The organism is Bradyrhizobium sp. 190, from assembly GCF_023073415.1.
Lineage (GTDB): Bacteria > Pseudomonadota > Alphaproteobacteria > Rhizobiales > Xanthobacteraceae > Bradyrhizobium.
In genome coordinates this window covers 283,751-337,350 of the sequence record NZ_JADPJL010000005.1, presented here as the reverse complement: position 1 = coordinate 337,350, position 53,600 = coordinate 283,751, and the positions used below count along the sequence as shown (strand labels likewise).

Below are 53,600 nucleotides of genomic sequence, written 5' to 3'. Positions count from 1 at the left end.
GCGATTTCTAATCACGCATGAAGGCGCCAGGCTCGCCACCACCTACGGCAGCGACCATATCGAGCCCGCGCAGCGAACCAACCGCTATCTCGACGATGCGATCGGCCCCGAACGATATGCCAGCGTCGTTGCGTTGTACCGGGCCTGCGTGGCCCGTCAGCGGCCGACCTATTCCATTTCAACGGTACAGGATGCCGACGGCAAAGACGTATCCTATGAACGGCTGCTGATGCCGCTCGGCGACGGCAATGTCGTCAGCCAGATCGTCGGATCCTTCAAGAGCATCAGCATTGAAGGCGGCTTCAAGGTCAGCAACCTCATGGGCCTCAGGCCGAAAGCCGAGCCGGTGACTCTCGTCAGGGCGATCATCGATCGCCAGTTCGTGCCGGCTGCGGCCCCGGCGGCCGCGTCGTCGTCCGACGAGATCGTCGAGCTCGATTAGAGCGTTTTGCAGCGAAGTGGCGACCGGTTCGCGTTAGGAGAACGCGTCAAATCAAAAATCTAGAGTTCCGTTCCGATTCCATCGGAACGGAAAAGGCTCTAGGCCTTGCGCCCGCGCGATTTGGACGGCACTTCCTTGCCGTAGACGTCCGGCTTGAATCCGACCAGCAACTTGCCGCCGAGATCGAGTACCGGACGCTTGATCATCGAGGGCTGCGCCAGCATCAGCGCCAGCGCCTTGCGCTCGTTGAGGCCTTCCTTGTCGCTATCCGGCAGCTTCTTGAATGTCGTGCCCGCGCGGTTGAGCAGCGTCTCCCAGCCGAGCTCGTCGGACCATTGCTTGAGCTTGTCCTTGGCGATGCCGGCAAGCTTGTAGTCGTGAAAGTCGTAAGCCACGCCATGATCGTCGAGCCAGGCGCGCGCCTTCTTCATGGTGTCACAGTTCTTGATGCCGTAGATGGTGATGGGCATTTTCGTTGCATTCCGGAAATGACGTTATTGGTCCAACCAGGCCGTTTTTTATACAAAGCGGAACGGCGAATCTATCATAGACTGACACATCGTTCGCGAAGTTGGGACCGGCGATGGAATTCACCCTGTTGTTTCTGGCCACGGCCATCGTGATGCTGATCGCCTGGCGCGGTCAACGTCCGCTGGCGCTCGGGTTGTTTGGGGCTGTCCTGATCGCGTGCGTCGCCACCTATCTGCACCACGCGACCGATACGCTGAAACTGTCGTTCTAAGATACGCATGACCCAGACGCGCGCCATCACGCTGAACGCACTCAGCCTCTACGCGGTGGCGATGGTGCTGGCGGCGGCCTATGCGGCGCAGTTCATCCTTCATGAGCTGCCCTGCCCGCTCTGCCTGCTACAGCGCATCCTGTTCGCGGCGCTGGCCGTCGGACCGATCCTCAATATCCGCTTCGGGCCGCGCCCCAGCCACTATGCGATATCGCTGCTGGCGGCGGTCGCCGGAGCGGTTGCGTCGACCCGGCAGGTGCTGCTGCACATCATGCCCGGCGACGCCGGCTATGGTTCGGCGTTGCTCGGCTATCACTATTATACGTGGGCGCTGATCGGCTTCATCGCCGCCATCGTCCTTATTGCCGCCGTGATGCTGTTCGACCGCCAGTTCGAAGACGACAAAGCCGTCCTGCCGGTCACTGGCGGCGCCTTCGCACAAATCGCGGTGTGGCTCGTGATCGCGCTGACGGCGGCGAACGTGGTGACGACGCTTTTGGAATGCGGCTTTGGGGCATGCGCCGATAACCCGGTCGTGTATGAGTTGCTCAAACGGGGAGTGTAGCGGTTTGCCGACATTGAAGCAGAATCGCCTCCACCAGCATCAGTTCCTGGCGTAAGACTCCAGGTACTCGGCAGATGGTGGAATCGGCGTGATCACATCGATCAATACGCCGTTGGGATCTTCAGTGATGAAGTGCCGCTGACCGAAGGGCTCATCGCGGAGCGGAAGCAGGATTGGCAGCCCGGCTGCACGAAGCCTGCCATAGACCTCATCGACGTCTTGAACTTCAAAATTGATCAGAACACCGCGCGCAGAGCCGCGCGCTTTCGCGGGGATCGTGTCGTGATCGCCTGCCAGGATCGCCAAGGCAACGTTCTCTTGCACTTTCGATTGCAGATGTACGTACCAGTCCGCCTCGAACGCCGGCTCGAAATCAAAGTGGGTTCGATAAAATGCCGAGGTCGCGGCGACATTGTCGACCATCAGTACCGGGTAATAGCTCGTGATCTGCATCCTTGTTCTCCGCGGCTAAAAAACATACAGTCTGTACGCAGACATAAACATACAGGCTGTATGCATGCAAGTGATAAAAGGACGCAGGAGCAACATCGACCGCAGCGCGACCACTCGTGGGAGGGTGCTTGAAGCGGCCAAAGCGCTTTTTATCGCAAAGGGATATGCCACCACCGGAACCCCCGAGATTGCCGCGCAAGCGGGAGTGACGCGGGGTGCGCTCTACCACCATTTCGAGGACAAAAGGGCCCTCTATCTCGCCTTGGTCGAGGCTGAGTCCGCCGCTGTTGCCGCCGAGATCGAGGGCGCTGCTTCGGCGACAGACGCTCCGATGCAGATGCTCCATACGGGCGCTTCAGCGTACTTGCGCGCGATGCAGAAGGAAGGACGAACACGCCTGATCCTGATCGAGGCGCCCGCCGTTCTGGGTTTTGAGACCGTGGATGCCATCGACGCCAAACATAGCCGCCGAACTTTGTTGGAAGGCCTGCAAGCGGTGATCCGCCCGTCGCCTGAAATCTCGCTCACCGCCGTGGTCAATATCCTCTCTGCGGCGTTCGACCGGGCGGCTATCGCCATCGCTGCAGGCGGCAATTTTTCCGACTACGACATGGCGCTGAAGCAACTGATGGATGGCCTTGTCGCCGAGAGGCTGACTTCGACTGGCCATCGGCCCGCGTGAAAGGCATTTCACTCGGAAAGCGCTTGAGCGATGTTAACCGGCCGCTTTTGGAAAGCGCGTTGCGAAACATCCAGGTGCTTACGGCCGCTTCGGATCTCCAGCCCGCGTTGCACCGCGGGGCGCGCCAGGCCGCGATCAAGCCAGCCTGATACGCTCTTGAAGCCGTCGAACGCAACGAGATCGCGCGCACCATAAAAGCCGATCAGATTTCGCACCCAGCCGAGCATCGAAATATCGGCGATCGTGTAGTCGTCGTCCATGATCCACTGCCGCCCGCCGAGACGAGTCTCCATCACACCGAGCAGGCGCTTCGACTCGGCGACGTAACGCTCAAGCGGCCGCTTGTCGGCATACTCCTTGCCGGCGAATTTGTGGAAGAAGCCGACCTGCCCGAACATCGGTCCGATCCCGCCCATCTGAAAGTGCAGCCACTGAATCGTCTGGTAACGTCGCGCCGGATCGGTGGGCAGAAGCTTGCCGGTCTTGTCGGCGAGATACTGCAAGATCGCCCCGGACTCGAACAGCGGCAGCGGCTTGCCGCCGGGCCCGTCCGGATCGAGGATGGCCGGGATCTTGCCATTCGGATTGAGCGACAGGAATTCAGACGTATTCTGGTCGTCCTTGTTGAAGTCGACCAGATGCACTTCGTAGGGCAATCCGATCTCTTCCAGCATGATCGAGACCTTGACGCCGTTTGGCGTCGGCAGCGAATAGAGCTGAAGGCGGTCAGGATGTTTGGCGGGCCAGCGGGTGGTGATCGGGAACGCGGAGAGATCGGACATCAAAACTCGTTTTGCGTGGTTGTTATTGCGTGGCTAATGTACGGCTGATGCCCCATATAACAAGGGCCCGCGCCATTCATGACCGATCAACCGTCTCCGGCGAAGCTCGGCCTCACTGATGAGGAGCTTGCGGCTCACCCGACCATGTTCGCGGCCGATGCATGTAAGGATCAGGTCGTCGTCGTAACGGGCGGTGCCGGCGGCATCGGACGGGCGATCACCTGGCTGTTCGCGCGGCTGGGGGCGCATGTCGCCGTGGTCGGGCGCGATGGAGGCAAGCTCGATGCGCTCGTGGCCCAGCTGGCGGACCGCGGTTTCAAGGCATCCGCGCACGTCGCCGACATCCGGGAGCCCGATGCGGTCAACGCTCTGTTCGACACGATCTGGGTCGCGCATGGCCGCGTCGACAGTCTCATCAACAGCGCCGGCGGACAGTTTCCGCAGGCAGCGATCGATTTCTCGGTGAAGGGCTGGAACGCCGTCATCAACACCAATCTGAACGGCACCTGGTACATGATGCAGGCCGCCGCGCAACACTGGCGCGACCACAAGCGTCCCGGCAGCATCGTCAACATCGTAGTCGTGACAACACACGGCCTCTACGGCATCGCCCACACCATCGCCGCGCGAAGCGGCGTGATCGGGCTGTCCCGCGCCGTCGCGGTCGAATGGGCGCCGCTGAACATTCGGGTCAATTGCGTGGCACCGGGCGCGATCGAAACCGAGGGCTGGAACGTCTATTCGCCCGAGGCCCGCGCGGCCTACCCGCGCTCGAACCCGATGATGCGCGTCGGCTCGCCCTGGGACGTCGCGGAGGCCAGCGCTTTCCTTGCCGGACCGTCCGCGAAATTTGTGACTGGTGAGACGCTGACGGTCGACGGCGGCGGCCAACTCTGGGGCGAGACCTGGACCACGGGCAAGCCCGCGTATTTCAGCGGCGACGACAAGTGACCCGCTGAAAGCCCTTCCCTCATGACCCGCTATCGCCTCGCCATTTTCGACTTTGACGGCACGCTGGCCGACTCGCTTCCCTGGTTTCGCTCGTCCTTTCACGACATGGTCGCGCGGTTCAATCTCACGCCCGTTCCCGCTGAGGAAATGGAGGGGCTGCGCGGCCTGACCGCACGTGAAATCATGGCGCGGCTCAACGTATCCAAATGGCAACTGCCGGCCATCGTCAGCGACATGCGAAAGCGCAAGCTCGCCGCGGCGAGCGAGATATCGCTGTTCAAGGGCATCCCGGCCATGCTGACCGACCTACAACACATAGGCATCAAGATCGCCATCGTCAGTTCCGACAGCGAAGCCTCCGTCCGGCAGGTGCTCGGACCCGCCGCCGCCCAAATCACTCGTTTCGACTGCGGCGCTGCCATATTCGGCAAGCACTGGAAATTTCGGCAGGTCGCACGACGGTTGGGAACGGAGCCAGCAGATACGATCTGCATTGGCGACGAGATCCGCGACATCGAGGCGGCCAGGGCCGCCGGTATGGATTCCGGCGCGGTTGCCTGGGGCTACGCACTTCCGAGCGCGCTGGAGGCAGCGGGACCGACGCATCTGTTCAATTCGATCGAGGAGATGATGCAGCGGCTCACTATGACGAAATAATACGTCGCGGAATGTCCGCTGGATAACTCCGCTAATTACCTGTCATACCCACAGAGGCCATCGTACGAGGTGTTCGTGGCCGTTCAAGCTGCGGACGAGTACAAACTCCGTAATCGTCCAGCCAATCGGTTCGATTGGATACTCGTCTACGCTACGCGCGTCATACAACAACGTGACGTGCGGCGTGAAATTCGTGTTGGCCAGCCGCCTCAACCCTCTTCGCGTCATCGCGGCGCCGAGCATTTGCCGAAACGATTGCAGCCGGCGCAATCCTTTCTCTCCGATCAGGACGAACGGGCGATTGCCCGGCCCGCCCCCGAAAGCTGGCTGTGCGATCGAACGAGACCTCAAACGGCTCGGTTCGCACGTCCATGGCCGCCTCCCACGCGGCGCAAAGCTGGCCCTCAGGCAACCCGCTGAGAGCGAACAGCGAAATGTGCAGCCGGTCGGGGGCGATGAGCTTGCCGTCGAAATGATGCGCGCGCTTGAGTACGCCAGCCAATTGGTGAATTCGCTCTGCCGTGCCTGCATCGGGAACGGCCGCGAGGAATAATCGGGCACCACTACAGCTTGCAAACTCGTCCATGATAGACTAGAACAAATCATGAACACACCCGTTTAGCAACTTGAAAAATTCGTATTGTAAAATACACTACAGCTTCCGCAGGAGATTCCGAGTGCCGCGCGTCATAAAACGAAAAGAGCATCCGCTATCGATGCGACTGCCCGAAACTGATATCGCCATTATCGATCGTGCGGCCAGCTTGCGTGGCCGTTCGCGCACCGATTTCGTGCGCGAGGCAGCGGTACGTGCGGCGGAAGATGTTCTGATGGAAGCGGCGCCCATCCGGATGAGTCCGGCTGGCTTCAAGGCCTTTATGGAGGTTCTTTCGCAACCCGGGCACCCGGTACCTGAAATGGTCGAACTCTTTCAACGCACCGCTCCGTGGGAATCCGGGAAGGCAAAAGCCGAGAAGTGAAAGGTGGCTATTTCCGAGCCGGAGCCGCTCACAGCGGCTCACGACGTCTCTGGGTTCTCCTGTGGCAAGCCGTCTCTGGATCGATGGCTGAAGACACGCGCGCTCTCCAATCAAGAGAAGGGTTTCACGGCCGTCATGGTCGTACATGAAGCCAATCGGGTCCTTGGCTATTACGGCCTCGCGCCTACGGCGGTTCTTCCCGCAACGCTGCCGCGATCGATCCGTACCGGTCAGCCGCCTGATCCCGTTCCTTGCCTGTTGTTGGGACAGCTGGCGGCAGATCAGAATTACATCGGCAAAGGAATTGGCACTGGATTGCTCAAGCATGCGCTGCAACGTTGCGTAATTGCGGCCAGCCTGATTGGCGGACGTGCCCTCATCGTCAATGCTGTCGATATCGAGGCCGCTAATTTTTGGAAGCGGCGCGGCTTTGTTCCTTCGAAGGATGATCCGCTGATCCTGTTCAGGTCTCTTGCCGACATCGCGGCATCGATCACCTTGCCTTCCGGCTCGACATTTCAAGAACCCTCGTGACCCATTGGATGTTCGACAGTTCGAACCCGGCTCTGCACCCGGTACACCGCAAAGTTACAACACACACCCATAATGCGCCGACGATACCAGCCGGATGTACTTGTCGTGCACCGATCCTGGCCGTACCGCGGCGATTGAGGCAGGCGCGCGCCAGTCGGCCATGCGGCGGGTGATCTCTTCCGCTGGCACTTCGAGATTCACGGTGCGGGCGCCCGGATCGATCACGATCGTATCGCCGTCGCGCACCGCGGCGATCGGGCCGCCGCGCGCGGCTTCCGGCGAGACGTGGCCGATCAGGATGCCGTGCGAGACGCCGGAAAAACGGCCGTCGGTGATCAGCGCGACATCCTCGCCGAGGCCCCGCCCCTGGAGCTGGATCGTCAGCATCACCATTTCGGGCATGCCGGGTCCGCCGACCGGACCGACATTGCGCACCACGATAACATTGCCCGACACAATCTCGCCAGCGCGGATCGCGGCCATCGTGTCCGCCTCTGACTCGAAGACGCGCGCAGTGCCGCGGAACTGCCCCTTCTCGAGCGCCTTGCCCGACAGCTTGAGCAAACAGCTCTCCGGCGCGAGGTTGCCCTTCAGGACGCTGATGTGATTGTTCGCCGGCGCGATTGGTTTCGACACCGGAAGGACGATCTCCTGCGGCGCCATCTGTTCGAGCGTCGGAACATCGGCGAGATTTTCCGCCAACGTCTTGCCGGTCACCGTCATGACGTCGCCATGCAGAAGGCCCGCGCGAAGCAATTCCTTCATCACAACCGGCACGCCGCCGATCGCATGCAGGCTGCCCATTGCGAACGGTCCATGCGGCTGCAGATTGACCAGCAGCGGGACGCGCTCGCCGACCTGCTGGATGCGCTCGATGGTGATCGGCACCTGTGCCTCGCGCGCGACCGCGAGCAGATGCAGATACATGTTGGTCGAACCGCCCATCGCGTAGACGGTCGTGATCGCATTCTCAAACGCCCGCTCGGTCATGATGTCGCGTGGCCGGATGCCGGCCTCCATCAGCCGGTACATGGCATCGACCGAAGCCCGCGCCTGCGCGCGGACGTCGGCGTGGATGTCGCTGCCGGCGTCGTAGTCGGCGGGATGCGAGGCGCCGCGTGGCAGCATCATGCCGATCGCCTCCGCGATCGTACTCATGGTGTTGGCGGTGAACATGGCACCGCAGGTACCGCTGCCCGGCATCACGTTGCGCTCGACTTCCAGCAACTCCTCGCCGGAGAGGCGGCCGGACTCGTTGGCGGCGCGCGCCTCGGCGTAATCGAGGATCGTGATGTTGTTGCCCTTGCTGGCCCATGCCCCGAACGAGACGCGACCCGGCGTGCTGGTGCCGGGATAGAGCACGAGCCCAAAAGCATTGGTGCGCGCCAGCGGCATCAGCGCGGCCGCGCCCGTCTTGTCGCAGCCGGAAATGACAATCATCGCATCGCCATGATGCGCGTAGTGGCCGATCTCAAAACAGTCGGCGACGACGTCGCGCGAGGCGAGGCTGTAGCCCGCCGTCGGCGTGCCCTGCGTCAGCGCATCCGACACCGCCGGCGCGCCGACGATCAGCCCCTGCCCGCCGCGCTCCGCCAAGATATCGACCAGCAGATCGGTAATGGCGCGCACGCGGTTGTTGCAGCGATGGGCATTGGTGTAGGCGCTGGCAATCGTCACCACCGCGTTGGCTTGGGCCGCGCGGTCAGGATCGAATCCGGCAGCGCGCAGCTCCACCCGCCCTCGCTTCCAATAGGTGCTGCTGTCCTGCGTCGTCATGGGGTGCTCCAGGTCTTCCGGTTGATCGCGGTTCTTGTTTAGCCGGTCTTGCCGTCGTCGAAACTCACGATCACGGCCGCGTTCGCGATGATGATGGAGTCGCTACCGCTCTCGGCCGGCACTTCCAGCCCGCCCTTGACCGCCGTCACGTTCACGGTGCCGTACGGCAGTTCTTTGGCAACTGCCGCAGTGTCGACCCCGCTCGGGTCCGGCACCGCGACGGTGACCTCGACGAACATGTCGTTGGCGGTCTTCCCCAGCATCCGGAAGAAGCCGAGGCTGGAATGGCGGATGGCGTCGGAAACGGCGCGCCTGGCGGCCTTGGTGGCGTCGCGTCCGTGAACGTCGACGCCCATGCCCATTTCGGTGATACAGCGCACGCGTGCCATGGCATTTCCTCTTGTCGTTGGCGTGGGGAGAGATTATCCGGCGAAAGGCCTGCCCTCTCAATCCTCGCTTGCGGCCGCCGCGTCAAGTCACGGCGCAGCAAAGCTGCGCCCGGCGTTCGGATCCCGGTCGGGCGGTAACGCCCCGGGGCTCGCGAGGACGCGGACCAGGCCAAGGTGTGGAAGCAGTTCGTCGACGGCGAACTGGCTTGGGCAATCTCATTGAAACCACGCGGTGCGCATCTCAGCCCGGCGGCATCTTTTCGAATTTCGGCAGTGCCGGATCGAGATGGTCCCACGCGTAACCGCGCACATGGTACGTTACCGCCTGCGGCTTATATCGGGTTGGATCATCCAGGCTCGCTGCGTGGATGGTGAATAGATCTGACCAGGCCGAGAACGTCAGATAGACCGGTGAACCGCAGGTGGGACAGAAGCCGCGGCTCTTTACGTTACCGCTATCGCCGACCATGTCCCAGTGCGTGGCTTCGCCCGTGAGCTTCACGTCCTTGCGATGCGGGAAAGTCAAATAGGATCCATGCCCGGTGCCGCTCTTGCGTTGACAGTCGCGGCACTGGCAATCGTTCGACGCCATTGGCTCAGCAGAGATTTCATATCGGATCGCACCGCAGGCGCATCCGCCGGTATAGGCGTGGCTCAAGCTCTTTCTCCTTCGGTAAAACAGCACGGGTGGACCACGAACTCTTCGAATGCCCCGGCCGGGCGTCTCACGCCCGGCTTTCACTGACCTGCGAAGTTCGCGTGCGACTGGCAATCAGCTTCAGCCAGGGCGCCGAATGGAAGGCGCTCATCAATAAGTACATCGGGACCATTCCGCCGAGAGGTGACGCACTCGCGGTCGAACACAACGCATCCGCCGATCCAAGGACGCCGGTAAGCAGCGCCATTGTCGCGAATGTCGGCGCGGCCGCGAGATAGAGCCCGTTGGCCACCTTCCGCGCGGCGGTGCTCCGGCGGATCGCGCCGCCGGATCCGCCGGAATAGCCTTGGCTACAGCCCTGGCTCATCGCTTCGCACTCGCGGACTGCTTCCGGAATGCGGCCTCGCCAGCATCCGACACCTCGACCCACCTCTTGTCGGGCGCCGCACCTTCGACGTAGCTGTCGTGCCAGTTCCACCACTTATAGGTTGGGGTCTGCGGATAGCCTTCGGGCGAATCCTCCCACTCCTCCTGGCGCCCGAGCGGCGTGATGTCGAGATAATTCCAGGTGCTCCCCATCTGCTCGTCGCCGCGGTTATTGATGAAATAGGTACGGTAAATCTTGTTGCCGTCGCGGAAGAACACGTTGGTGCCGTGCCATTCGCCGACGTCGAAGTCGGCATCAAAGCTGTCCGTAACGGTGTACCAGGGGATCATCTCCCATCCCATTCGCGCCTTCTGGCGCGCGATGTCTGCCTGCGGCGCGCGCGAGGCGAACACGAGCGTGGTGTCGCGGGCGTTGAGATGCGCGAGATGAGCGACCTGGTCGGCCACCATCGAGCAGCCGCGGCAGGCATGGTCTGGCCAGCCGAACACGCCGGGCTCGTAGAAGGCGCGGTAGACGATCAGCTGATGGCGGCCCTCGAACAGATCGCGCAAGCTCGCCTTGCCCGCAGGCCCCTCGAACTTATATTCCTTCTCCACGGCCAACCACGGCATCCGCCGGCGCTCGGCGGCCAGTGCGTCGCGAGCGTGGGTCAATTCCTTCTCCTTCACGAGCAACTGCTTGCGCGCGGCTTCCCACTCCTGCGCTGAAACGGCATGAATCTGCATAGCTAACCTCCTGTTTGTTGCAGTGCTTGTTGCGTTGCACGTCAGGCCGGCAGCCGGCGGTCGTATTCCTGCTGCAGGTGGGCCCAGCCGTCCCAGAATGGTGCCGGTTCCTTGTCGTTGGCACGGGCGACCAGGACATCGAGATGCATGTGCCAGCCGGCGCTGACTTTGAGCATGGTCGAGCGATCGGGCAGACGCCGATGGGTCACGGTGAGCAGCACGCCCGAGCCCTTGGGCTCCAGCTCGAACGTCACGTCGCCGCTGTTGTTCCAGGCGATCGAAAGCTTGCGGAGCGGTTCGAGCTCGGTGATCCGGCTCTGCATACGATGCTCTTCCGGGAACCCCTCCGGGCGCTTGCCCGGGGGATCGTTGAGTTCGTCGTTGCGCCAGACGAATTCGACGGGCGAGCCGACCTTCATCTCCATCGCGCCCGCCGCGAGCCATTTGCGGCGCAGGTCGCTGTCGGTGAGGTAGGCCCAGATGCGCTCGATCGGACCGGGCAGAAGCCTTTGGATCTTGAGCGTGGTCGGCTCGATCAACTCGCCATAGGCATCGGGCTTTGTCGTTGCATTCATTGTCTACTCCTTCACCTGCTTTGCTTTCGCCTCGTCCTCTGCACGCAGCAGGGCTTCCAGCGAGTCGAGTTTTGCGCTCCAGAAACGTTCGTAGCGCTTCAGCCACACATCGGCTTCCGCGAGCCGTGCCGCCTCGAGGCGGCACAGATGGGTGCGGCCGCGGATCGTGCGCTTCACCAGCCCGGCATTCTCCAGCACCCGCACATGTTTCGACGCGCCGGCGAAGCTCATATGGAATGGCGTCGCCAGTTCCCCGATCGTGAGCTCCCGCTCGGCCAAATGACCAAGCATCGCGCGGCGCGTCGGGTCCGCCAGCGCGTGAAAAACAGCATCGAGATGTGTCGAATGCTCAACCATATGGTTTAGTATAGACACGCAGCGTCGATAGTCAACCGATCGGTTTAACGTTTTCGTGATGGACCGCGCTAGCTAACCGTCCGACACCGTGTAGACGGCGCAGGGAGATGCGATGCCGCGTAGCGCATGGGTTCCCAGCGGGATCAGTGTCACGCTCGTTTCCGCGGCGACTGCGCCGGAGATGAGAACGGTGCAGCCCAGCGGCCGGCAGAGCCCTTCGAGTCGGCTCACCAGATTCACCGCAGGCCCGATCGCGGTGAAATCGAGCCGGTCGGCCGCGCCGACATTGCCCCACAGAATTTCGCCAAGGTGCAGCGCCACGCCGAACGACAGCGGCGGCAGCCCCTGCTCTCGCCGGCTCGTATCGAGATGCGCCATTCCGGCTTTCGCGGAAGCAACTGCGCGCAGCGCGGCGTCGCAGGCTTCACGCGGCTTGTCGCCGACCGGGAAAATCGCGAGCACGCCGTCGCCGATGAATTTCAACACCTCACCGCCAAAGGCGTGGACGGCGCCGCCGATGCAGTCGAACCAGCCGCCGAGTGCGGCGATGACGGCAGCCGGAGGCTCGGCCTCGGACAGCGCGGTGAAGCTGCGCAGATCGCCATAGAGCAACACCGCCCGAATGGTCTCGCCGACTTCACGCCGCAGCGGCCCCGCCAGCACGCGCGCGGCGCTGCGCCGACCAAGATAAGCCTCGAGCGCGGCCGACAGCGTCGCGCGTGCCGAGAGCACGGCGAGCGGCGCTGCGGCAAAGCGGGCGGCTTCGCGCAATCGATTGGCTTCCGCTTCTGTGAACCGGCGCGGCGCGATCCAGCCGAGCACAGGCCCGCCTTCTCCCGCGCCAACGCTGTCTTCATGCACAATGCCGCCCGCGAGCCCGGTCAACCAACTCCGCCCCGCATCGCCGGGCGAGCTTCCGACGCTGCCGAATCCCGCCGGCGCAAATCCCACCGCCTCGATCACCTCTCCGTTCCCAGCCCGCCACAGCCAGGTGCGGCGGGCGATGATCGGATGCGGCACGGCGAGCGTCAGCGCGCCGCCGGCAAGCGGCACGCCATCCGCAATCAAGCGCGTGCCGAGTTCGGCGAGGAACCGGTCGGCGCCCGGCGAAGCGCTGGCCGCATCGACCAGCCATGCCAGCGTCGAACTCAGTTGCATGGTCCGACCCTATGGCAGGGACAATTCATTATCATCATCGGCACTTGGTAAATTCCCGCGCCAGCATATGTTGGCACGGTTGCAGCACCGCTTATGCCAACAAGCAGCGAGGTTATTGATGCCTGAATCGTTTGTGGTCCAGCGCGAGACCCAGATCGCCGCACCGCGCGCCAGCGTGTTCGCCTTCCTGACGGACCCTGAGAAGATCGTGCAATGGATGGGCAGCGAGGCCGTGACGGAGATGCATCCGGGCGGGTTGTATCTCCTGAAGGGCGTTGGCAGTGCGACGGCGCGCGGCACGTTCCGCGAGGTGGTGCCGGTGCATCGCCTCGCCTACAGTTTTGGCTGGGAAGGCAATGACGAGGTGCCGCCGGGATCGGGCCTGATCGAGATCGACCTGATCGACCAGGATGGCGGCACATTGCTGCGCATGACTCATAGCGGCCTTCCAAGCGCCGCTCACCAGGCGAGCCATGCCAAGGGCTGGATCCATTATATCGACAGGCTGACCAAGGTGGCTGCCGGCCAGGATCCCGGACCGGATCGAGGGCCGAACGGCACCCGCAACGCGTGAGGAAGATATCGGTCAAGGCGTGCATCGCTGGACGATCAATCCTCTTTCTTCAACACCGTCACGTGGAGGCGGCGCCGGATTTCCATCCCCTGCCGGCGGTAGAGCGCGATGGCCGAGTGATTGCTGGTGAAGACGTGCAGGAAGGGAATTTCTCCGCGCGATACAATCTGGCGGGAGACGGCGGATAGCAGCATCTGCCCGTAGCCCCGGCCGCGGTGGGATGGATGCACGCAGACGGCGGTCATCTCGGTGTAGCGAGCGGGCTTCATCCGTTCGCCGATCATCGCGACGAGCTGGCCGTCGACGCGGATGCCGAGGAAGGTGCCGAGTTCATGGGTCCGCACGTAGAACGGCCCTGGCTTGGTGAGCGCGGTCAGTTCCATCATCGCCGGAACGTCGTCGACACCGAGGGTGATGATGTCGACGCCATTGGCCGGCGTTTCGACTGGCGCCCCTATCATCTGCTCACCGGTATCCGCCAGCACGATCTTGAATTCGGCAGGCGGACTGACGGCATCCGGCGTGAACAGCACGGCGATGTCTTGCGACGACATCAGCGCGCCAAGCGCTGCAAAGCTTTCGGGCGACATGTCCGCCGTCGCGGCGAACGGCGTGATCTCTGTCGGATAGCGCCACGCACGGGCATCGCCTTCGGCCAACGCCTGATGCGTGGTCGTCAACGCGGTCCAGATCGGATAATCGAGGGGATGGTTTGCGTCGCGGACAGACATCAGACTGCTTTCATTCCCATTCAATTGTACGACCACACTAGCGGTAATCGCTGAGGTCGGCGACCTTGCCGCCCTCCCGGACTTCGGCGGTGTAGCGCCAGATGTCCGGCCGCGAGCCATCAATATCCGTAAAGCCATAGTGGCGCGCGAGTTCGCCGGAGCTGACCGACTTTTGATTCCAGCTGCCGCGACCGGGATCGGTGGCGAGCGCGGCCACGGCGCGGCCGACATAGCGCGGCGATTCCGACAGCGCGAAATCGGGCGGCGCCTGGTGCCGGCCGCCTCCCCGCTCCGTCAGCGCCTCGCGCCAGTTGGCTTCGGTGACGCCGAAATTCTCCAGCATCATCTCGGAGCGCAGCCAGCCCGGCGTGATCGCCACCGCCGTGGCCCCGTGGGGCTCGAGTTCGTGGCCTTGCGAGAAGGCCAGACGGTTTACGCTCTGCTTAACGAGATCATAGAACACCGAGATCCGGTAATGCTGGGCGTTGTAGTCGGCGGTTCCGTCGGTGACTTCGACGAGCAGGCCGCCGGGCTGCGCGACCAGCAGTGGCAACAGATAATGCGACGTCACCAGATGCGTCTCGATGCCGAGGCGCAGAATCCGCAAGCCCTTTTGCAGGTCGAGCTTCCAGATCGGCGTGTTCCATTGCGGCGGGGCACCCTTCAGCACTTCGGCGCCCCAGATGTCGTTGACGAGCACGTCGATCCGGCCATGGTCGTCGCGGATGCGTTCGGCCAAGGCCGCGACCTGCGCCGGTTCGAGATGGTCGACGGCGATGGCGACGCCCTTGCCGCCTAGCCCGGTCACAAGCTCGGCGGTCTCCTCGATCGTCTCGCGCCGGTCATAGTCGGATCGCGTCGGAGCATCGGCGCGCGTGCTGCTGCGCCCTGTGCAGATCACCGTCGCGCCGGCTTCGCCGAGCGCTGTGGCGATGCCGCGGCCGGCGCCGCGCGTCGCACCTGCTACGACGGCGATGCGTCCGCGAAGCGAACCCTTCTCTGCCACGCCATTCATTGCAGCTTCCCTTTCACGCGCCGCCGGAGGCCGATCGCATCGAGCGCGCCGTCACGCCTCCTCCGCCGTCGCCTTGATCAGATTATCGCGCAACGTGACGACATTTTCCTGCAGCCGCGCGAACTCGTCCGGCTTGAGTCCGGTCGAGGCCACGAGGTTCATGTGCATCCCCTTCTCGCGCAACCGCCGGCCGGCCTCGGTAAGGCTGATGCGCACCTGCCGCTCGTCCGCGGGATCGCGCTGCCTACTCAGATAACCCATCGACTCCAGCTTTTTCAGGATCGGCGTCAGCGTGTTGGATTCGAGAAACATCTTTTCGCCAAGCTCGCTCACCGTCTGGTCGTCCTGCTCCCACAAGGCCACGATCGTGATCCATTGCGGGTAGGTCAGACCGAGATCCTCAAGGCCCTTCCGGTAGGCACGGCCGAAAGCGAGGTTGGCCGAGTAGATTGCAAAGCACAGGAAATCGCCAAGGCGTCGGTCGGCCCCCGGCGGTTTCGCCTTCTGGCCGGCCTTTGAATTGTCTCTGGAATTGTCTCTGGAACCGGCCGCCTGACCGGATTTGGGACCATCATTGGGTTTCATGGAGGTCGTCCTTTTCGACACGAACATGTGAAGTCTCGCATCCATATATATCGCATCCGATTAAATCGGAAGGGTTGACAGTCGGGCTCAGCGGGTATTTATAGCACGCATGCGAATACATCGTACACGATCTAATTAGAGGAGAAAGCCATGACCACCACATCTGCAAACCAGACCTCGAATGCGCCGGCGATCGACCTGAAGCTCGAAATCGTCGTCATTCCCGTTTCCGACGTCGAACGCGCCAAGCAGTTTTATGCAAAACTCGGCTGGCGGCTCGACGCCGACTTTGCCGGCCCCGACGATTACCGCGTAATCCAGTTCACCCCGCCCGGTTCCAACGCCTCGGTGATCTTCGGCAAGAACGTCACCTCTACCGCGCCCGGCTCGGCGCAGGGCCTGTACCTGGTCGTCTCGGACATTGAAGCTGCCCGCAAGGAGCTGCTCGGCCGCGGCGTCGCGATCAGCGAAGCGTTCCACGCCGGCGGCGACGTGCATGTTGGCCAGGACGAGCCGTATCTGTTCGGACGGGTCCGGCTGAACGGCCCGGATCCGGAGCGCGGCAGCTACCGTTCGTATGCGTCGTTCAGCGATCCCGACGGCAATGGCTGGCTGCTGCAGGAAGTCACCGCGCGATTGCCCGGCCGCATCGACGGCAACGGCACCTCGTTCACTTCGTCGGCCGATCTCGCGGCCGCGTTCCGCCGGGCCGCCGCCGCCCATGGCGAGTACGAGAAGCGCAACGGCGGCAAGCACGATGAGAACTGGCCGGACTGGTATGCCGACTACATCGTCAACGAACAGAGCGGCCAGCAGCAGGCCGCATGAACAGGCAAAGCTGTCATCGGCGGCGGCCCGCTCCATGCGTTCGCCGCCGGTGAGGATGCCATTCACCAAGTCGATCTGAAATTGTCAGCGCTGACTCGCGCAAGTTCGATGAAATCTCAAACCCAGGAGCTCAACATGACCAGGATCAATATGGACAGGATGAAAATCATGGCGATGGCGGCGCTTGTCGCTGGAGCCGTTCTGGCGCCGCTTGGCGCGCAGGCGCAGCAGAGCGGCGTCACGCGAACTGATCTGCAGCGGCACGATCTCAGCGCGCCCGGACGCGAGGCAATCCAGGTGCGCGTCGACCTCGCCCCCGGCGTGGCGTTCGGCAAGCATACGCATCCCGGCGAAGAGGTGATTTATGTCCTCGAAGGCACGCTCGAATATCAGATCGAGGACAAGCCGCCTGTCACGCTGAAGGCCGGCGACGTGCTCTTCATTCCTGCCGGAACGGTCCACTCGGCCAGGAATCCCGGCAGCGTCACCGGCAGCGAGCTTGCCACCTACATCGTCGAGAAGGGGAAACCGCTCCTCACGCTGGTGAAGTGAGCGGCCGCCCACGAGGAGAGTCCGACATGATCGAGATTGCGTTGGCATTTGCGGCCGGCTTGCTGACGGCGGCAGCGCCCTGCATCCTGCCGTTGCTACCGGTCTTGCTGGGCGCCTCCATTGGCCAGCAAGACCAGCGGCGACCGCTCTTCCTCGTGGCCGGTTTCATCCTGACTTTTTCCGGTTTTGCAATCCTGTTCGGCTCGTTCTCGACCGTGCTTGGCTTGTCGCACGATACCTTGCGGAAGGTCTCCATCATCCTGCTCGGCAGCTTTGGCGTTCTGCTGCTGTGGCCGCAGCCATACGAGTGGCTGATGGCGAGGTCGAGCGGCCTGTTCTCTTTCGCCGACAGCGTCGTCGCGCGCGCCGGATCAGGCAATGCCGGCGGGCTCGTTGTTGGACTGACGCTCGGCGTGCTCTGGACACCTTGTGCCGGGCCGGTGCTCGGCTCCATTCTCACGCTGATCGCAACATCGGAAAACCTGGCACGCGCCGCACTGCTGCTCGTCACATACGCGGTCGGCGCCGGCATTCCGATCCTCCTGATCGCCTATGGAGGACAATATGCGACCACGCAAGTGCGGAAGCTTGCGCCCTACACCCTCGCCTTGCAGCGAACATTTGGCGCGGCGGTGCTCCTCGTAGCGGTGGCCTTCTACACGCAATACGACAGCATCGTCGCTGTCTGGTTTTCGGAGCTTTATCCGAACCTTCAACTGGGATTATGACAATGCGCAAGCTTCTCGGCCTGATCGTCCTCGTTTTCGTTGCCGTTCTTGCCATCGCGCAGTTTGGCCCATCCGCGCTGCTCAGCGAAGAAACGACGCGGCAGGACTCCCGGTCCGCGCCGGAGTTCTCCGGGATTTCCGCCTGGCTGAATTCGCCACCGCTGACGGTGGAGAGCCTCCGCGGCAAGGTCGTGCTGGTTCAGTTCTGGACCTACTCCTGCATCAACTGCCTGCGCACGCTGCCTTACGTCACAAAATGGCATGAACAATACAAAGACAAAGGCCTTGTCGTGGTCGGCGTGCACACTCCCGAATTCGCCTTCGAGAAGGAACGTGCGAACGTTGAGACCGCCATCAAGCGCCTGGGCATCCATTATCCGGTGGCACAGGACAATCAGTACATCACCTGGCGCGCCTTCGGAAATCAGTACTGGCCGGCCGCGTATCTGATCGACACGTCCGGCACGATCGTCGCGACGCAGTTCGGCGAAGGCGGTTATCAGCAAATGGAAAACGCCATCGCGCGTCTTGTCGGCGAAGCCATGCCCACCGCGCAAACAACCGATCCGGACTTGAGCGCCGTCGCAACGCCCGAAATATATCTCGGTTCCGAGAAGAATGATGGCGCCATCGTCGAGACGCAAGAAGCGGCGCGCGGCGAGCGGACCTATGCGCTGCCGGACGACGTGCCGCCGAACCGGTTCGCCCTCTCCGGGCTCTGGAATGTGACGCACGACCGCGCCACCTCGTCGGCAGACGGCGACGAGATCCTGCTCCGCTTCAATGCGTCCAGGGTCAACCTGGTCGCTGGCAGTCTCTCGCCGCAAACATTGTCCGTGATCGTCGACGGAGCACCGCAGCCGCCGGTCACTGTCGATGGAAGCAGGCTTTACTCCCTCTACAACGGCGCCAGTGGCGAGCACGTGTTGCGGCTGAAAGCGCCCAAGGCCGGCCTGAGCGCCTACACCTTTACGTTCGGCTGAACGCGATCGGGCGCGCCGGATTCTGACTCCATTGTCAAACATCATCAAGGGTGCGGCTTGCGGAGATATGGATTGCTTCGTCGCTTCGCTCCCTTGCGCAAACGCTTCGCATTTGTCGCAGGCAATGACGGCGAGGCTCACGCCGGCACCGGCGCAGCAGCCCGTGCCACAGGCATCGGCCGGAACATCATTATGATCAGGAACGCACCGAGCCCCATGATCCACGAGCCTATATAGAGCCAGGCGTAGCTGGCGAACGTATCGTAGATCAAACCGCCGGCGAGCGGCCCTGTCGCCATGCCGAGACTGCCGGCCATGGCGGTGCCGCCGATCACGGTGCCCATCATCCGCAGCGGAAAGTTTTCGCGCACCAAAACAGCATAGAGCGGCATGGTGCCGGCATAGATGAAGCCGAACAGCGCTGCGACCGCATAGAACGCGGCGAGATCGCGCACGAAGACATAACCAAGCGCGCCGAACGCCTGCGCCAGCAAGCCGAACACCAGCACGCGCTTGGCGCCGAAGCGATCGCCGAGCAGGCCGAAGGCGATGCGGCCGCCCATCCCGGCGAGGCCCTCGATGCTGTAGATGGTCACCGCTGCGATCATCGGGATGCCACAACTGATGGCGTAGCTCACAGTGTGGATGATCGGGCCCGAGTGCGTGGCGCAGCAGAAGAAGTTCGTCGCGAGCAGGATGATGAATTGCGGCGAGCGCAGCGCTTGCGCGAGCGTCATGTCCGGTTGCGAAGGATCGCTAGATGGCGCGGACGCCCCACTCTCGAGCGCGGGCGCGCGGCGCACCAGCAATGAGATCGGAATCATGATCGCAGCGACGACGAGCGCAACGATCTGCATCGAGGTCCGCCAGTCATGGTTCGAGACCAACCAGGCGGCAAGCGGCGACATGGTCATCGGCGCCATGCCCATGCCGGCCGAAACCAGCGATACCGCAAGGCTGCGATGCGTATCGAACCAGCCGGTGACGCAGGCCATCATCGGCGCGAAGATCGCAGCGGTGGCGCTGCCGACCATCAGCCCGAAGATGAACTGAAACACGACCAGCGACGTCGCAAGGCTGGCGAGCCCCAGGCTCACCGCCAGCACCACCGAGCCCGTCAGCACCACCGGCAACGGCCCCAGCCGGTCGGACAAGGTGCCCCAGATCATGCTGGTGAAAGCCATGGCGAGAAAGCCGATCGTCATGGCGCTGGATATGCCGGTGACCGACCAGCCGGTATCCCGCGCGATCGGCTGCAAAAAGACCGGCAGCGAAAACATGCCGCCAATCGCGACGCAGCCGAGAAGACCTCCGGCCGCGACGATGACCCAGCGATAGCGAGAATTTTCCATTCCTGATCTCCACTGCAGCTCTCTCTGGGTGGAAGACGAATGGGATGGTCCGGAGCCGACAGGCCAGCGGGCAGGCTGCCTCACTTTTTTGCGAGGGAACGGTGAAGCGGCAAGGCGGGGCTCCTCGCACTTTCTGAACCCGACCGAAACGACCCCCCGCAGGGGAGCACGATCCATCCACCTTCAAAGGCGATTGCATCGGTATCTCAACCTGCAACCCTGGGGATGTCGCGCTCACACCTCGCCTGCGGCGGATTGACCATGCAGACGACATGTCAGCTTTGCTTTGACGCCTCATTAATTCTTCTGGGGCAAAAAACCGGACAACACCAGAGGTTGTATTTCCAGAAGGGAGTAAACAGTCATGCAGATCGGCACCCCGAACTCTTGGAATTTGACGCTGAGGCTACTTCAACCGCCGGCACCGCCTCACCTCGCCTGGTCCAGTCCGACCGCAGAGCAGAATACGGCTGCCACGGGCGCGTCTGCGATCGATCCGGCAGCGGAGAAGACGACCAGCAGCATTGGTCTCTCCCCGGTGGTGCAGGCATTTCTGCTCCGTCTTCAGGAACTCGGAATGACACATGTCAGCGGAACCGACGGCCATGACAGGCTTGCAGGGTGGAGCAAGAGCCTCGTTGACGGCGGTGACGGCAACGATACGGTCGATGTCTGGTCGGACAGCGTGGTCGACAGCGGCGCTGGCCACGACTCGATCCGGGCCTGGTCCGGATCCGGCGTCTACGGCGGGGCTGGAAATGACCAGATTGATATTTGGTCGGACAGTGCGGTGGACGGCGGTGATGGCGATGACTCCATACGCGCCTGGTCCAACACTGTTGTCCTCGGCGGCAACGGCAACGATTCCATCGATGCGTGGTCCGACAGTCAGGTCGACGGCGGCGCCGGCAACGATGTGATCAGCGCATGGGCCAATAGCCGCGTGAGCGGTGGCGAGGGCGATGATTGGATCTCCGCAGCGAGCAACGGCTTCGCCGACGGTGGCTCCGGCAACGACACGCTTACGGTTGTCAGCTCTGTCGTCTCCGGCGGCGCGGGGGATGACACGATTTACGACAAGCACGCCTCCACGGTCTTGTTCTCGGCCGGAGACGGCAAGGACACGGTTTACGCCGGTCGCGACTCCACCATCAGACTTGAAGAGGGATTGACGGCTGACAAGATGCAGGTCGAGGTTTCCGGCAGCACGGCCACGATTTCCTTCGGCGATGGATCAGATCAGATCACGCTTCATCTTCGCTATGACTCTCCCGTGACCGTGGCGTTTGCAGACGGAACGACGACGGAGATCAAAGACAATAGGCCCATGATCCGCCTGATGGGGGCTCCCGAGGTGCGCCGCCTGGCATAGGCTGCGCAACGCTCCGCTCAATGCCGAATTGCAGGATGCCGTTGAAGCGGCTGAACGCACCGCACAGCTCGACGTGATGAGACGAGGTGGTGGATTGTGCCCGTCGGGCCGCGCTTTGCACGGACCGGTTGGGCCAATCCACCCTTCGATCCGAGATCAAAAGATGAGGGATCGATGGGCGGCCACGCCGGCCATGCTTCCGTCCGATACGGCGAGCGCGATCGATCCGGCGGCGCGCGCAACGTCGCCGCAGGCAAATACTTGGGGAACCGACGTTTGCTGCTGTTCGTCAACCCCGATGAATTTTCCTAGCGGCCCATCCTTCAAATCGCAGCCAAGCTGTTCGGCAATCGGCCCTGGCATGGTGCGGCCGAGCGTGAAGATGCCGGCGAAATCAATCGTGCGGCCATTTGCGAGTTCAACGGTCGGGCGCTGACCGAATATCCGCCGGACGCGCCCCTCCTCCACCGAGACGCCCCGCCCGGCCAGAGCTGACCGTTGCGTTTCGTCGGGGATAAAGCTGTCGTTGATCAGAAGCGTGGTTGGCCCCCAGTCGGGCAGCATCATTGCATGATGCATGGAGAGCGTACTGGTGGCCAGGACGCCAATCGGGCCGCGTTCGAGTTCGTAACCGTGACAATAAGGGCAGTGGAAGATCGACGTGCCCCACCCATCGGCGAGACCCGGGATGTCGGGCAGGATATCGGCGACGCCACCGGCAATGATCAACCGCTCGCCATGGAAGGTGTCGTTGTGCGTCTCGACGTAAAACCCCTGCTCCGTGCGTCCCGCCTTTGACGCGTATCCCTTCAGGGTTGCGACGGTGACATAGCGCGACAACTGGCTTGTCGCTTCGGCGATGATCTCGTCCGGCGCCACGCCATCGCGGCCCAGAAAACCGTGAGAGGCCGATGCAAAGCGATTGCGCCGCTCTCCCGCATCGATGACGAGCACGGTCCGGCGCGCCCGTCCCAGTTGAAGCGCCGCCGACAGGCCGGCGAAACTGCCGCCAACAATGATGGCATCAAAGTGCATGCTGATCTCCCGTCACTACTCGTAACTGTTACTAGTACAATATTCGGAAATGCGTCAATAATTTGTCACTGTGTCTGTTGCGATAACGGGTGAAGCGGTCTAGGCTGCAATGACATCAAGCGAGGTACCGCCGTGAGTAAGGACACCCGGCTCGCCCGCGTCGCTCATGTCCTGGTTCACATGAGCTTCAACGAGGGCACAGCAACATCCGAGACGATCGCCGCGATGCTTGACACCAACCCGGTCGTCGTCCGACGGATCATGGGTGCGCTCCGTGAAGGCGGCTATGTATCTTCCGAGCGGGGGCCGAAAGGCGGATGGCGGCTCGAGCGGCCGCTTCACAAGATCACGTTTCTGAATATCTACAAGGCGTTCGAGCCGGGATCGCCCTTCACGATCGCAACCAGCGACGATCATCCCAAATGCGTTGTCGAACGTTCCGCCAACCGCGCTTTATCACTCGCATTGTCCGAAGCCGCAGCCCGCTTTGAGCAAGCGCTTTCGAAAATTACGCTCGACCAGTTGCTGCCTGGCTCGTAGGGCGAGTCATGGACGTTACTGGCGTCGAAAGATCATGCCGCCGTGATGGAGGGTTTGTTCATCGACGAATTTGCCGTCAGCGGTAAAGCCGGTATCATCCCAATAGTCGATGTGATTGCCTTTAATCTCATAGCGCCCTTGATAGGCGCTCTTGCGTGTTCCGCGGGCTTCGTCGTAGCGACCGTTCGGAAGAAGCTCATGGCGAATGTGGCCACCATCGGTCACCCACATGCCAACGTAGGTATGCTGCGTCATTTCTTTCTCCATGGACTGCCGTTCGGGTTTGCTGCCTGCCGACACCTCGTTTGAAGCGACCGCCATCGATGGTCCGATGATATAAAGCGATCCCAGCAGCAGGGCATATGTCGTGATTGGTCGATGCTTCATCTTGTTTTTCTCCAGTGATCGGCTGATGTGTCACTGCTGAAGCGCGGGGACGCGCCGCAGGACATCGTCGTAAGGGACGAGGTCGAGGAAGGCCGTTACCTCCGTCGCCTTTCCGTCGTGCATGCGAAAGATCCAGGCATAACTGTTGCTGTAATCCTTGCCGTCGCGGGCTACGCCGCTGCCTTCCCACTGAGCGATCACATGATCGCCATCGGCCCAGACCCGTACGGCAGTCGGGCGGACGAAAGTGGACAATCTCGTCGCGAATGGGCGGACCGCCCGCTCCAGGAAGGACTCGCGACCCTGGAACTCACCGGCGCTTGCGCTCGATCCTTTGATCCTCCAGACGACATTCTCGGCGAGCACGTCGTTGAAGAAGGACGTTCCACCGGCTGCCCAGCGATGAAAAGCTTCGGTGACGACTTGCTTGTTGTTATATTCCGTCGTGCTCGACTGTCCGCAAGGGGCAGCCGTGGTCAGGCTGGAAGCGCTGAACATTGCGGCACACATGCACCATGCGAGTGCGCGATTTGCCATGGCTCTCATAAATTTCTCCTTTCCTGCTCTACTTCCCTTTTCCCGGCAGCGATGGGTCGGCACGACTCTCGCCGACGCATTGCGTTGACTGACTTTCAATTCCGCCGGGCGACGGATGCGCCGCCGAAGATGAGCTGCTGAACCATGGGACGCCCCATGAAGCGGACGGGAAAGATCGGATCCGGCGCGCTCGCCTGATTGAGCCGATCGACATGCTCAGGCGAAAGTGCGACCCCGAGGGCGCCGAGATTGTCTTTCGCCTGGGCCAATGTGCGCGCGCCCATGACAGGCGACGTGACCGCTGAATTCGCGAGCGTCCAGGCGATCGCTACCTGGGACGGGGTCGCGCCGATCTCTTCGGCTACCGCACGCACGACCTCAGCAACTTCGATCGACCGCTCATTGAGATGGCCGGACGACGCAATGACACCCCTGCGCGTCGATGAAATGCTTGCGTCGCGCGAGTCCGCGACATCGGACCGGGCATACTTGCCGGTCAGCACGCCACCACCAAGCGGCGACCAGGGCAGCACGCCCATACCGAGCGCGGCTGCCATTGGAATGAGCTCATGCTCGACCGTGCGCTCGATCAGGCTGTACTCGATCTGGAGCGCCACGAAGGGTGACCAGCCGCGCATATCGGCTGACGTCTGCATCTGGGAGATGCGCCAGGCTGGCGTATTGCAGATGCCGACGTAGTGGATTTTCCCCGAACGCACGAGATCATCGAGCCCGCGCATCACCTCATCAGGCTGTGTGGTCATGTCCCAGCCGTGCAGGTAGAACAGGTCGATGCGGTCGGTGTTGAGCTGCCGCAGACTCTGCTCCACCGAACGCAACATATTGAGCCGGTGGTTGCCACCCGAGTTCGGATTGCCCGGCTCGCGCGCCATGGTGAATTTGGTCGCGAGCACGATGCGGTCGCGCTTGTCCTTGATGAACTCGCCGACGATGCGCTCAGAGGCGCCATCGGTGTAGTTCACGGCCGTATCGACGAAGTTGCCGCCATGATCGACGTAGAGATCGAATATCCGACGCGCCTCGCCCGCATCGGCGCCCCACCCCCAGTCCTGTCCGAAGGTCATCGTGCCGAGCGCGATTGGGGATACCCGCAGGCCGGACCGGCCGAGCAGACGGTAATGTTCGAGAGACTTCATGGCCTGCACCTCCACCTCATGTCGAAGGCAGACGTACGGTACGGCGACACGCAAAACAATTTGTCCAATCGTGACCAGCTTGGTAAGATTTGCTAACCAATGACGGTGGATCTAAATCTTGTTTCCGTTTTCCTGGCGGTCGCAGAAGCGAAGAGCTTTCGCGGCGCTGCCGAGCGGCTGGGCGTAACCCGATCCGCGGTGAGCCAGGCCATTCGACGCATGGAAGACCGGATGGAGGTAGCCCTCGTCCAGCGGACGACGCGCAGCGTCAGCCTCACAGAGGCCGGCGTGCAACTGCACCAGCGTGTCGCGCCAGCCGTCGCAGAAGTCGAACTTGCACTCGATACCGCGCAGGATCGGGACGCCAAGCCAACGGGGCAGCTACGGCTTGCCGTTTCCTCGATCGCCGAGCGTTTCATCTGCGGACCACTGCTTGCGAGCTTTGCGCATGCTCATCCGGGGGTGCAGGTCGATATCACCGTTACCGATGAGGAATTCGATATCGTAGCTGAGGGCTATGATGCAGGCGTTCGGCTCGGCGAAGTCATCGAGCAGGACATGATTGCCGTGCCGGTCTCAGGCGATCAGCGCCAGATGGTCGTGGCCGCACCGTCCTACCTGGAGCGTTTCGGAGCGCCATCTCACCCGGCCGAGCTTTCGCAGCACTGCTGCATTGGCTGGCGCCCGGCTCCGGAGGTGGCGCCCTATCGCTGGGAGTTCGAGCAAGACGGCCGCGAATTCGACGTCGCGGTGAACGCCCGGATCACGACCAATGACATGTGGGTCATGGTACGGACCGCCTGTGCCGGAGGCGGCCTGACGTTCGGCATGGAGGAGACTTTCAGGCCGTATATTGAGCGAGGCGAGCTGGTGCCGCTTCTGGAGCAGTACTGCCCACCCTTTAAAGGCTTCTTCCTCTATTTCGCGGACCGCCGAAATCTTCCGCCCAAGCTGCGCGCGCTGATCGACCATGTGCGATATCGCCCAGCGTCAGGCCGGCGAAAGAGATAGTGTTTGAGGCCCGCGGACCGCTCTTGCTCGTCCTGGCGGGCGCACCGCGGCCAGCGCTCTTCACCGGCGCGCCAGGTGCTTCTCATAACGCCAGATTTCTAGATCGAATGGGCCGTCAGCGGTGTCGAGGCGGTTGACCATCGTTCTGGCGAGATGCCATCCGCTCTTCTCGTAAAATCTGGCCGCGCGCGCGTTGCCGATCGCGCAAGCCAACCAGGCCGTTTCTATGCCGCGCGCCGACAATTGCACTTCCGCGTCCGCCATGAGCGCGGCGGCTATTCCGGCGCCGCGCGCTTCCGACGCCACGTAGAACTGGTAGAGTTCATCGCCCTTCAGCATCGCGAACCCCAGTGGCGTACCTGGCGGCCCGATGACCCGGACATCGGCAAGCGCGGCAGCCATACGTTCGGCGAAGCTGGCGCGCGTGTGTGCACGCGCCAGCACAGGCGGCAGGATCGCGGCATGGGCATCCTGCCAGCCGTCGTACCAGAGGCGCGCGAGCGCGCCGGTCTCGGAGGGGTCGGCCGGCCTTGCTGTCATGGCAGGATCATACCCCACAGGAGGCACCTTGACTTTGCCTCATCTGAGGCATATCTTTGCCTCAACTGATCGCGAGGACTTCATGAGCTATCAGGCTGCAACCGCCGCCGAACTGCTCGGCGTGAAACCGAAGAACACCGAAACGACGCTGACGCTGGCCTACTCCGTCGAGAAGGGCCTGCCGGTCTCGGCGCTGGACAAATTCGCCGGCCGTGTCAGCCCGAACGATGTCCGCCGCTTCACCTATCGGGTCGTGCCCAAGCCGACGCTCGAACGCCGGCGCAAGCACAAGCAGCTTTTGACCAGCGAGGAAAGCGACCGCCTCGCGCGCGTCGCCAAAGTGTTCGCCTTCGGGATCGATGTCTTCCGTGACGAAGCCAAGGTTCGCGCCTTTCTCGAACGGCCGCACCCGATGCTGGACGACAACGCGCCGCTCGAAGTGGCGCTGGCGACCGGCCCCGGCGCCGATGCGGTGATCAACCTGATGGGCCGGGCGGCGTATAGCGGCGGCGTATGAGCGTTCAGAAGAGCGACCGCGTTCTGAAATGCTATCGCATCGGGGACCCGGACGGTGCCTTCCCGGTCTATGACGCCGAGGGCGCCCGCCTCTATCCCGGCCGCTGGAACACGCATACGAGCCCGCTGATCTACAGCTCCGAACACTATTCCACCGCGCTGCTGGAAAAGCTGGTGCACACCAACCTGGTGATGCCCGCCAACCAGCACTTCATCGAGATCACGATTCCAAATGGCGTCTCGTATGAAATTTTCCAGACCGCGGCGCATCCCGGCTGGGACTCGCGGAATGAGACGATCTGCAAGACTTTCGGCCAGCAATGGTACGAGGAGAAGCGTTCGGCGCTCCTGATCGTCCCCTCGATCCCGGCGCGGCTGGAGCGCAACTTTCTGATCAACCCGGCTCACTCCGACGCCAAGGGCATCACGCATACCCTGCCCGAGCCGGTGTGGTGGGATGAGCGGCTTTACGGGCATGGTTAGCTCGTGGGGTGCAAGTGCCAAAGCGTAACAGATCATGCCCGTCCGTTCGATCATCCGTTACCCCGACCCTCGGCTAGCGCTCCCGGCGCAGCCCGTCACCGTGTTTGACGATGTGCTGCGGGAACTGGCGAGAGACCTCCTGGAGACCATGCACGCCGCGCCGGGGATCGGGATCACCGCGCCGCACATCGGCATCTCCCAGCGGGTCGTGGTGCTCGACCTCGACGCAACCGAGGGCGCACGGACCTACGTCAATCCGGAGATCATCTGGGCATCGCCCGAGATGATCCTGCATCAGGAGGGCAGCGTCTCGATGCCCGGGGTCAACGACGAGCTAAGTCGTCATGCGCGGATCCGGATCAGCTATCAGGACGTCCACGGCAACCTGCAGACCGAGGAGTCGCAGGGACTGCGCGCGGTCTGTCACCAGCATGAGATCGATCAGCTCAACGGCCTGTTCTGGATCAAGCGGCTGTCCCGCCTCAAGCGCGAGCGGCTGATCAAGCGGTTCGAGAAGACGTCGCGCAGTTGAGATGAATGCGCCCCTCCGTTAAGATTACGTCTTAACTAATAATTAATTATGCCTTTGCGGGCACAAAGGGCTCGGCTTAGCGTCATAGGAATGCTGCTCAGTAACCTACGAATGGGTGAGTGCCATGACTTATAGAACGACGTTTATCGCCTCTCTCAGTGTAGTCGCGCTTGGCCTTGCCGCGAGCGAGGCATTTGCCGATCCGGGCGTAGCGCGCGGTGCAGGTGCAGGGATTGCTCCGGCGCGCCCGGCTTTCCCGTCATTCCCCCGATCGATGCATCATCACCATCACCGGGGCGGCGGCTTTTGGGCCGGAGGCCCGGGGGTCTTCTATGGTCTAGCACCGGATGCGGTCAACGAACCGGTGGTAGTGGCTCCGCCGCTAAAGCAGTCAGACGATCTCCGTTACACGTGCGTGTATGATATTCCCTGGGACTACGTGCATCGTTGTCCGCAGTTTCGGTAGTAGTTTCGGAACATGGTGTGCCCTACGAGCTGGGCCCGACCTTCCGGCCCGAAACGCCCGTCGCACAGCCGAAGAAGTATTTTGAGAACTCCACCTCAAGCCCGTGGCTGCGCAACGTAGCCGCGATCTCAGCAGCGCTGCCGAAGTTGGTGCTGTAGGTGCCGATCATCGCAAAATCCTGCGCGCCGCGAAGCAGGATGCGCGCGACGAGCGGCAGAACCAGCTTGAGATGAAGCAGGTATAGCGGCCGCAGCCACCACCCTTTCGGGTCCGACGCCTCGATCATCGAGAAGACGCCGCCGGGTTTCAGCACGCGCGCGATCAGGGCGGCCAGGCGTGCATGCTGTTCGGGATTGAATGTCTTCAATCCGAAGGTGGAGATGACGAAGTCCGCGCTCTCCGACGGCAGATCGCTTGCCAGCACGTCGTCCTCGATGAATTCGATCCGGTGGGCACGGTGGGCGTGAAGCCGTTCCATGGCGCGGCGATGCATGCCGGAGGAGATATCGACTGCGGTGATTGATCCAATATCGCCAAAGCGCTTCAAGAGATGCGGCCAGACCTCGCCGGTCCCCGCCATCAGATCGTAGCCGCGCGCGCCGCCGGCCCCAGGCGCCGGCATCGCCGCTACGCATTGCTGTCGCCAGCACTCGGTGAAACCGAACGAGCAGATCAGGCTGAAGGTGATGTACCTGTCCGAGCAGCGATCGAAGACGGCCTTCACGAATTGCGGGTCGTAGATATCGGTCATTCCGCTGCTTATGCCCCCACTCCCATTCGATCATCCAGGCGCATCATAGCTATTGTTTGTCCCCGTGAGGAAGGCCGCGCGCTCCAAGACCCGGCCGCGCACCGGTGGCGCAGGCCTGCTCGACGCAGCGGCTCGCCCGGAGGATGTTCTGCTCGCCGAACATCGGCCCCACGATTTGCAACCCGATTGGCAGCCCCTCAACAAATCCGCAAGGCATCGAGGCCGCAGGTTGGCGGGTGAGATTGAACGGCCACGTCAACGGCGTCCAATCGAACCATTGCGGAAAGCGCGTGGTGTCGGGCGTGTCGACGCCGGCAGCGAACGCGGTGATGGGAACGGTCGGGGTCAGCAGCAGATCGTAATCCTGATGAAACAACTGCATCTTCTGGCTCAGCGCGCGCATCTCGGCATAGGCAGCCTGCAATTCGCTCGCGGAAATATTTTGGGCTGATATGACCAGCCGGAGCAGGCCCGGATCGAGCGCCGCCAATTGCGCGCCATCGAAATCACGCACCAATGCGGCATGCGATGCGCCCCAGATCACTTCCAGCGCCGGCTGCGCACCGGAAAGATCGAGGGAAACACTTTGCACGTCAGCACCGACCTTCACCAGCGCGTCGATGGCCGGCTGCATGCCCGCCACGACGGCAGGATCGGCGACCGGGAAGCCGAGATCGGGCGACCATGCGATCCGCATCCCCGCCACGCCACTGTCGAGGCCGTCGAGATAATCGATGCCGCGATAGGGAATGGCGAAGGAATCACGCGCGTCCGGTCGCGTGAACACGTTCAACATCAAGGCGCTGTCAGCAACATCGCGCGACAGGCCGCCATAGACCGCGAGCGTGCCCATCGGGCCCGGGAAATTCGGCACTACGCCGTAGCTCGGCTTCAATCCAAACACGCCGCTGAACGCCGCCGGGATGCGGATGGAGCCGCCGCCATCGCCGCCGGTAGCCAGGGATACGACGCCGGCAGCCACCAATGCGGCCGAGCCGCCGCTGGAGCCGCCGGGCGTGCGGGAAACATCCCAGGGATTACGCGTGATGCCGGTCAGCGGGCCGTGCGTGATGCCCTTCCATCCGAATTCGGGCGTGGCTGTCTTGCAGAAGAACACCGCGCCAGCCTCACGCAGGCGGGCGACGCCGGGCGTATCCTCCGCGCTCGGCACAGCTAGCGTCGCATGCGAGCCGATACGCGTCGGCCAGCCAGCAACATGCGCCGTGTCCTTGATGGCGACAGGCACGCCGTCGAGCGGTCCGAGCGGTGCACCGCGACGCCAGCGCTCCGCCGACTCTGCGGCAAGGCGCCGACCCTGCGCTTCATCCAGCAGGCAGATGGCGTTGAGAGCCGGATTGACCGTGTGCAGTTGCGCCAGGGTGGCTTCCAGCACATCAACCGGCGACAAGTCGCCTTTGGCGAAGCGCCGCTCCATCTCGCGGGCGGAAAGCCAGTTCAAATCGTCAGACATGACGCCCGATCCGAAAATGTGGTGAAGCCTTCGAACATTCCGTCGAACATGCCACGACCGGCAGCGGGCCGCAGCCCCTCGACCAGAATGGCAGATCTGCGTGCGATCGTTCATGCAAGGCAAGGCCTAGATTCAAGATTTCAACGGCGTGGGGCATGGGTCCGCTCTCTCGCGGCGGGATACGCCCGAGCTTTGTGCAATTTTTCACCCTCCTCGTTACGTAGAGGGCGCAGGGAAGACCGGGTGCTTGCTGCACCCGCGGTCTCGCGTGCGATTTGCGCAAAACAAAAATGCACACGAGCATACAGGGCAGCGGGAACACTCCGGCCTTCCCTGCGCAATGGCTTTACGGCTTACTTCGTGCTCTTCCCGGAGAACGGCTCTTTTGCCTCCGTCACCCCCGAGAAGCTTCGCTTCTCTAGGACTTAGCGCCAGCACCGCGGCGCCCGAACCACACGACTTCGCCGTACGCGTCCGGCGCGTACGTCTATCGCGCCCTCAGCGTCCACCGCATCTCACCGCGCGTTCGTGACGATCGCGAAGCGCCCCTCATCTGCCGTGAGACGGGCGGAGTTATGCGGCTGATTTGGGCGAGAACGAAAGCAGAATATTTTTGATTCCTGGGATTGACACGATTTCGGAAAATCAGAAGTGATTTGCTTGTCGTGCAGCTTGTCGCACTCGATGAGCCGAATTCGTCATTGCGAGCGAAGCGACGCAGTCCATAGCGCCGCTGGCGCATGCTTGATGTGGCGCCAAGCAACGAGTGACCGTAATTCGAGCCTCTCCAAAAACTACCGTCGGCATGCTTGGCTTCTCGCCTACCCAGCAGGCCTCAGCAACACGCAGATATCGTCTCGAGGCGTCATGATGGTCGTGCGCACTTTCGCCCGAGTGATACTGACGCGGAAGTTCTGACGCGCCTGCGCCATGGGACCGTCGTGCACATTGCCGGTCACGATTCGATCGGGATTTGCCACGATCTCGCGCCTAACCCTCTTTGGCCATCCCTCGAAGACGATGACCTCGTCAAACTGCTTTCCCTTCGCCTTGTGCATATTCATCACGACGACGCCAGACTCCGGCTTATGCGCCATTGCGAAATGCTCCTGGACGAAGGACTGCCGCGTGATCGTAAGGGCATTGCGATATCCGCCCGTATCACGCCAATCTTGGGCGAGCCCCTGACGCAGTTGGGTCCCGCGCTCAAGCAGCCGCACGTTACGAACCTCCTTCGCCACATCATTCAGCCGCGAACAGGCGCCTGCCTCGAGAACTGCACGCATCGCCATCCAGTCAGCGTCTGGGTCCCCTATCAGCGCCAACGCCGCCGAGGCTTGGTGAACAGCGAAGGTACTCTTGAGAACGCTGTTGCCAGGCGTTGGCCGACCGGCTGCGAGACACTCGTTCCACTTTGCCAAAGCCGTTCGGAACCGAGATGCCTCATCTATATCACCCTTACTCGGGGTCGCACCTCCACGGCCGTGGAAATAACTGCAGAGTAGCTCGATGAACTCGTCGAAGCAGCCGGGGTGCGCCCGCTGTTGCAGCAGGAAGGCTACGATTTCCGCCGCCAGGATAGGCCCTTCCATGTCAACTGCGGCAGTATGCGCGATCGGCGGCACGTTGCCGAAAGGCTCGCGCAACACGTCCGAAACCAGTCGGGTCATCCGCTTGGTCGGCACCAGTATAGCTAGCGACCAGTCTCGTCGACCGCCCTCAATGAGGCGCTTCCGAGCCTGGAGCACCTGCCCAACCAATGACGCATAGGCCTGGTTGGGATTGGACTCGAACGCTTCGAATCCGATGCCCTGATATTCATTCTGCCGGAATTTCCCGATCAGAATGTCGTTGCCGAAGAGCGCAATCTCCGTCCCCCTACTCCTATGATTGTCGCCGGCAAGGTCGTGGACCGATGGGGCGAACGCCGCCTGGAAGTGATTTAGCCTCTCCGGGTCGGCACCGATAAAATCGAAGATACGCTGCTCCGGATCGGCAAGGGCGATCAGGGTGCTGCTCGCACCAAGCGCCTGCACCACTCGCCATTGATCGGCGGTGGTGTCCTGAAACTCATCCAGGATGATATACGGATATATGGTTGAAATGAGCGAGCGGACCTTGTTGGAGCCATGCAGCAAGATCGCCACGCGGTCCGCAAACAGGTCAAAACAGACCTTGCCTTCCTCAATAGCTAGCCGAGTGCGCTCAGCCTCCTCACGCGCCCGCTTCTCCGCCTTTTCCTCCTCCGTGAGCTTCGAGGCTGGCTTGTAGCCGCTGCGCACCGCAGACAAGGCGATTGCCTCGTTTGAAGGCGTCAGGATCGTCATACGTCGCGGAAAGCCGACAAGGTAGCCATGCGTCTTCAGGATACGCCAGAAGAGGGAATGATAGGTATCTACCTCGATCCTCTGCCTCTCCTCCCGCGTGATCGCACGTTCTTCATCGATCGCCTCCAAGACGCGCGAGACGGTCGCGCGTGCGAAACTCAGGAATAGGATTCTCTGACCTGACGCCAATGCCTCACGCGCGATCTTGGCAGCCTTTAGGATCGACACAGTGGTCTTTCCCGAGCCGGGGCCGCCGGTTACGAGTTGATGTCCGCCGGCCTGAATGACTTCCTTCTGCGCTTCGGTTAGGTCCACCATGACATCGTCGTCTAACTGACAGGCACTACGACTGGGGCCGCGCCGGCCCAAGGAAATGGCGGTGGCGGCGGCAGCGGCAGTGGATCGCAAAGAGCCCTGAGAGTGATGCAAGTCTCGCGTATCCACACAGGAATCTCCGCCTCAGAGCACTGAGTCAGAAACTCGGCGATCCCCCAATTCCCTTTCGACCACCCGAAATACTCCGTCAACGCCGCAATGGCCTGTGCCTTCGGATCCGGGTATTTCGCCAGCAGATGCGGCGGCCACTCAAGCTGATTAGCGAACCGCTCGAGCGCGGCCTGCGTGGTATTCTTGAGAATCAGATCCTCGATGCCCTTCTCCCCGTGCATGAAGAGGCGTTCAACCTGAGCCTCGATAGCCGCCTTAGCCGGGTCGGTCTGCTTGTCGCACAGAGCAAAGGTTCGCTTGCCGAGGCTCTTGTAAAGAGATGCGAGGTCCGCGATCTGTGTCTCGGTGCCGGCGTCAATCACGCACACACCCAAAGCCTCCAACGATGCGTAGGTGGCGGGATTTAGTTCCGACAATCGGCGAGCAGCTACCGGAAACGAGGTCGCCTCCGTCGCCCCTTCCGCAATCAGTACGCGACGCGACAGTAGCCCCTCGCAGAACCGGGTACGAAATTCCTGTCGGTAACGCTTGTGCTTGACGCTCTCCGGCAGTTCGATCTTAGCTTGGCTAAGTTCTCCATCGTCTGACCGCGAGAGGATGACGGTTTCGTCGAGTTTGAACTCCTCAAGCACATAAGGAGAATGCGAGGTGAAGAGCGACTGAGCTGAAAGCTTCCGTAGCTCATGTACAATTCGCTTTTGTGCGTATGGGGGAATCGCCGTTTCAGCTTCTTCCATGGCGAAAATGACGTTCTGCTTGTCCTCTGCGATCTGAGACAGCATCGCGAGGACCAGCATGTTTATCGTGCCCGTACCCTGACGAAAGAACGGCGCGGCATGATCGCCAGTGCCCGTGGCGATGAAGGCGGTCACCACCTTACGAAGATGCTCGCGCGTCAGGTTTGATACCTTGAGGTGTGGCTTCACGCCCCACTCGCGCGGGACGTATTTCTTCAGGGACTTGTCGATGCTGTCGAGAACACCGGATATGCCAAGCGTAGGATCGCTCGCTACATCAAGGCCGGCGAGCGTTCCAATCGTTCCCTCCCACATCTGCGGCCGGATTTCCTTCAGCCGCAGGATAATGTCGAGCAGGCTGCCGTGTTCGAGACTGAGCGCCCGAGATCCCGTCCTCAGCGACCTCAGGAAGAGGAAACCGCAGTGCTGCTTGTCCTTCTTCGAGAATGGCGTTGGCCTTTCTTCTTCTGATAGACTGCGCGTGAAGTAGGTATTGCCAACGAAATCATCCTCTTCAGGATCATACTCCCCGATAAACGTGATCCGCAACGCCGCTTTGATCTCGACAACATCCACACCGGCCGGATTCGCCTCTTCGTAGAACAACCCGGTGCTCGTATTTAGCCACTCGACGTTGGCTCCAAAACGCGCCTGCTGTTCGGACGACAGGTCGATGATCGTCACCTCAACGGTGATCTTGGGCGCTGTGGCAGGCGCGGCACCTTCGGGTGCCTCCGCACTCTCGACCGGCAGATATTTTCCTTGATAGAAGTCATGCTCATCAACGGGCGGCCGGCGGCTCAGCCGATCCGGCCCAAGAGCGAGATCGATCGCTTCGAACACCGACGATTTGCCGGTGTTGTTGTCTCCGATCAGTACGGCGTGATCAGGCAGCACCAGCTTGGTAGAGCGGATTCCTCGGAAATTTTCGATCGTCACGGAAAATATTTTCACCGCATTCCCCCGGCCTCGTCATTTTGTTCGAAATCGTCATTGGCAATCGGTCGAGAAACCTCGTTAAATTTCTACGAGAATAGCTGGCCACCAAATATCAGAAGTCGTACCATGAAACAGCAAAGAATTATTGGATAATCGACGACTATCCCCATCCCTCCTTCGAAGTAAAAGCACTTGCGCTGAGGTCTCGATGAGCAACGCTGGAGGAAACCGCGTTCTGGTTGTCGGAGGTACACGGGGTGCCGGGTGCCTGATCGCCCGGCTGCTGCACGAACGAGGCTATGACTTTCGCGTGCTGGCTCGCGATCCTGCCAGAGCTTCTGCCGAGCTGGGCTCCGCGTTTGAGGTGGTCGCCGGAGACCTCACGAAAGCGGACACGCTCCCACCTGTATTGCGAGATGCGGATCACATCATCTTCACCGCCGGCGCGCCGAGCGGACGTTACGCCTCGAAGAACCTCGTCAAGACGACAGACTACGACGGAGTCATCGATACGCTCGCGGCAGCGCGAAGCGCCGGGTTCCGGGGTCGCTTCGTCTATCTGAACTCGATCGGTATCAAGACGCACTCACTGGCGGGTTTCCTGATCAACCTGCTCAAGCGGAATACGCTGGTTTGGCGTCGACGCGTCGAAGAAAAAATCCGCAGTAGCGGCTTGGACTACACGATTATCCGCGTCGGCTTCCTCCTCGACCGGCCGGGCGGCGAGCGTGCGGTCAATGTCAGCCAGGGCACCCTACCCCTGGCGTTTCGCAACCGCATTGCCCGCGCAGATGTTGCCGAAGCGTTCGTTGAAGCGATGCAGCATCCTCGCGCGTCACGCGCGACATTCGAAATCGTGTGGGGCAAAGGTCTGCGGCGGGGGAGCTGGAGCGCCCTTCTCGAGAACCTCAAGCCTGATTAGGCCCGATGGGCCAAAATCACTCCCATTCAATCGTCTCTGGCGGCTTGCTCGTCACATCAGACACCACGCGATTAACGCCCTTCACCTCATTGATGATCCGCGTCGCGGTTTCGCCGAGGAATTTCATGTCGAAGGGATAGAAGTCCGCCGTCGTGGAGGTCACCGCGCGCAAGCCCACGACGTATTCATAGGTGCGGCCATCGCCCATCACGCCGACGGTCTTCACCGGCAGCAACACGGCGAAGGCTTGCCAGATCTGGTCGTAGAGGCCGGCTTTGCGGATCTGGTCGATATAGACCGCATCCGCATTGCGGAGGATGTCGAGCTTTTCCTTGGTGATGTCGCCGGGGCAGCGGATGGCGAGGCCGGGACCCGGGAGCGGATGGCGGCCGACGAAGATTTCGGGCAATCCACAGCGCCCCTTGCGGTGGCGGCCGTGGATTGCGTGCGGGCAGGAATAGAACGCAGCTTTGGGGCACTGTCTTCAGCTAGTCTAGTGCACCTCCCGTGATTCCCGTTCCCGCTCGTCGAGCCCCGCGATCGCCACGCTGGGTGACAGTCCGAACATGCTGCTGAAGACGCGCGAAAGATGGGCGGTATCGGCGAAGCCGGCATCCATCGCTGCCGTCCGCACCAGCTCGCGCTCGGCCATTCTCACCGCAGCATGCTGCAGTGCCGACCACAGCTTGAACCGGCGAAATGTCAGCCCCGTCGCCGCCTTGAAGCAGCGGAGCGCCCGCGTCCGCTCCATGCCGAGGCATCGTACCAGCTCGTCTTGCGACACGCGCCGCATTGGATCGGCCTGCATCGCCCGTACGATCTCCACCACCTTCGCCGGAAGCGGATTGGTCGCGAACGCGAGCCTTTCCCGCAATTCCTCTGTCGCGCAGGAATCGCCACCAATTGATCGGCGCGCCAGCTGTTCCAAATTGCCTTTCAGCGCGACGGCCAGCGGGGCCTCGAACGGAAATGTCAGTCCGTTGAGGTAGACGACATCAGCACCTCGCCTGGCGAGCCGAACGCTGTGCACGATCCCCGGCCGGACGAGCAGGACGTCACCCGTGACGCTCACGCCTGCATGCTCGACCGTGATCGGCCCCGCCCGCCCCGCCAGCACCGCCATGACAACATTCGGATGCGCCGCGAGGCGTGAGACCCCGATGGGCAATATCGTGCTGGTGAAAGGCGTTTCCGCAGACGGCATGGCTCCCTACTATCGGCAACTCTGTGGTTTGGCGCAAATCCTCAAGCGGCACGATATGGCCGGCGTCGGATGCATCCAGCGCTTCCTAGCTAGCGCTGGATCCCGGCCCGGGCGAACGCGGCCTGCGCTTCACCCCCGTTCATATAGACGTCCTTGCGCGCCACCTCGCCGCGGGAATTGACCGTCACGACATCGAGCATCTCGACCTTGGCCGTGAACGGCGCGCCGCCCGGCTCCTTGAGTGCAAGGACCATTGTCCATTCGAAGACCCAGTGATCGTCGCCGTAGAGTCTGCGGCCCATCTCGAACGAAAAGTCGAACTTTTCGAACGTATCAATGCAGCGCTGCCGCAAGGCCTCCCGCCCGTGGACGGCGTCGGACCCGTCATGGACATGGAAGACCGTGTCTTCTGAATGGAGCGAGGCGATCAGGTCCGGGCTCCTGGTCTCCCAGCCGACATGATAGCGTTCGAACACATCGCGAAGCGGAGTTGCGTGTTTTGCAAGTGCTGTGGCTGTCATTGGTTTTCCTCCCTTTGGTGGGGAAGAAAACTAGCGCGTGTGTGAGTTTTCGCGTTGAACAAACGTGCGGCCGAGGTATCGGCTGACGCCAACTGGACCCGATCAATCCAGGAGAATCCACTTTCTCATGATGATAGTCTGGTCGGACGCCACACCCGATGCCTGGATTCGGTGGCCGACCAACTCTTCCAGGGTCTGGTCAACCCCGAAAGCCGGGCCGTCCTGGGTCTGCAACACGTAGGTATTTCCCTCGGTCGTTCGAAGGGTGACAGCCGTGCGTTCGCTCTTGGAGCCAGGAGCTACTGTCTCCATTCGCACATCGCCTTCAAGATCGACCCGTGCCACGCCCATGTCATCGACTGACATAGGTCCTCAGAGACGAAATTGCAATGTCATCACCCTCACGAAGGGAGTGGGCGACCACAATGCGGACTTCTGGCACGTCGTCCTCATTCTTTCTGGTCTCGATTGCGACTGTCACCAGGGGTTCAGCCGCCATCGACTTGATGGAACTCATGAATGCTTTGCCGCCCGAAACCCGATAGCTTGCAACGTCCGGATTCTCCAATCCTCGTTGGCCCGCGAGTTCTCGAACCTTCGCCAGCAGGGTGGCATGTCCAGGGAGACGGCTCCTCGCGGTGACACGCTTCCCTACCATCGACGCCGATTCCATGACCGATTGACCGTTGCTGGCAAGAGCCAATCGGACCGCCTTGCGTTGGGTCGTCGTATCGACAGCCCCAACGGCCAAATTGGCTGCTACATGTTCTGGCGGAGAGCAAGGATGGAGCCCCGCGTCACCAAGCAAGATAAACTGGCCGATAGTTTTCAGGTTTGCCGGGTCGGACATCCGTTCGCGCTGAACGAAGTCCTGCCTGGCTTGGAGGAACGCGCGACCCAACGACTGCCCCTTGAGCAAGTTGATCCAGAAAAACTGAGTCAGCAGGTCGGCAGCACCGAGCGCAGCCGCCGGGCCGTAGGAGATGTTGGTGCTGCCGACGAATCCAATTGCACCGTTCCCAAGGTAGCTGAGGCAAATTGGCTGGCCGCGTCCGGCAAGAACGTGATCGTAAAGCTCTGCGCCGTAGCAGCACTCGGCAGTCACGATGGTATCGGGCTGTATATTGCCTGCCAGCTTCGAGCTCTCCATTGAAACCGACACTATCCGCTCCTTTTCGCCGAAGAACTTCGGTTGGAGCGCTCGACCATGGCAGTTGATGAAATGCGCCCGGTTCGCCAAGTCAATGTCGATGCCGGTATGGGTTGCCGGCGGCGCGAGCTTGAGCGCGCTGAAATTGCCGAATGCCTGGTTTAGACTCATCCGCGTAGAAGCCGTCCAGACATCGGCCGAAATGGCGAAATACGATTTGTAATCGTCAGCGGATCGAGATGCGTGCGCGCTGGATTGGTCCAGCAACTTTGTCACGAAATCCGGGTCGTTGGCTCCGGTAGGCCCCGGAAGTCGAGATACTACTCTCGCAGCACCAAGAAAATCCTTTATGCTGCGGCTAAAGGGGGCCGACGAAGCGTATGGAAGATCACTGGGCACGCGGGGGTCCCCATCTTGAGGCGTTGGGTTGTCCAGGCTGACGTGTGGCACAATGTCCGGGCCACCGAGGAGTACCAGATAAGCAGGTTCGAATTTGCTCGCGATCGCATCGATCGCCTTCTTGGCTTCGACCTCGTCCTGGGAATTCACGACGACTTCTCCGACACCAGTCATGTCGTCAGGCTGATCAATGTAGATCCGGCCGGTCTCGATCCCCCGCTGACTATCCGCAACGGCGAGGCGCGAGACAGCGGCGTCGATCCTCGCAACACCGTCTGCAGTGTATTTGCCGATCAGCGCACTTTTATTGGAAACAATGATCTTATCCATGCTTGCAAAACTCGAAATAGCGCGCTCGATTGTGATACGCGGCGAGTTGTTGATCGTAACTCGTCCTTTGGGACCATCCAGTCGAACGCGAAGAGCTGAAGCGGATGCCTCGGCTCATTACCTCCGCGGGGCCGGGGCAGAAATTTCAGCCCCGACCCGGTACAGACTTGGCGTCCGGCAAACGCACCCGTGCTCAAACGACGGCGCGGCCTCATCACACCTGCGGTATGAGATCGATCAACTCTGCAATGCGCGTGCAATCTTCGCCCCGACAGCCCGTCGTAGGGCAGACCTTGGAGATGTTGCAGGTGCCGTTCGAGACATAGTCTGCCTCTCCGCGCACCAAAATGCCTTCCACCACTCCATTCGCGTCGAACACCGGCGACCCCGAATTTCCCCCATAGGTATCCAGGTTCGCCACGAAGAAAGCGGTCGGCGTATTGTCTCTAACGTTGGCGCCGTCGGCAAACTTGACAGGCAGGCCGGATGGATGCCCGATCACGGAGACCGGCGCGATATCCCCAATCCTGGCCGTCCGCCGAACCTTGAGAACAGTGCGGTCAGTCACGGGCCGGTCCAGCTGGATCAGACCCCAGTCTGGCCCGCTGGCCTGCTCGGCGCGGCCCACGACGAGCTTTCCGCGGTAGATGTCCTTGTTCGGGATGCGCGTCACGGGAGTTTCTTTGTCCTCCATTCGAAAGCCGAAGACGAAGAGTGTTGTCGTGACATTTCCGGCGTTAACGCAATGGCCGGCCGTCGCGATGAGATCGACGCCAACAAGAAAGCCCGAGCAAAAGGCGCCTACTGGCTGATCGAAAAATCGCTCTTTTGGACACAATCCCTGCGCTTCACCGAGAGACCGGGTTCGCAGCGTCGATGTGCCATCACCATTGTCGACGACATCGGCGTCGGAGAAGAGAGCTGCGACCGAATTGGCGAGCTCGCGAACCTTGGCATCGGACTTGAATTCGAAAAAATCCTTTCGATCGTCCACACCGTAGATGACCTTTTCCTGGGAGCGCAGCTCTTCCACGAGTACGCCGGTGGGGACGGATTCGAGGGGAGGTGCTGCACCAGCGTCGAGGCGCGTCATCGATTTGGCTGCCGACTTGGCCCTCGCATGCAACTCGGTCTTGATGCCAGACATTGAAATTCCCGCTAAACTCGAATGCTCTGTCATGGTTATCTCCTTGGTAAAAAAGTCGCGCTATGCTTAGATTCTTGCCACACTATTTCTGTCCGCCAGCGGCGAACGTTGCAGACCGTCGATGGCGAGGTCCGAAGGGGTGAGTGATGTGATGTCCGGTGCGAACGAAGAATTTTGCCGGGCTCTCGACGCGGGCAATATCGCGACCGCGAAAGCCGTCCTTATTGGAGTGGTATCCGCCCATGAATCGATGCAAACAGACAAGGATCCGAACTTCGTCAACGCAATAAAGCACTTAGAGGACTGGCTGATGCAATGTGGATGTATTGAGCACGTCACGCGCTCAAGCGGCTTGTTAAAATCGCAGCCTCCGCAAAAATTGCTCATACTGACCGCCAAGGCCCCTGGAGCGGGCCGAATATTTCACCTAAAGCTACGTCTTGGAAATCACATGGAAATCGAAGCATTCGAAGGTTGATGCAATCATGGCGCCTGGTTGGCTCACGCCAATCTCCCGATCGGCACAGGTGGTCAAATCGCGATCCTTAAAGCGGCCGAAATAGGTAAAAAATAACGAGCTATCGGGCTCAGCGAACTTCTTGAGTTCGTCCGTGGCGATCACCATAGAAAACTCTATGATAGCGCGTCCCGGCACCAGCACAAGCACCGGTTGATAAAATCTCTGAGTGCTTTGGTCGCACAGAGGCCCCGCCGGTTGAAGCTCGGTTCTTTTTGTCAACGACCTGACTTACCCACGGGGCCTCGGTTGCCGTAGGCCGTTTAATTATCTGATCCTACCGGCAGCATATTAGACCTGCTGGTCTTGTAGCCCTACTCACCACTCGATCGTCCCCGGCGGCTTGCTCGTCACGTCATACACCACCCGGTTCACCCCCTTCACCTCGTTGATGATCCGCGTCGCGGTTTCGCCGAGGAATTTCATGTCGAAGGGATAGAAGTCGGCGGTCATGCCGCAGGACGCGACGTCGTTCACGCAGACGGTAAGCGACGAAGCGATCCAGAGCTTTTCCGAAAGACGTGGAGTTCGGCCGCCCGCCGTCACCCTTTCGCAGCGAAAGCAAGGAACGAGCGAATGATCTCGCGCTTTTCTTCCGACAATCCAGCAAGGAGACCCTCGTCCAGATGACCCTCTCGAATGAGACGGGCAAAGACAAGAGGAAGTTGCGAGTACCGATAATCGAATGATTCATCGATCTCCCGCCGTTGCTGACGGAGATAGTTTTCGATCTCCCACATCTCTGATGGCGTCGATGCAGCGTTAGCCCTTCGCTTGAATTCGGCCATTACCTTGGCGAGCGCCGATTCCAACGCGGTGTCGAAAGCCCTGCGCGCGATCTTCTTTTCAGACGGAGACCATTTAACATCATGGAACACCGCGGACCTCCATCCAAGATGTTGGCGAAACTACGCCTCGTCACGCTATCTTGCCGCGCAAGCCGTCCGCAAGTGCAGAAAGTGCATTGGCAAGTTGTCTCGCGGTTTCCGGTGGCGGCAGCGGCATTTTGAGACTTTGCGCGCCAGTTGCCGGATCGCGCTCGATCCAGGGATGCGCCGGAGCGTCGGGAGTGCTAGCCGCCGCCAGAGCGGCGACGAACTGCGCCCCGACCTGAGCCAAGGCCTGCCACGGATCCGCTCCCGCATCGCGCATCGGTTCCGTCGCTCCATTCGAACGTGCGACCGCCGTCGTGCCGGCACCAACGTCGGCATCCACGCTCACATGTTCCGTGGATGTGACATCGTCGGCCACGGCGATACTTCCAACTTCCTCGGCCGGTGTCACCGGTTCGCCCTCACCCATGCTTCCAGTGACGCTTTCCACGTCCTTCGTGAATCGGTTGAGACGCGAACCGCCAAGCGAAATCTCGCCACCGCCGCCGTCGAGAATTCCCGCCGACAACGAGCGCTTGAACGCCAGCACCGAAAGCATGCCCTCCTCGATGGTGCCCTTTGCCACGAAATTGATGACCCACACCGGCCGCGTCTGGCCTATGCGATGGATGCGTGCGATGCGCTGTTCGAGGATTGCCGGATTCCACGGCAAGTCCATATTCACCAAGGTCGAAGCATGCTGCAGATTGAGGCCCGTGCTGCCGGCATCGGTGGACAGGAACACGCGGCAAGCGGGGTCGTCGCGAAATCGCTCGATCAGTGCTGGCCGCTTGTCCGACGGCACACCGCCGTGGAAGCTGACATAGCCCAGTCTGCGCGCTTCGAGACGTCGGATGACGATGTCATGGGTCCGCGTCCATTGCGAAAACACCACCGCTGGCCTCGGGTCGGCGAGCAAACCATCGAGCAGTGCCGCCAATTCGTCGGCCTTGACGCCGTGGTCGGTCTCCTGGTCCAGCAGATAGGTGCTGTTGCACGACATCCGCATGTTCTGCAGGGCATTCATCAAAAATCAGAATTGATTTGCCCATCACGCCGGCTTGTCGCACTCGATGAGCCAAATTCGTCATTGCGTGGTGCCAGACGGCCAAGATCGTCAGGACGTTTCGAACAAAGGCGGACAAGGCCCTCGGCGCAACCCTTCTCAGGGGCGTTGTAGGGATTCCAGGCAGCAGCCGCACGAAAGCCGCTAGCGAGCACCAATATCAGGAATCACCTGTTGATATGGCTGATCGAAGTCAATCATGATCCGACCAGGTATATTGTTTATCTCCAAGTTCCTGATCAGGAAGGCGCGACTTCCAAGGTGATCTCCGTATTCATTCTTTGTCGTCTTCCAATCCGCAAACTGGCAGTAGCTCGGGATGGAAAGTGTGCACCGATCTAACGGCGGATTTTTTTGGGAGAATCCGAGAGGGTGCCAGTCCCCCGAGAGAGCTCCGATGTACGCTTTCGCTGAATAGCTATCGCTGCAGTGAATTTCACGAGCCAATTCACAATAGCGCGGGTAGTTCTCCCTAAAGCTAACCAATCGATAGGACGGGATACCGGATCCCTCCAAGCCTCTCATTTGCGGATCATTGAGGGCGCCTGTCCCATCCAAGAGCTTCTTGTTGAGTTGGACTTGTACCGCCTTGCGGGTTTCGACTTCTCGAACCACTTGCAAAAGCCCCCGAGCGTTCGCCGGAAATAGGGGCGTCCTGCCAATCGACCGTAGAGGAAAGATTACCGCGGATACTCGCACAACATTCTTTGTGCTCTGACCAACCTTTGCTAGCGCGTCGACTACTTTATACCCAACCAGTTCATCGTAAGCGGCAACGAACGAATATAGCTGATCTGTAGGCCCAAGAGTGGTCAGCCGATTGATCGCGAGGGCTGGCTCTTGACTAGGATCGTAGGAAATTAGCCGAATGACATAGTTCACTTCGGCGTTGTCTTCCAAGTTTTTTAGCACCTGTTCGGTGTCCATTTTCCTTAGCGTGTTCTTGTCCACGCTTATGAGGGCGCCACTGGTTGGCCCAGCAGCGGCAAAGAGCGCGGCTCCCAAGCTTATCGCAGCTACGTACTTCGTATTCGCCTTCCAAAAGGCCAGCATGCCAGCCACGGCCAGAAGTGCGAAGCCAAAGATCGTCAGCACGGTGCTCGCAGTTGAGGCTGTAAACAGTTGAAATACTCTGGCGATGAAATCGCTAAGTGCGCTGATGTCCATGTGAAACTCCCCAAAGGCAGTTGCAAAGCGAAGCCGCGCACTTTCGTGAGCGGACAGTCCAATCGGGGGCGATATGTATTTGGTGTCGGTGGTGTAGGCCGCTTCCCGCTCTCGCGGGGGTTGGCTACAACTTATCGTTTCAACTGTCGCATAGAGCGTGTTCCAGCGCTGTGATCTAGTTCACAAGTCGTCTGCGTGCCAATTTTGGACATGCGCCTCGAATGTCGCACCTGCGCTGGAAGGCTTGGTATAAGCTCGCGCTGGCGCACGCTCCTCACGATGCGAGCATGCGGTGGATTACGCCTTCGGCTAATCCACCCTACAAGCGAACCTCAAACGCTCCAGTTTGAAGGGTTCAGACCAACGTGAAGCGCGGGCGAACGGTCATTGCGGAAGTGACAGCGAGGTGATTTCCACCTTGCAGAAGCGGGCGAAAGCCAGGACCTCATCGAGACGGTCACCCAGGTCGTCTTCGCCCCCGCCGAGATGGGCCCGCAGCGCCGTCTCCATGACAGGCCGATGCTGATGCGGCTGCGGCAGGCGTTCAAGCGTCCATCGGGCAGCGGCATGCTTGGAAGCGATTTCGCCTGTACAGGCGCTGAACCAGATGCGGGCAAGCGTAAGAACGATGTTCCTCTCGTCACCGCGGAGATCGTCCTCGCAATTCCACAGGGACAATGTTTCGTGCAGCGCGCGGCGAAAGTCAGCCGGCGGCACAGGATCGAAAAGATCGGACGCGCCGGGTCCCTTCAAGGCGACACTGTGCCTACGCAGCTTTGTCAGCAGGATCGCAAGATCACGATCTTCGATGGGAGGTTCGACGATCCCCCGTTTCACGTCGCCGCGCAGCCACTCGCCGAATTGCAGTTCACGCCTTGGGGGATAGCGCCATGGCACCACTTCGGCTTTGACGACGACTGTCACTTCCAGTGGGCGCAGCAGCGTGCCACCCTCCAGCGCCCCCGACACCGCCAGCAAGCCCGTCATGAGCGAGGCGCGCGCGGCAGGTGAAAGCGCGGCATAGACGGTAACCAGCAGATCGATGTCGCTATGCGGCTTCAGCCCGCCATCGACGGCAGAGCCGAACAGATGGATAGCATGAACCTGGCCGCCGAGATGCCGCGCGATGACCGCAAGCGCCTGCTGTAGCTGCTCAGCGATTTTGTCGGGAACAGCAGGCATAGGGCTCATGGAAACGCGCGCGATGGCGAGGGCCTCGCGCTCACTCCCACTCGATCGTCCCCGGCGGCTTGCTCGTCACGTCATACACCACCCTATTCACACCCTTCACCTCATTGATGATCCGCGTCGCGGTCTCACCAAGGAATTTCATGTCGAAGGAATAGAAATCGGCTGTCATACCGTCGGTCGACGTCACCGCGCGCAAGCCCACCACGTATTCGTAGGTGCGGCCGTCGCCCATCACGCCGACGGTCTTCACCGGCAGCAGCACGGCGAAGGCTTGCCAGATGGTGTCGTAGAGGCCGGCTTTTCGGATCTGGTCGATATAGACGGCGTCGGCCTGGCGCAGGATGTCGAGCTTCTCTTTCGTGATGTCGCCGGGGCAGCGGATGGCGAGGCCGGGGCCCGGGAACGGATGGCGGCCGACGAAGATTTCGGGCAGGCCGAGTTCGCGTCCCAACATGCGGACCTCGTCCTTGAACAATTCGCGCAAGGGCTCGACCAGCTTCATGTTCATGCGCTCAGGGAGACCGCCGACATTGTGGTGCGACTTGATCGTCACCGACGGGCCGCCGGTGAAGGAGACGCTCTCGATCACGTCGGGGTAGAGCGTGCCTTGGGCAAGGAAATCCGCGCCGCCGATTTTCTTGGCTTCCGCGTCGAACACGTCGATGAACAGGCGGCCGATGGTCTTGCGCTTCACTTCGGGGTCGCTGACCCCGGCGAGTTCGCCGAGGAATTGTTTCGATGCATCAACATGCACCAGCGGGATGTTGTAGTGATGCCGGAACAGGTCGACGACGGTCTTGGCTTCGTCGAGCCGCAGCATGCCGTGATCGACGAATACGCAGGTGAGCTGGTGGCCGATCGCTTCATGAATCAGCACCGCAGCGACGGCCGAATCGACGCCGCCGGAGAGGCCGCAGATCACCCTGCCCTTGCCTACCTGGGCGCGGATCTTTTCAATCGCTTCTTCGCGGAAGGCGCGCATGGTCCAGTCGCCGGTGAGGCCTGCGACCTTGCGGACGAAATTGCGGATCAGCTTGGCGCCGTCGGGCGTGTGCACCACTTCGGGGTGGAACATCAGGCCGTAATATTTACGCTTCTCGTCCTGGATCACCGCGAACGGCGCGTTCGGCGAAACGCCGGCAACGCTGAAGCCCGGCGGCATCTTGGTGATGCGGTCGCCATGGCTCATCCAGACCGGATGCTTCTCGCCCTTGGCCCAGGTTTGATCGAACAGCGAGCTTGAAGCCTTGACCTCGACATCGGCGCGGCCGAATTCGCGGTGATGCCCGCCCTCGACCTCGCCGCCGAGCTGGGCGGCCATGGTCATCTGGCCGTAGCAGATGCCGAGCACGGGAACGCCGGAATCGAAGATTTTCTGCGGCGCGCGCGGCGAGCCTTTTTCGTGCACCGATTCCGGGCCGCCGGAGAGGATCACCGCTTTCGGCTTCATTTCGTCGAAGGCGGCCTCCGCCTTCTGGAACGGGACGATTTCGGAATAGACGCCCTCCTCGCGCACCCGGCGCGCGATCAGTTGCGTCACCTGACTGCCGAAGTCGACAATCAGAATCTTGTCATGCGCCGAGGCCACGGAGGGCGCCGACGACTCGCGGGCATTTTGTGCTGCTGTCATGGCAAGCAGATACGCGACGGGGGCCGGCCTCGCAACCGCGAGAAAGGGCTGGCCCACATTCTTCTGCGAGGGATGGACAAATCCATATAGGTCAATATTATTGACCTAATTTGCTTCCACGGTCTGCCTGACAACAAATCGGGAGAAAACGGAGGAAACCATGCAAAGCCAGCTCTACGCGGCGGCCGACCTCGCCGCGCTCGGCCGGGAGTGGATCGCCGCCTGGAACTCGCACGACCTCGAACGCATCCTCGCGCTCTATACTGAGGATGCCGAGATGATCTCCGACCGCATTCGGGCGCTCGGCCTGGAGGCCAGCGGCACGCTGCGCGGCAAGGACAAGCTCCGCATGTACTGGGGTAAGGCGTTTCAGCTTTTGCCCAATTTGCATTTCGATTTGATCGACACCTATGTGAGCCCGGACAGCGTGGTCGTGTTCTACCAGAACGAACGCGGCGCGCAGATCTGCGAATATCTGCGGCTCGATGCCGGGGGCAAAATCAGGCAGGGCTCGGCGAACCATCTGGCGCATTAGAGGCGCGGAATCGTAGGGTGGGCAAAGCGCAGCGTGCCCACCATTTCACAGATGAAAGCTGTCGATGGATGGTGGGCACGCTTCGCTTTGCCCACCCTACGCATCTCACCAAGGACTCTCCCGCATGAAAATTCCGGCACTGCCCTTCACCGTCACCGACTGGAGCGGCGTCACCGCGACGAAACATCCCGGAGAAACCGGCGAAGCGCTGTGGCGCACGCTCAACATCGGTGATCTGCGCGTGCGGATGGTCGAGTATTCGCCGGGTTATCTCGCCGATCACTGGTGCGACCGCGGCCACGTGCTCTACGTGCTGGAAGGCGAGCTCGATACCGAATTGCGCGACGGGCGCACGTTCAAGCTCAAGCCGGGTATGAGCTATCAGGTGTCGGATTTCGGCGACGCCGCGCACCGGTCATCGACGAAGACGGGTGTGAAGTTGTTCATTGTGGATTGAGATTTTGTAGGGTGGGCAAAGCGCAGCGTGCCCACCCTTCAAGACATCGGTCGGGGATAGGTGGTGGGCACGCTTCGCTTTGCCCACCCTACGCGATCACACCTTCTTCAGCACCGATACGAAGAATCCGTCCGTGCCTGTCCGGCGCGGCGTCATCAGCCAGCCTTCGGCAGACTTCAGCGCGGCCTTCTCAAAATCCTCCGCCTTGTCCCAGAGCACGCTTGCAGTCTCGTTCGGTGGCTGAATCGAAAATCCTTCATGGCGCGAAACGAAACTGCGAATCTGCTCGCCGTTTTCGCTTGGCAGCACCGAGCATGTGACATAGGCGATGCGACCACCGGGCTTGACCAGGGCGCTCGCACGATCAAGCGCTTCGGCCTGATCCTTCAACCGGACTTCCAGCGCGCCGGGGCGCATGCGCCACTTGGCGTCGGGGTTGCGGCGCCAGGTGCCGGTGCCGGTGCAGGGCGCGTCGATCAGCACGAGATCGGCTGACGCCTTGATGTCGGCCAATGGATCAGTGTCGCCTTTCGGCGCGCGCACGTCGGCGTTGTGAACGCCGGCGCGGGAGAGCCGCTCGTAGATCGGCGCGAGCTGGCGCTTGTCGCGGTCGGTCGCAATCAGCCGGCCCTTGCCTTGCATCATCGCCGCGAGCGCCAGCGTCTTGCCGCCGGCGCCGGCGCAGAGATCGATCACCTGCTCGCCGGGCTTGGCGGCCGAGAACTGCGCGGCCAGTTGCGAGCCCTCGTCCTGCACTTCGACGGCGCCCTTGATGAAATCCTCTTCGGCGTGAATGCCCGGGTTGCGCGCATCGGCGCCGAGCTCGATGCGGAGGCCAATCGGCGACCACGGTGTTTCCTGCGCGCCGAGATGCCTGAGCGAGGCGAGAACCTTCTCGCGCTTGGCCTTCAGCGTATTGACGCGCAGATCGAGCGGCGCGCGGCTTGCCATCGCGGTCGCCTCTGCCACGCGGCCGTCGCCGAACACCGCGGCCAGCGGCGCGTCCAGCCATTCCGGATAATCGCCGGCGATGTGCGGCGGCGCGCCGTCGAGCGTGCGCGAAGTCAGCGCTGATCGTTCGGCCTCGCTCAGCGGCTCCGGCGCGAAACGTCCGCCGTCGCACAGCGCCGATATCGCTTCCGTGCTCATGCCGCGCTCGAGCCGCATCATGCCGAGCACGCGCGCGCGCGGCGTGTCCGCGTCCATCAGCCAGGCGCTCGACGCGCGACGCCGCAGCACATCCCAGATCAGGCCCGAAATCGCGGCGCGATCGCCCGAGCCGGCATAACGGTGCGCGGTGCCCCACTCCTTCAGCGCCTTCGCCGCGGGAACACGTTGCGCGTCGATCGTCTCAATCAGTTCGATGGCGGCAGACAGCCGGGCAGCAGGGGTCATCAAAAACTTTCTAGATCAGAAGCAGCAGCTTCAGTGCGAAGTAGATCCACATCGCGAACAACACCAGCACGCCGGCAAACCACGCCAGGCTGCGCTGCTGAATGTTGTTCGACGTGACGAAAATGCCGGCATGGGCAAATCGCGTCACCACGAACACCCAGGACATCAGCACGATGAAGAGATCAGCCCGGCGCAGCGGCAGCGCCAGCGCGATCAGGAAGTAGAACAGGAGGGGTACTTCGAACTGATTGCTGAAGCAATTGCCGATCTGGGCGACACGGGCCGGATATTTCGGCTGTCCCGCCGCAATGTCCTTCAGGCTGGTTTCCCGGGCCTTCACCGCCTTTGTGCGGGCCGTCACCATCCATAGCATCAGGAAGAAAGTGAGCCCGACCAGAACGAAGACCGGCAGCAAAACCATTTGAACCGACATGAGAATCTCCCCCGAAACCTGCACCACTCCTTAAAGCAATAACGAGACACCCTTCGCCTGACAAATCGACTTGCCGGGCTCGCTTGAACCACAGGGAGAGCCTTGGCGACCAACTATCGAGAATTCCGATGGTTCTGGTCTCGAACCGGCCCTGAAGCCACCCCGCGAGCAGGCGATGAACATCACCTCCCCGATCCTGACCGGCGCCGGCCGCACCGCCGAACTGCCCGGCGATTCCGTGAGTTCCTTTCTCCGGACGCTTGGGTTCAGCGACAGCCCCGATGGCGGCCTCGGCATCGTCATGTCGGCATTGGCCGGCATCGCCGCGGCGCTGGCGGTCGCGATCGTGCTCTCCGTCTACTTCCGCAGCAGCTACCGCAGCCGCCACGATCTGTTCAAGCATGGGCTGGCCGCCGCCGCGGTGCTGGTCCTGGTCGCCTTCGCGATCTCGGACATGCGGCAGGCGGCGCTGGCCTATCTCGGCCTCAATCCGGCAAAGCCCGGTGGAATTTGAAATCCGCCTGCCGAAGGCTGTGCTGACGACCGCCGCCGACACCCAGGTCGAACTCTTGACCGACCGGAACCAAAAACTGGCAAAGGTTCTGGAGGCGCTGGAGTCCGCCCCCGACGGCCGCAGCCTGTTGCGGGGGACGGTGACGCTCGATTACCGCACCACCGAGCGCATAATCGTGCTGAACCTGCCCGGTCGGACGCAAAGCACGTTCCGGCTACGGCTGCCCGCCAGCCCGTCGCGCTCCGGCCAGTTCGGGCCGTGGCATCTGGCCGACGGCATCGTCCCCATCAACGGCGGCACCGTGACGTCAGAGCTTCATGACGCCTTCGCGATCCGCTATCGCGTGCTCTGAGGCGTGCGCGCGGGCGCTCGCGCAATACTGCTCTGATACTGGCCGCTCGCTTTCAGCCGCTTCTCAGACGATGTTGAAGTCTCCCGTGTGCAGGTTGGCGAGCGCGACGTTTTTCAGAAGTATGGTGTTGCCGGCATCAATGGTGATCAGCGTATCGCTTCCCGCGGCCGTGGCCGCCGCGAGCACTGCTGCCGCATCGGCGAAGACGCCGTCGCGAAATTCGAGCACGTCGCTGCCGACCGTGAAATCCGTCACGGCGTCCTGGCCGAGGTTGGACTGGAAAACGAACGTATCGCTCCCCGCACTACCCGACATCGTGTCGTTGCCTGCTCCAGCGGCAATGGTGTCGTTCCATGCGCTACCGGAGATCGTGTCGTTTCCGCTGGTGCCGCGAGTCCACGCATTGGCGTTGATTGTCGTGAGGTTCCAGGTATCGCCATTGGCAAACTGGAATTTCTCAATGCCCCAATTGGCGCTTTGGGAGTAGAATTGATAATCGATCTTGATGGTTTCACCGGTCGGGTTGATTCCAACGAAGAGGTGATTACCGACTCGGCTAAGCGTCACATCACTCGCGTTCACGTTGCCGAATTTTAGAGTGTCTATGTCGACAGCGGATCCTGACTCATCGTCAATTTCATCATTGCCATCGCCCGAACTATACAAGTATGTGTCAGCGTTAGCATTACCTCTTAGATAATCGTTTCCGTTCCCACCGACGAACGTGTCATTCCACGACGATCCGGTGATTGAATCATTTCCTGTCGTTCCCCGGTAGAACGCATTGGCGTTGATCGTTTGGAGATCCCAAATATCGCCGTTGGCGAACTGAAATTTTTCGATGCCCCAATTGGCACTTTGGGAATAAAATTGATAATCGATCTTGATGGTTTCACCGGTCGGGTTGATTCCAACGAAGAGGTGATCGCCGACACGGCTAAGCGTCACATCACTCGCGTTCACGTTTCCGAACTTGAGAGTGTCAACATCGGTGACGGAAGCGGACTCATCATCAATCTCATCGTTGCCGTGGCCCGATACGTAAAGATAGGTGTCCGATCCGCCATTGCCGCGAAGGTAATCATTCCCTTGATTACCCAGCAAGGTATCACTTTCGGAGGACGCAGCGATCGAATCATTGCCGACTGTCCCTCGGAACCAGGCAGCGCTGGCAATTTGGCTGCGGTCCAACGTAGAGCCGTCGGCGAACATCACCTGTTCGACACCTCCTCCATTGTAGAACTGGTTGTTGACCTGGACCCGCTCGCCTGTCGCGGTGATCGTGATGTAAAGGTGGCTACCCGATCGACTGAACTCGACGCCTGACGCATCCAGCCCAATCAGTTTGATAACGTCCGTTCCGGCATCCGCACCATTTTCGACAACGACGTCGTTGCCGGAGCCTATGCCGTAGATATAGGTGTCGCTGCCAACATAACCGGTCAGAGTGTCGTTGCCGCCCTTACCATCGAAACTGTCATCCAGGGAGCTGCCGGTGATGTTCTCGTTGCTCGCCGTCCCGCGGTACCATGCGGCGGATGCGATCTGGGCGCGGTCCCAGATGGAGCCGTCGGCGAAACTCACCTGCTCGACGCCATAGGTCCCATTGAACTGGTTCTGGACCTTGATCCGTTCGCCCGTGGCGAGGATCTGGATGAAGACATCGTTGTCCCATCGCCGGAACTCGACGTCCGACGCATTGAGGCCAACCAGTTTGACGACGTCCGTCCCCGTATGTGTGTTGCTTTCGACAACATCATCATTGCCGTAACCGGCAGCGTACAGGTATGTGTCGCCGCCGTTACCACCCTGCAGGGTATCGTTGCCGCCGAGGCCATTTACAAGGTCCGCTTCCGACGTTCCGTTCAGCGTCTCTCCGGCATTTGTACCCAGAGCGATGCTCACTGCAGTGGCCGCGATCGCGGCCTTGTTCAAAACGGTGCCATCGGCGAATTGAATTTGTTCAATCCCCCAAAACTCCGTCGGAGACGTGAACTGCGACTTGACTGTGATTGTGTCGCCCGAATTCAGGACATTGACGACGAGATCGTTGCCCTGGCGCACCAGCGTCACATCGTTCGCATTCAAATCGACGAACCGCAGAGCGTCCACCTGCGCCGGTGCGTTGACACCATCGTCGATCGTGTCGCTGCCATCGCCGAGGGCATAGAGAAGCGTGTCGCTGCCGGCGCCGCCCTTTATCAGGTCGTTTCCCGCTCCAGGCCGAACAACGTCATCTCCCACAGTGCCCACGACGGTATCGGCGCCTGATGTCCCTGACGTCCCCGCGTTGGCGGAAATTTGCGCCCTGCTCCAGACCGTCGCATCGGCGAATGCGATTTCCTCGACGCCGGCAGATGTCAGGCCGAACTGGCCGAGGACTGTAGT

63 protein-coding genes and 2 pseudogenes (2 of these 65 running past the window's edge) are annotated in these 53,600 nt (G+C 61.3%); 24 read left to right on the top strand and 41 right to left on the bottom strand.

The features are described 5' to 3' along the window. Positions 1-442, top strand: partial view of a hypothetical protein gene (locus tag IVB22_RS02825; protein WP_247515783.1) — the 3' portion only. It extends 188 nt beyond the left edge of the window; only the last 442 of its 630 coding nucleotides appear in the window; its start codon lies off the left edge, out of view; its stop codon occupies positions 440-442. Positions 443-540: 98 nt separating this feature from the next. On the opposite strand, the gene IVB22_RS02820 is transcribed toward IVB22_RS02825, so the two are convergent. Beyond that, positions 541-912, bottom strand: a complete 372-nt coding sequence (locus tag IVB22_RS02820; protein ID WP_247515782.1) for an ArsC family reductase — start codon at positions 910-912, stop codon at positions 541-543. A 113-nt stretch (positions 913-1,025) separates the two neighbouring features. Between IVB22_RS02820 and IVB22_RS02815 the strand changes: the two genes are divergently transcribed. Together IVB22_RS02815 and IVB22_RS02810 are read left to right on the top strand one after the other, a co-directional pair. Next, positions 1,026-1,184, top strand: a complete 159-nt coding sequence (locus IVB22_RS02815; protein ID WP_247515781.1) for a DUF5993 family protein — start codon at positions 1,026-1,028, stop codon at positions 1,182-1,184. A 7-nt stretch (positions 1,185-1,191) separates the two neighbouring features. Continuing rightward, the gene (locus tag IVB22_RS02810) at positions 1,192-1,749 is read left to right on the top strand and encodes a disulfide bond formation protein B (protein WP_247515780.1); all 558 of its coding nucleotides are present in this window, start codon (positions 1,192-1,194) and stop codon (positions 1,747-1,749) included. Positions 1,750-1,788: 39 nt separating this feature from the next. Here the strand turns inward: IVB22_RS02810 and IVB22_RS02805 are convergent, their stop codons facing one another. After that, a complete protein-coding gene (locus IVB22_RS02805; protein ID WP_214490875.1) occupies positions 1,789-2,202 on the bottom strand; it encodes a VOC family protein in 414 nt (137 codons plus the stop codon). A 64-nt stretch (positions 2,203-2,266) separates the two neighbouring features. On the opposite strand from IVB22_RS02805, the gene IVB22_RS02800 reads away from it, so the two are divergent. Beyond that, positions 2,267-2,884: a TetR/AcrR family transcriptional regulator gene (locus tag IVB22_RS02800; RefSeq protein WP_247515779.1), complete on the top strand. Its 618-nt coding sequence runs from the start codon at positions 2,267-2,269 to the stop codon at positions 2,882-2,884. Positions 2,885-2,962: 78 nt separating this feature from the next. On the opposite strand, the pseudogene IVB22_RS02795 reads toward IVB22_RS02800, so the two are convergent. Next, positions 2,963-3,666, bottom strand: a pseudogene (locus tag IVB22_RS02795) (glutathione S-transferase family protein). Positions 3,667-3,744: 78 nt separating this feature from the next. On the opposite strand from IVB22_RS02795, the gene IVB22_RS02790 reads away from it, so the two are divergent. After that, the gene (locus IVB22_RS02790; protein WP_247515777.1) at positions 3,745-4,617 is read left to right on the top strand and encodes an SDR family oxidoreductase; all 873 of its coding nucleotides are present in this window, start codon (positions 3,745-3,747) and stop codon (positions 4,615-4,617) included. A gap of 21 nt (positions 4,618-4,638) precedes the next feature. Continuing rightward, the gene (locus IVB22_RS02785; RefSeq protein WP_247515776.1) at positions 4,639-5,274 is read left to right on the top strand and encodes an HAD hydrolase-like protein; all 636 of its coding nucleotides are present in this window, start codon (positions 4,639-4,641) and stop codon (positions 5,272-5,274) included. Between the two features lie 160 nt (positions 5,275-5,434). Here IVB22_RS02785 and IVB22_RS02780 read toward each other — a convergent pair whose 3' ends face one another. Then, positions 5,435-5,860, bottom strand: coding sequence for a 2'-5' RNA ligase family protein (locus IVB22_RS02780; protein ID WP_247515775.1), 426 nt, complete (start codon positions 5,858-5,860; stop codon positions 5,435-5,437). 130 nt (positions 5,861-5,990) lie between these two features. Between IVB22_RS02780 and IVB22_RS02775 the strand changes: the two genes are divergently transcribed. After that, on the top strand, positions 5,991-6,254 hold the full coding sequence (locus IVB22_RS02775) for a DUF1778 domain-containing protein (protein ID WP_249804916.1): 264 nt from the start codon (positions 5,991-5,993) through the stop codon (positions 6,252-6,254). Positions 6,255-6,257: 3 nt separating this feature from the next. Then, the gene (locus tag IVB22_RS02770; RefSeq protein WP_247515773.1) at positions 6,258-6,788 is read left to right on the top strand and encodes a GNAT family N-acetyltransferase; all 531 of its coding nucleotides are present in this window, start codon (positions 6,258-6,260) and stop codon (positions 6,786-6,788) included. A gap of 54 nt (positions 6,789-6,842) precedes the next feature. On the opposite strand, the gene IVB22_RS02765 is transcribed toward IVB22_RS02770, so the two are convergent. From IVB22_RS02765 to IVB22_RS02730, 8 genes are all read right to left on the bottom strand, one after another. Further along, the gene (locus IVB22_RS02765; RefSeq protein ID WP_247515772.1) at positions 6,843-8,564 is read right to left on the bottom strand and encodes a dihydroxy-acid dehydratase; all 1,722 of its coding nucleotides are present in this window, start codon (positions 8,562-8,564) and stop codon (positions 6,843-6,845) included. A gap of 38 nt (positions 8,565-8,602) precedes the next feature. Beyond that, positions 8,603-8,953: a Lin0512 family protein gene (locus IVB22_RS02760; RefSeq protein WP_247515771.1), complete on the bottom strand. Its 351-nt coding sequence runs from the start codon at positions 8,951-8,953 to the stop codon at positions 8,603-8,605. A 241-nt stretch (positions 8,954-9,194) separates the two neighbouring features. Beyond that, on the bottom strand, positions 9,195-9,611 hold the full coding sequence (locus IVB22_RS02755) for a GFA family protein (protein WP_247515770.1): 417 nt from the start codon (positions 9,609-9,611) through the stop codon (positions 9,195-9,197). 67 nt (positions 9,612-9,678) lie between these two features. Then, positions 9,679-9,978 carry a hypothetical protein gene (locus IVB22_RS02750; RefSeq protein WP_247515769.1) on the bottom strand — a complete coding sequence of 100 codons (300 nt, stop codon included), beginning with the start codon at positions 9,976-9,978 and terminating at the stop codon, positions 9,679-9,681. Beyond that, positions 9,975-10,724, bottom strand: coding sequence for a DUF899 domain-containing protein (locus IVB22_RS02745; protein WP_247515768.1), 750 nt, complete (start codon positions 10,722-10,724; stop codon positions 9,975-9,977). Before IVB22_RS02745 ends, IVB22_RS02750 begins: the two co-directional genes overlap by 4 nt. A 41-nt stretch (positions 10,725-10,765) precedes the next feature. Next, the gene (locus IVB22_RS02740; protein WP_247515767.1) at positions 10,766-11,299 is read right to left on the bottom strand and encodes an SRPBCC family protein; all 534 of its coding nucleotides are present in this window, start codon (positions 11,297-11,299) and stop codon (positions 10,766-10,768) included. 3 nt (positions 11,300-11,302) lie between these two features. Beyond that, positions 11,303-11,656: a helix-turn-helix transcriptional regulator gene (locus tag IVB22_RS02735; RefSeq protein ID WP_247515964.1), complete on the bottom strand. Its 354-nt coding sequence runs from the start codon at positions 11,654-11,656 to the stop codon at positions 11,303-11,305. Between the two features lie 72 nt (positions 11,657-11,728). Beyond that, a complete protein-coding gene (locus IVB22_RS02730) occupies positions 11,729-12,814 on the bottom strand; it encodes an adenylate/guanylate cyclase domain-containing protein (RefSeq protein WP_247515766.1) in 1,086 nt (361 codons plus the stop codon). Positions 12,815-12,932: 118 nt separating this feature from the next. On the opposite strand from IVB22_RS02730, the gene IVB22_RS02725 reads away from it, so the two are divergent. Continuing rightward, positions 12,933-13,388, top strand: coding sequence for an SRPBCC family protein (locus IVB22_RS02725; protein WP_247515765.1), 456 nt, complete (start codon positions 12,933-12,935; stop codon positions 13,386-13,388). A gap of 35 nt (positions 13,389-13,423) precedes the next feature. Here the strand turns inward: IVB22_RS02725 and IVB22_RS02720 are convergent, their stop codons facing one another. From IVB22_RS02720 to IVB22_RS02710, 3 genes are read right to left on the bottom strand one after another with little or no spacing between them, the layout of a single operon-like run. Next, entirely contained in the window at positions 13,424-14,119 is a 696-nt protein-coding gene (locus tag IVB22_RS02720; RefSeq protein ID WP_247515764.1) for a GNAT family N-acetyltransferase, read from the bottom strand. A 37-nt stretch (positions 14,120-14,156) separates the two neighbouring features. Continuing rightward, positions 14,157-15,134, bottom strand: a complete 978-nt coding sequence (locus IVB22_RS02715; protein ID WP_247515763.1) for an SDR family oxidoreductase — start codon at positions 15,132-15,134, stop codon at positions 14,157-14,159. A 51-nt stretch (positions 15,135-15,185) separates the two neighbouring features. Further along, positions 15,186-15,719, bottom strand: a complete 534-nt coding sequence (locus tag IVB22_RS02710; protein WP_247515762.1) for a MarR family winged helix-turn-helix transcriptional regulator — start codon at positions 15,717-15,719, stop codon at positions 15,186-15,188. A gap of 150 nt (positions 15,720-15,869) precedes the next feature. On the opposite strand from IVB22_RS02710, the gene IVB22_RS02705 reads away from it, so the two are divergent. From IVB22_RS02705 to IVB22_RS02690, 4 genes are all read left to right on the top strand, one after another. Continuing rightward, positions 15,870-16,547: a VOC family protein gene (locus IVB22_RS02705; protein ID WP_247515761.1), complete on the top strand. Its 678-nt coding sequence runs from the start codon at positions 15,870-15,872 to the stop codon at positions 16,545-16,547. Positions 16,548-16,697: 150 nt separating this feature from the next. Next, positions 16,698-17,099 (top strand): cupin domain-containing protein, encoded by a 402-nt coding sequence (locus IVB22_RS02700; RefSeq protein WP_247515963.1) that lies wholly within the window; start codon positions 16,698-16,700, stop codon positions 17,097-17,099. A gap of 26 nt (positions 17,100-17,125) precedes the next feature. Beyond that, entirely contained in the window at positions 17,126-17,827 is a 702-nt protein-coding gene (locus IVB22_RS02695; RefSeq protein WP_247515760.1) for a cytochrome c biogenesis CcdA family protein, read from the top strand. Positions 17,828-17,829: 2 nt separating this feature from the next. After that, complete coding sequence (locus tag IVB22_RS02690; protein WP_247515759.1) at positions 17,830-18,810, top strand: thioredoxin family protein; 981 nt, start codon at positions 17,830-17,832, stop codon at positions 18,808-18,810. 137 nt (positions 18,811-18,947) lie between these two features. On the opposite strand, the gene IVB22_RS02685 is transcribed toward IVB22_RS02690, so the two are convergent. After that, positions 18,948-20,162: an MFS transporter gene (locus IVB22_RS02685; RefSeq protein ID WP_247515758.1), complete on the bottom strand. Its 1,215-nt coding sequence runs from the start codon at positions 20,160-20,162 to the stop codon at positions 18,948-18,950. A gap of 364 nt (positions 20,163-20,526) precedes the next feature. Between IVB22_RS02685 and IVB22_RS02680 the strand changes: the two genes are divergently transcribed. Beyond that, complete coding sequence (locus tag IVB22_RS02680; protein ID WP_247515757.1) at positions 20,527-21,534, top strand: calcium-binding protein; 1,008 nt, start codon at positions 20,527-20,529, stop codon at positions 21,532-21,534. Between the two features lie 156 nt (positions 21,535-21,690). Here the strand turns inward: IVB22_RS02680 and IVB22_RS02675 are convergent, their stop codons facing one another. Next, positions 21,691-22,569, bottom strand: a complete 879-nt coding sequence (locus IVB22_RS02675) for an NAD(P)/FAD-dependent oxidoreductase (RefSeq protein ID WP_247515756.1) — start codon at positions 22,567-22,569, stop codon at positions 21,691-21,693. A gap of 132 nt (positions 22,570-22,701) precedes the next feature. Here IVB22_RS02675 and IVB22_RS02670 point away from each other — a divergent pair, with 132 nt between their 5' ends. Beyond that, positions 22,702-23,109, top strand: coding sequence for an Rrf2 family transcriptional regulator (locus IVB22_RS02670; RefSeq protein WP_247515755.1), 408 nt, complete (start codon positions 22,702-22,704; stop codon positions 23,107-23,109). A gap of 15 nt (positions 23,110-23,124) precedes the next feature. Here IVB22_RS02670 and IVB22_RS02665 read toward each other — a convergent pair whose 3' ends face one another. From IVB22_RS02665 to IVB22_RS02655, 3 genes are all read right to left on the bottom strand, one after another. Next, a complete protein-coding gene (locus IVB22_RS02665) occupies positions 23,125-23,496 on the bottom strand; it encodes an Atu4866 domain-containing protein (protein ID WP_374207444.1) in 372 nt (123 codons plus the stop codon). A gap of 30 nt (positions 23,497-23,526) precedes the next feature. Continuing rightward, complete coding sequence (locus tag IVB22_RS02660) at positions 23,527-24,042, bottom strand: nuclear transport factor 2 family protein (RefSeq protein WP_247515754.1); 516 nt, start codon at positions 24,040-24,042, stop codon at positions 23,527-23,529. Positions 24,043-24,128: 86 nt separating this feature from the next. Then, positions 24,129-25,190 carry an aldo/keto reductase gene (locus IVB22_RS02655; protein WP_247515753.1) on the bottom strand — a complete coding sequence of 354 codons (1,062 nt, stop codon included), beginning with the start codon at positions 25,188-25,190 and terminating at the stop codon, positions 24,129-24,131. A 99-nt stretch (positions 25,191-25,289) separates the two neighbouring features. Between IVB22_RS02655 and IVB22_RS02650 the strand changes: the two genes are divergently transcribed. Then, entirely contained in the window at positions 25,290-26,201 is a 912-nt protein-coding gene (locus IVB22_RS02650; protein WP_247515752.1) for a LysR family transcriptional regulator, read from the top strand. 60 nt (positions 26,202-26,261) lie between these two features. On the opposite strand, the gene IVB22_RS02645 is transcribed toward IVB22_RS02650, so the two are convergent. Beyond that, positions 26,262-26,741, bottom strand: coding sequence for a GNAT family N-acetyltransferase (locus tag IVB22_RS02645; protein ID WP_247515751.1), 480 nt, complete (start codon positions 26,739-26,741; stop codon positions 26,262-26,264). 82 nt (positions 26,742-26,823) lie between these two features. Between IVB22_RS02645 and IVB22_RS02640 the strand changes: the two genes are divergently transcribed. From IVB22_RS02640 to IVB22_RS02630, 3 genes are read left to right on the top strand one after another with little or no spacing between them, the layout of a single operon-like run. Further along, the gene (locus tag IVB22_RS02640) at positions 26,824-27,258 is read left to right on the top strand and encodes an antitoxin Xre-like helix-turn-helix domain-containing protein (RefSeq protein ID WP_247515750.1); all 435 of its coding nucleotides are present in this window, start codon (positions 26,824-26,826) and stop codon (positions 27,256-27,258) included. Further along, complete coding sequence (locus tag IVB22_RS02635; RefSeq protein WP_247515749.1) at positions 27,255-27,740, top strand: RES family NAD+ phosphorylase; 486 nt, start codon at positions 27,255-27,257, stop codon at positions 27,738-27,740. Before IVB22_RS02640 ends, IVB22_RS02635 begins: the two co-directional genes overlap by 4 nt. A gap of 34 nt (positions 27,741-27,774) precedes the next feature. Next, the gene (locus IVB22_RS02630; protein WP_247515748.1) at positions 27,775-28,272 is read left to right on the top strand and encodes a peptide deformylase; all 498 of its coding nucleotides are present in this window, start codon (positions 27,775-27,777) and stop codon (positions 28,270-28,272) included. Between the two features lie 488 nt (positions 28,273-28,760). Here IVB22_RS02630 and IVB22_RS02625 read toward each other — a convergent pair whose 3' ends face one another. From IVB22_RS02625 to IVB22_RS02610, 4 genes are all read right to left on the bottom strand, one after another. Then, on the bottom strand, positions 28,761-29,489 hold the full coding sequence (locus IVB22_RS02625) for a class I SAM-dependent methyltransferase (RefSeq protein WP_247515747.1): 729 nt from the start codon (positions 29,487-29,489) through the stop codon (positions 28,761-28,763). Positions 29,490-29,538: 49 nt separating this feature from the next. Next, positions 29,539-30,960: an amidase gene (locus IVB22_RS02620; RefSeq protein WP_256467370.1), complete on the bottom strand. Its 1,422-nt coding sequence runs from the start codon at positions 30,958-30,960 to the stop codon at positions 29,539-29,541. Between the two features lie 821 nt (positions 30,961-31,781). Next, positions 31,782-33,605 carry a UvrD-helicase domain-containing protein gene (locus IVB22_RS02615; RefSeq protein WP_247515746.1) on the bottom strand — a complete coding sequence of 608 codons (1,824 nt, stop codon included), beginning with the start codon at positions 33,603-33,605 and terminating at the stop codon, positions 31,782-31,784. A gap of 11 nt (positions 33,606-33,616) precedes the next feature. After that, entirely contained in the window at positions 33,617-35,425 is a 1,809-nt protein-coding gene (locus IVB22_RS02610; protein ID WP_247515745.1) for an ATP-dependent endonuclease, read from the bottom strand. 193 nt (positions 35,426-35,618) lie between these two features. On the opposite strand from IVB22_RS02610, the gene IVB22_RS02605 reads away from it, so the two are divergent. Further along, positions 35,619-36,332: an SDR family oxidoreductase gene (locus IVB22_RS02605; protein ID WP_247515744.1), complete on the top strand. Its 714-nt coding sequence runs from the start codon at positions 35,619-35,621 to the stop codon at positions 36,330-36,332. A gap of 16 nt (positions 36,333-36,348) precedes the next feature. On the opposite strand, the pseudogene IVB22_RS02600 reads toward IVB22_RS02605, so the two are convergent. The 13 genes and pseudogenes from IVB22_RS02600 to guaA all read right to left on the bottom strand — a co-directional run. Next, positions 36,349-36,744, bottom strand: a pseudogene (locus tag IVB22_RS02600) (GMP synthase (glutamine-hydrolyzing)); the annotation flags it as partial. 81 nt (positions 36,745-36,825) lie between these two features. Continuing rightward, the gene (locus IVB22_RS02595) at positions 36,826-37,455 is read right to left on the bottom strand and encodes an AraC family transcriptional regulator (protein WP_247515743.1); all 630 of its coding nucleotides are present in this window, start codon (positions 37,453-37,455) and stop codon (positions 36,826-36,828) included. Positions 37,456-37,625: 170 nt separating this feature from the next. Then, complete coding sequence (locus IVB22_RS02590) at positions 37,626-38,057, bottom strand: nuclear transport factor 2 family protein (RefSeq protein WP_247515742.1); 432 nt, start codon at positions 38,055-38,057, stop codon at positions 37,626-37,628. A gap of 102 nt (positions 38,058-38,159) precedes the next feature. Then, on the bottom strand, positions 38,160-38,423 hold the full coding sequence (locus IVB22_RS02585) for a hypothetical protein (protein WP_247515741.1): 264 nt from the start codon (positions 38,421-38,423) through the stop codon (positions 38,160-38,162). Then, the gene (locus IVB22_RS02580; protein ID WP_247515740.1) at positions 38,410-39,936 is read right to left on the bottom strand and encodes a C25 family cysteine peptidase; all 1,527 of its coding nucleotides are present in this window, start codon (positions 39,934-39,936) and stop codon (positions 38,410-38,412) included. Before IVB22_RS02580 ends, IVB22_RS02585 begins: the two co-directional genes overlap by 14 nt. A 214-nt stretch (positions 39,937-40,150) precedes the next feature. Then, positions 40,151-41,116, bottom strand: a complete 966-nt coding sequence (locus tag IVB22_RS02575) for a serine protease (RefSeq protein ID WP_247515739.1) — start codon at positions 41,114-41,116, stop codon at positions 40,151-40,153. A 400-nt stretch (positions 41,117-41,516) separates the two neighbouring features. After that, positions 41,517-41,708 (bottom strand): hypothetical protein, encoded by a 192-nt coding sequence (locus tag IVB22_RS02570; RefSeq protein ID WP_247515738.1) that lies wholly within the window; start codon positions 41,706-41,708, stop codon positions 41,517-41,519. Positions 41,709-41,918: 210 nt separating this feature from the next. Further along, the gene (locus IVB22_RS41820) at positions 41,919-42,146 is read right to left on the bottom strand and encodes a hypothetical protein (RefSeq protein ID WP_374207442.1); all 228 of its coding nucleotides are present in this window, start codon (positions 42,144-42,146) and stop codon (positions 41,919-41,921) included. Beyond that, a complete protein-coding gene (locus tag IVB22_RS02560) occupies positions 42,143-42,478 on the bottom strand; it encodes a hypothetical protein (RefSeq protein WP_247515737.1) in 336 nt (111 codons plus the stop codon). Before IVB22_RS02560 ends, IVB22_RS41820 begins: the two co-directional genes overlap by 4 nt. A gap of 40 nt (positions 42,479-42,518) precedes the next feature. Continuing rightward, the gene (locus tag IVB22_RS02555) at positions 42,519-43,499 is read right to left on the bottom strand and encodes a DEAD/DEAH box helicase (protein ID WP_247515736.1); all 981 of its coding nucleotides are present in this window, start codon (positions 43,497-43,499) and stop codon (positions 42,519-42,521) included. A 183-nt stretch (positions 43,500-43,682) separates the two neighbouring features. Then, on the bottom strand, positions 43,683-44,705 hold the full coding sequence (locus IVB22_RS02550; protein WP_247515735.1) for a hypothetical protein: 1,023 nt from the start codon (positions 44,703-44,705) through the stop codon (positions 43,683-43,685). A 384-nt stretch (positions 44,706-45,089) separates the two neighbouring features. Beyond that, a complete protein-coding gene (locus tag IVB22_RS02545) occupies positions 45,090-45,887 on the bottom strand; it encodes an aminoglycoside adenylyltransferase family protein (protein ID WP_247515960.1) in 798 nt (265 codons plus the stop codon). A gap of 40 nt (positions 45,888-45,927) precedes the next feature. After that, positions 45,928-47,526 (bottom strand): glutamine-hydrolyzing GMP synthase, encoded by a 1,599-nt coding sequence (gene guaA, locus IVB22_RS02540; protein ID WP_247515734.1) that lies wholly within the window; start codon positions 47,524-47,526, stop codon positions 45,928-45,930. Between the two features lie 160 nt (positions 47,527-47,686). On the opposite strand from guaA, the gene IVB22_RS02535 reads away from it, so the two are divergent. Beyond that, positions 47,687-48,061, top strand: a complete 375-nt coding sequence (locus IVB22_RS02535; protein ID WP_247515733.1) for a nuclear transport factor 2 family protein — start codon at positions 47,687-47,689, stop codon at positions 48,059-48,061. Between the two features lie 124 nt (positions 48,062-48,185). Then, positions 48,186-48,518: a DHCW motif cupin fold protein gene (locus tag IVB22_RS02530; protein WP_247515732.1), complete on the top strand. Its 333-nt coding sequence runs from the start codon at positions 48,186-48,188 to the stop codon at positions 48,516-48,518. A gap of 96 nt (positions 48,519-48,614) precedes the next feature. Here the strand turns inward: IVB22_RS02530 and IVB22_RS02525 are convergent, their stop codons facing one another. Both IVB22_RS02525 and IVB22_RS02520 read right to left on the bottom strand, forming a co-directional pair. Then, entirely contained in the window at positions 48,615-49,913 is a 1,299-nt protein-coding gene (locus IVB22_RS02525) for an RsmB/NOP family class I SAM-dependent RNA methyltransferase (RefSeq protein WP_247515731.1), read from the bottom strand. A gap of 10 nt (positions 49,914-49,923) precedes the next feature. Continuing rightward, positions 49,924-50,346: an MAPEG family protein gene (locus tag IVB22_RS02520; protein ID WP_214487251.1), complete on the bottom strand. Its 423-nt coding sequence runs from the start codon at positions 50,344-50,346 to the stop codon at positions 49,924-49,926. A gap of 175 nt (positions 50,347-50,521) precedes the next feature. Here IVB22_RS02520 and IVB22_RS02515 point away from each other — a divergent pair, with 175 nt between their 5' ends. Together IVB22_RS02515 and IVB22_RS02510 are read left to right on the top strand one after the other, a co-directional pair. Then, positions 50,522-50,860 (top strand): hypothetical protein, encoded by a 339-nt coding sequence (locus IVB22_RS02515; protein WP_247515730.1) that lies wholly within the window; start codon positions 50,522-50,524, stop codon positions 50,858-50,860. Continuing rightward, the gene (locus tag IVB22_RS02510) at positions 50,850-51,212 is read left to right on the top strand and encodes a hypothetical protein (protein WP_247515729.1); all 363 of its coding nucleotides are present in this window, start codon (positions 50,850-50,852) and stop codon (positions 51,210-51,212) included. The genes IVB22_RS02515 and IVB22_RS02510 overlap by 11 nt, the downstream gene beginning before the upstream one ends. A 63-nt stretch (positions 51,213-51,275) precedes the next feature. On the opposite strand, the gene IVB22_RS02505 is transcribed toward IVB22_RS02510, so the two are convergent. Then, positions 51,276-53,600, bottom strand: partial view of a calcium-binding protein gene (locus IVB22_RS02505; protein WP_247515728.1) — the end only. The gene runs 6,342 nt beyond the window's last position; only the last 2,325 of its 8,667 coding nucleotides appear in the window; its start codon lies off the right edge, out of view — the gene reads right to left on this strand; the stop codon is at positions 51,276-51,278.

What these genes read in the sequence shown, in the direction of transcription:
- IVB22_RS02820 (WP_247515782.1), bottom strand. Translation starts at nt 912, where the DNA reads ATGCCCATCACCATCTACGGCATCAAGAACTGTGACACCATGAAGAAG.
- IVB22_RS02815 (WP_247515781.1), top strand. Translation starts at nt 1,026, where the DNA reads ATGGAATTCACCCTGTTGTTTCTGGCCACGGCCATCGTGATGCTGATC.
- IVB22_RS02810 (WP_247515780.1), top strand. Translation starts at nt 1,192, where the DNA reads ATGACCCAGACGCGCGCCATCACGCTGAACGCACTCAGCCTCTACGCG.
- IVB22_RS02805 (WP_214490875.1), bottom strand. Translation starts at nt 2,202, where the DNA reads ATGCAGATCACGAGCTATTACCCGGTACTGATGGTCGACAATGTCGCC.
- IVB22_RS02800 (WP_247515779.1), top strand. Translation starts at nt 2,267, where the DNA reads ATGCAAGTGATAAAAGGACGCAGGAGCAACATCGACCGCAGCGCGACC.
- IVB22_RS02790 (WP_247515777.1), top strand. Translation starts at nt 3,745, where the DNA reads ATGACCGATCAACCGTCTCCGGCGAAGCTCGGCCTCACTGATGAGGAG.
- IVB22_RS02785 (WP_247515776.1), top strand. Translation starts at nt 4,639, where the DNA reads ATGACCCGCTATCGCCTCGCCATTTTCGACTTTGACGGCACGCTGGCC.
- IVB22_RS02780 (WP_247515775.1), bottom strand. Translation starts at nt 5,860, where the DNA reads ATGGACGAGTTTGCAAGCTGTAGTGGTGCCCGATTATTCCTCGCGGCC.
- IVB22_RS02775 (WP_249804916.1), top strand. Translation starts at nt 5,991, where the DNA reads ATGCGACTGCCCGAAACTGATATCGCCATTATCGATCGTGCGGCCAGC.
- IVB22_RS02765 (WP_247515772.1), bottom strand. Translation starts at nt 8,564, where the DNA reads ATGACGACGCAGGACAGCAGCACCTATTGGAAGCGAGGGCGGGTGGAG.
- IVB22_RS02760 (WP_247515771.1), bottom strand. Translation starts at nt 8,953, where the DNA reads ATGGCACGCGTGCGCTGTATCACCGAAATGGGCATGGGCGTCGACGTT.
- IVB22_RS02750 (WP_247515769.1), bottom strand. Translation starts at nt 9,978, where the DNA reads ATGAGCCAGGGCTGTAGCCAAGGCTATTCCGGCGGATCCGGCGGCGCG.
- IVB22_RS02745 (WP_247515768.1), bottom strand. Translation starts at nt 10,724, where the DNA reads ATGCAGATTCATGCCGTTTCAGCGCAGGAGTGGGAAGCCGCGCGCAAG.
- IVB22_RS02740 (WP_247515767.1), bottom strand. Translation starts at nt 11,299, where the DNA reads ATGAATGCAACGACAAAGCCCGATGCCTATGGCGAGTTGATCGAGCCG.
- IVB22_RS02735 (WP_247515964.1), bottom strand. Translation starts at nt 11,656, where the DNA reads ATGGTTGAGCATTCGACACATCTCGATGCTGTTTTTCACGCGCTGGCG.
- IVB22_RS02730 (WP_247515766.1), bottom strand. Translation starts at nt 12,814, where the DNA reads ATGCAACTGAGTTCGACGCTGGCATGGCTGGTCGATGCGGCCAGCGCT.
- IVB22_RS02725 (WP_247515765.1), top strand. Translation starts at nt 12,933, where the DNA reads ATGCCTGAATCGTTTGTGGTCCAGCGCGAGACCCAGATCGCCGCACCG.
- IVB22_RS02720 (WP_247515764.1), bottom strand. Translation starts at nt 14,119, where the DNA reads ATGTCTGTCCGCGACGCAAACCATCCCCTCGATTATCCGATCTGGACC.
- IVB22_RS02715 (WP_247515763.1), bottom strand. Translation starts at nt 15,134, where the DNA reads ATGAATGGCGTGGCAGAGAAGGGTTCGCTTCGCGGACGCATCGCCGTC.
- IVB22_RS02710 (WP_247515762.1), bottom strand. Translation starts at nt 15,719, where the DNA reads ATGAAACCCAATGATGGTCCCAAATCCGGTCAGGCGGCCGGTTCCAGA.
- IVB22_RS02705 (WP_247515761.1), top strand. Translation starts at nt 15,870, where the DNA reads ATGACCACCACATCTGCAAACCAGACCTCGAATGCGCCGGCGATCGAC.
- IVB22_RS02700 (WP_247515963.1), top strand. Translation starts at nt 16,698, where the DNA reads ATGGACAGGATGAAAATCATGGCGATGGCGGCGCTTGTCGCTGGAGCC.
- IVB22_RS02695 (WP_247515760.1), top strand. Translation starts at nt 17,126, where the DNA reads ATGATCGAGATTGCGTTGGCATTTGCGGCCGGCTTGCTGACGGCGGCA.
- IVB22_RS02690 (WP_247515759.1), top strand. Translation starts at nt 17,830, where the DNA reads ATGCGCAAGCTTCTCGGCCTGATCGTCCTCGTTTTCGTTGCCGTTCTT.
- IVB22_RS02685 (WP_247515758.1), bottom strand. Translation starts at nt 20,162, where the DNA reads ATGGAAAATTCTCGCTATCGCTGGGTCATCGTCGCGGCCGGAGGTCTT.
- IVB22_RS02680 (WP_247515757.1), top strand. Translation starts at nt 20,527, where the DNA reads ATGCAGATCGGCACCCCGAACTCTTGGAATTTGACGCTGAGGCTACTT.
- IVB22_RS02675 (WP_247515756.1), bottom strand. Translation starts at nt 22,569, where the DNA reads ATGCACTTTGATGCCATCATTGTTGGCGGCAGTTTCGCCGGCCTGTCG.
- IVB22_RS02665 (WP_374207444.1), bottom strand. Translation starts at nt 23,496, where the DNA reads ATGAAGCATCGACCAATCACGACATATGCCCTGCTGCTGGGATCGCTT.
- IVB22_RS02660 (WP_247515754.1), bottom strand. Translation starts at nt 24,042, where the DNA reads ATGAGAGCCATGGCAAATCGCGCACTCGCATGGTGCATGTGTGCCGCA.
- IVB22_RS02655 (WP_247515753.1), bottom strand. Translation starts at nt 25,190, where the DNA reads ATGAAGTCTCTCGAACATTACCGTCTGCTCGGCCGGTCCGGCCTGCGG.
- IVB22_RS02650 (WP_247515752.1), top strand. Translation starts at nt 25,290, where the DNA reads ATGACGGTGGATCTAAATCTTGTTTCCGTTTTCCTGGCGGTCGCAGAA.
- IVB22_RS02645 (WP_247515751.1), bottom strand. Translation starts at nt 26,741, where the DNA reads ATGACAGCAAGGCCGGCCGACCCCTCCGAGACCGGCGCGCTCGCGCGC.
- IVB22_RS02640 (WP_247515750.1), top strand. Translation starts at nt 26,824, where the DNA reads ATGAGCTATCAGGCTGCAACCGCCGCCGAACTGCTCGGCGTGAAACCG.
- IVB22_RS02635 (WP_247515749.1), top strand. Translation starts at nt 27,255, where the DNA reads ATGAGCGTTCAGAAGAGCGACCGCGTTCTGAAATGCTATCGCATCGGG.
- IVB22_RS02630 (WP_247515748.1), top strand. Translation starts at nt 27,775, where the DNA reads ATGCCCGTCCGTTCGATCATCCGTTACCCCGACCCTCGGCTAGCGCTC.
- IVB22_RS02625 (WP_247515747.1), bottom strand. Translation starts at nt 29,489, where the DNA reads ATGACCGATATCTACGACCCGCAATTCGTGAAGGCCGTCTTCGATCGC.
- IVB22_RS02620 (WP_256467370.1), bottom strand. Translation starts at nt 30,960, where the DNA reads ATGTCTGACGATTTGAACTGGCTTTCCGCCCGCGAGATGGAGCGGCGC.
- IVB22_RS02615 (WP_247515746.1), bottom strand. Translation starts at nt 33,605, where the DNA reads ATGGTGGACCTAACCGAAGCGCAGAAGGAAGTCATTCAGGCCGGCGGA.
- IVB22_RS02605 (WP_247515744.1), top strand. Translation starts at nt 35,619, where the DNA reads ATGAGCAACGCTGGAGGAAACCGCGTTCTGGTTGTCGGAGGTACACGG.
- IVB22_RS02595 (WP_247515743.1), bottom strand. Translation starts at nt 37,455, where the DNA reads ATGGCGGTGCTGGCGGGGCGGGCGGGGCCGATCACGGTCGAGCATGCA.
- IVB22_RS02590 (WP_247515742.1), bottom strand. Translation starts at nt 38,057, where the DNA reads ATGACAGCCACAGCACTTGCAAAACACGCAACTCCGCTTCGCGATGTG.
- IVB22_RS02585 (WP_247515741.1), bottom strand. Translation starts at nt 38,423, where the DNA reads ATGTCAGTCGATGACATGGGCGTGGCACGGGTCGATCTTGAAGGCGAT.
- IVB22_RS02580 (WP_247515740.1), bottom strand. Translation starts at nt 39,936, where the DNA reads ATGGATAAGATCATTGTTTCCAATAAAAGTGCGCTGATCGGCAAATAC.
- IVB22_RS02575 (WP_247515739.1), bottom strand. Translation starts at nt 41,116, where the DNA reads ATGACAGAGCATTCGAGTTTAGCGGGAATTTCAATGTCTGGCATCAAG.
- IVB22_RS02570 (WP_247515738.1), bottom strand. Translation starts at nt 41,708, where the DNA reads ATGGTGATCGCCACGGACGAACTCAAGAAGTTCGCTGAGCCCGATAGC.
- IVB22_RS02555 (WP_247515736.1), bottom strand. Translation starts at nt 43,499, where the DNA reads ATGAATGCCCTGCAGAACATGCGGATGTCGTGCAACAGCACCTATCTG.
- IVB22_RS02550 (WP_247515735.1), bottom strand. Translation starts at nt 44,705, where the DNA reads ATGGACATCAGCGCACTTAGCGATTTCATCGCCAGAGTATTTCAACTG.
- IVB22_RS02545 (WP_247515960.1), bottom strand. Translation starts at nt 45,887, where the DNA reads ATGCCTGCTGTTCCCGACAAAATCGCTGAGCAGCTACAGCAGGCGCTT.
- guaA (WP_247515734.1), bottom strand. Translation starts at nt 47,526, where the DNA reads ATGACAGCAGCACAAAATGCCCGCGAGTCGTCGGCGCCCTCCGTGGCC.
- IVB22_RS02535 (WP_247515733.1), top strand. Translation starts at nt 47,687, where the DNA reads ATGCAAAGCCAGCTCTACGCGGCGGCCGACCTCGCCGCGCTCGGCCGG.
- IVB22_RS02530 (WP_247515732.1), top strand. Translation starts at nt 48,186, where the DNA reads ATGAAAATTCCGGCACTGCCCTTCACCGTCACCGACTGGAGCGGCGTC.
- IVB22_RS02525 (WP_247515731.1), bottom strand. Translation starts at nt 49,913, where the DNA reads ATGACCCCTGCTGCCCGGCTGTCTGCCGCCATCGAACTGATTGAGACG.
- IVB22_RS02520 (WP_214487251.1), bottom strand. Translation starts at nt 50,346, where the DNA reads ATGTCGGTTCAAATGGTTTTGCTGCCGGTCTTCGTTCTGGTCGGGCTC.
- IVB22_RS02515 (WP_247515730.1), top strand. Translation starts at nt 50,522, where the DNA reads ATGAACATCACCTCCCCGATCCTGACCGGCGCCGGCCGCACCGCCGAA.